This window comes from Minwuia thermotolerans, from assembly GCF_002924445.1.
GTDB classification, from domain to species: domain Bacteria; phylum Pseudomonadota; class Alphaproteobacteria; order Minwuiales; family Minwuiaceae; genus Minwuia; species Minwuia thermotolerans.
Window position 1 is genome coordinate 113,196 of record NZ_PIGG01000040.1, and the last position, 55,132, is coordinate 168,327.

Consider the following 55,132-nt stretch of genomic DNA (forward strand, 5'->3'; position numbering starts at 1 on the left):
GCATGTCGCAGATCACGCCGACCGGCAGGGCGAATGCGAAATCGCCGATCAGGTCCATCTCGCCGCGTTCCTCTGCGCGGTCCAGAAAACCGTCCACCAAGGCGACGATCCCGGGCTCCATCGAACGCATGGCGCGCGGCGTGAAGGCCTGGGCCAGCAGCTTGCGCACGCGGGTGTGCAGGGGCGGGTCGTTGAACACCAGGCTGGTGGTGTGATGGACCAGCAGCGGCCCCTCGCCGAACTTCGGCCCGAACTCGCGGCGCTTGTCCGAGGACATGGTCCGGTCGCGGTAGCAGGCGATGACGTCCGCGTAGCGACTGAGGAAGACGGACCCGTCCGGCAGGCGGTGGACGGGGCTGTGTTCGCGCAGCGCGTGGTAGACCGGAAACGGATCCTCCAGGTACTCGGGCGTCAGCGCGTAGAGATTGAACGCTTCCGCCGTTTCCCTGGAGGCCGTGGTCATTTCGCCAGATATCCGCCGTCTATCGGCAGTTCGATGCCGGTGACGAACTTGCCGGAATCGGCGACCAGATAGAGCACGCCTTCTGCGATGTCGCGGGCCTCGCCGATGCGCTTCATCGGCGTGTCGCCGATCATCCGCTTCTCGATCATGCCGGCGCCGAACTCCGCTTTCACCGAATCCAGCATGCCGGTCTCAATGAAGCCGGGATGGATCGAATTGACGCGGATCGGATAGCCCAGATGCGCGCATTCCATCGCCGCGGCCTTGGTCAGCGTCCGCACCCCGCCCTTCGAGGCCGAATAGGCGCCGATCATCGATGCGCCGACGATGCCGTAGATCGACGAGGTCGAGACGATCGAGCCGCCTTCGGTCTTCATCGCGCGGATGCCGTGCTTGATGCCCAGAAAGACGCCGTCGATGTTGACGGCCATGTGCGCCTTCCACTCGTCCAGCGCGATGTCTTCCAGCGGCGCGGTCTTGGGCCGGACCCCGGCATTGTTGAACAGGATCGAGACCGTCCCGAGATCGGCGGCGGCCTTCCCGAAGGCGGCGATCCACTGATCCTCGTCGGCGGTATCGTGGCGGAGGAAGACGCCGCCGCAGGCTTTCGCAACCTCCCGGCCCTTGTCTTCCTGGATGTCGGTGACCAGCACCTTCGCGCCCTCTTCCGAGAGCAGTTTCGCGGTCGCCGCGCCGAGGCCCGACGCCCCGCCGGTGACGATCGCGACACGTCCTTCAACGCGTCCCATGCATTCCCTCCCCTGAAATGACGGCCGCAGGATAATGCGCCCTTCCCCCGTTGGACAGGGCCTGCCGAGCCCCTATGCTCCAGGCGAGCATCTGCACCGGGGAGGCGCGTGAAATGACCGATTTCATCCTGCACCACTACGACATGTCGCCCTTCGCGGAGAAGGCGCGGCTGATGATGGGGCTGAAAGGCCTGGCCTGGCGCGGCGTGGATATCCCGATGATCATGCCGAAGCCGGATCTGACGCCTCTGACCGGCGGCTACCGCAAGACGCCCGTGCTGCAGATCGGCGCCGATATCTACTGCGATACCGGTCTGATCGCGGACGAACTGGAGCGCCGCCATCCCGAGCCCGGCCTGATGAGCGGCGGCATCGGCCTGGCCCATGCGCTCTCGGCCTTCGCGGAGGGGCAGATGTTCTGGACCGTGGCCGGCTTTGTCATCGGCTCCAACGCCGACCGCATGCCCGCCGAGTTCCACGAGGACCGCGCCCGCATGCGCGGCGCGCCGGGGGCGAACGTCGAGAAGCTGAAGGCGGCGGTCGGGATGCACGAGGAACAGCTCAAGCCGCAGCTCGCCTGGGCGGCGGACCTGTTCGCCGACGGCCGCAAGTTCCTGGCCGGCGACGGCGCGGGACTGGCGGACCTGACCCTCTACCATGTCCTCTGGTTCCTGAAGGGCGGCGGCCGCGTCGGCCGGGCCTTGCTGGAGCCGCATCCGGCGCTCGGCGCGTTCATGGAACGCGTCGCCGCCATCGGTCATGGCGAGAAGACGGAAATGAGCGCCGAAGACGCGCTGGCGGCGGCAATGGCGGCAAGCCCGGAAAGCCCCGCCGGCGTCGACGGCAACGCCGAAGGCTGGAAGGCCGGCGATCGCGTGGCGATCGCGCCGACCGACTATGCCCGCGATCCGGTGCAGGGCGAGCTGGTGACCTACCATGGCGGGGAGATCGCCGTGCGCCGCACCGACGAACGCTGCGGCGAGGTGGTGGTCCACTTCCCCCGGGTCGGTTTCGCGATCAAGCGCGCGGGGTAGATCGACCGTCCCGAGGTCCCGGATCGCGGGGCGTCGCCCCTTGTCCCGGATGGCATCCTGGGCTGCGTTTCCTGGTGTCGTCCCGGCTGAACCGTAGCGGAACGCCGGGACCTACTCCTGAGACGCCTTTGATCCCTGCCCCCCGAACGTCTTCTCGCGCTCCTTCACCAGGGCGGTGATGGATTCGTTGACCGGCGCCGGCACGCCGACCCTTAGGCCGGCGCGCGGAATCGCGCCGTTGATGACGTCGATCTCGGAGCGCCGCCCGGCCTGGTGGTCGAGCAGCAGCGAGGGCTTCGCGTCGGGGATTTTGGCGGCAAAGGCGCGGATATGGCGGGCCGGATCCTTCACTCCGGTGTCGATGGCCAGCGCCGAGGCGACGTTGAACGCCTCCTGCGCGCACCACAGCGAGACCACGCTGGCCTCGGGGCTGGCCATGGCCTCCCCGATCGTGAGGCCGGTCAGCGCGCAGGGACCGGAAAAGGCGACGTTGCAGATCAGCTTTTCCCAGATCATGCCGTCCAGATCGTCGAAGCACTGCGCCTTGAAACCGGCATCGGTCCAGACCGCTTCCAGATTTTTCAGTTCGTCGCTGGCGGGACCGCTGACCTCGCCCAGCCGCACGAGGTCCCAGCCATTGTGGTGGGCATGGCCGGGTTCCGGCACGGAGGCGCCGAAACCGCCGATGACGCCGATCTTCACGCGCTCGCGGCCGAGAATGCGCACGGCCCGCTCGGCGCTGCCCAGGCCGTTCTGGATGGGCATGACGATGGTCTTCGCCCCGATCAGCGGCCGCGCCGCCTCCGCCGCCTCGGCCACATCCATCGCCTTCGTGGCGATGATGACGAGGTCGCATTCCGGCGCCTCGGCCGGATCGGTGGTGGCATTGACCGGCACGGTGCGTTCGCCCGAGGCGCCGGTCAGAGTCAGTCCCTTGCGGCCCATCGCCTCGACATGCTCGGCCCAGCGGTCGATGGCCCAGACCTCGTGGCCGGCGGAAGCGAAAAGTCCGGCATAGACGGAGCCGGTGGCTCCGCAACCCATGATCGCGATCTTCATGAAAACGCTTCCGCTGCTGCTACTTGGAGGTCGCCCGGTAGACGCCGTCCCACTCCTCGGGCGGGGGGTTCTCCTTGTACTCGTCGAGACGCGCCTGGTAGATGTCATCCCAGAGCACGCTCATGTCCGGGCGCATCTCGCGGCACTTGTCGAGATGGCGCTGGCTGTCCTCGAAGCGCCGCTCGCGATAGGCCCGGATCATCTCGTCGGTTTCCTTGTAGAGCGCCTGATAGGCCGGGTCCTGCGCCATCTCCGGGCCGCCCAGCATGGTGAAGATCCGGACCGCCTCGTCCTTGCCCTTCACCGCGATCAGGTCGAGTTCCAGGATGGCGTAGTCCCGCACCTCGTTCGCCGTCAGTTCGCCGATCACGTTCTGGACGCCATAGGACTTGGACTGGCCCTCGATGCGCGCGCCCAGGTTCACGGCATCGCCCAGCACCGAATAGTCGAAACGCTGTTCGGAGCCCATGTTGCCGACCACGCATTCGCCCGTGTTGACGCCGATGCCGATCTTGATGGGAATGAAGGGCCGGCCATCCTCCTTCGCGTCGACTTCGAGCCGCTTGTTCAGCTCGATCAGGTCGGCCTGCATCATCAGGCAGCTTTCGCAGGCGTGGCGGGCGTGATCCGGATCGTCCAGCGGCGCGTTCCAGAACGCCATGATGCAGTCGCCCATGTATTTGTCGATGGTGCCGTGATTGCCCATGATGATGTCGGTCATGGGCGTCAGGAACTTGTTGATCAGCCGGGTCAGGCCCTGCGGATCGCCCTTGAAGCTCTCCGATATCGGCGTGAAGCCGCGGATGTCGCAGAACAGGAAGGACATCGACTTGGTCTCGCCGCCGAGGGTGAGCTTGGTGGGGTCTTCGGCGAGCTGCTCGACCAGGGCCGGCGAGAGATACTGGCTGAAGGCGCCGCGCACCTGCTTCTTCTGCTCCTGCTCGCGGGCGTATTTCTGATAGACCAGCAGCACGAACAGGATGAACAGCGCCGCGACCGGCGTCAGCCCGTCGATCAGGATCGATTCCTCGATGAACAGATAATAGCTGGCGCCCATCAGGATCAGGCAGAAGGGCACGAAGAACAGCGCCGTGGTCATGGCCGAGAGCCGGGGCACGAAGCTGATCAGCACGATGCCGGCGAACAGGATGATCGCCAGCTCGATGGCGTTGGCGATCGACGGCCGGATCAGGAAGGCCTGGTTTTCCACCATGTCCAGCACCTGGGAGTGGACCTCCACCCCGGGCATGGCGCCTTCCAGCGGGGTCGCCCGGATATCCTTCAGGCCCTCGGCCGAGGTGCCGATCATGACATACTTGCCCTGGATCTTGCGGAACAGCTCCTGCTGGCGCTCGGGCGGCAGCTCGCCCGCCTTGATGATGTCCTTGGCGGAGATGAAGATGTCGGGCTCGTGCTCGGAGAAGCGCACCCAAAGGATGCCGTGTTCGTCGGTCGGGATCACCACCTCGCCGGATTCGTTGACCTTGGAGCGCATCTTGATCCGGCTGATGCCGGAGGCCTCGTTTGCCTTCTCGACGATGAAGCCCTTCTCGCCATGACCGAGCCGCAGCATCTCCAGCGTCAGCGCGGGGTAGACGTTCTGCTCCTTGTAGTCGCCGGGCGGGCCGACGCGGATCATGGCGGGCACGCGGCGCACCACGCCGTCGGAACTCGGATCGATGGAGAAGACGCCGAAGCCGGGCGTCGCCTGCTGCAGCACCTCGGTGTTGTAGACGAGGTCGCGGTAGAGCGGCAGCCACGCCTTGCCGTTGCCGTTTCGGTAGCCCAGGCGGGGCTCTGCGGGCAGCGGCTGCTCGCGATTCTCGATCTCCCGGTAGAACGCGGCGCCGCCGAGAACCACCGGGCTCTGGCCGATCACCGAGGCGAAGATCTGGTCGTTGCTCGGCATCCCCTTCAGCTGGGCGACCATTTCCGGCGGCAGGTTCTGGTTGGTGGTCGCCCATTCGGCAGGCGAGAGCTTGTCCTTCTCGGGGAAGGTGATGTCGAATCCGACCACACGCGCGCCGAGCTGACCCAGGACCTGGACCATCACGGCGAGATCATAGCGCGACCAGGGCCACTGGCCGAGCTCCTGCAGGCTTTCCTCGTCGATGTCGACGATGACGGTGTGGCGCTCCGGCGGGACGTAGTTGTCGACCTTCTGGAACTGGTCGAACCAGATGTTCTCGCGCAGGATCTTGGTCGCCGACGGGTCGGCGATGCGGATGGCGACGATGCCGCCCAGCACGACGAACGCCAGCCACCGGACCGAGGCGAACTTCCACAGCCTCCTGACGATCTTGCCCATCTGTCCCCTCCTGCCGTTGCCGGCTGTCCTCAGACCTTCATTCGATGACGATCCGGTGTGCAAAATTGCTGCCATCCGAGACCGTGACCTGGGTAAAGCCCATCATCTTCACTAGATCGAGAAAGGTGAAGATTTCCTCCACCTTGAGATCGCGGAACAGCGGCGTCCCCCGCGAGATCGCCGTCAGCTGCGCCAGCACGGCGCGAGCCTGATGGATCGTGCGGAACCCGCCCGGTCCGGTAGCGACCAGCAGCAGCTTCTCCGAATCGGCGCCTTTCGCGAACAGGGCGTAGGGCGGCGTGTAGGCGCGGCCGAACTGCTCCTGCGTGAACCCGGTGATGAAACTCAGCCGCACGCCGCGGTCGGCGTCGGGCATCATTTCCGCCCGGCTGCCATAGACTTCCTCCGTTACCGGACCGGGATAGTAGTAGCCCTCGTGGCGATCATCCGCCGAGACGGCGGCCGGAACGGCGAGCAGGATGGCGATGGCGAGCAGGCGCTGGATCATGCGCCGGATGATCGCCCCTCTGCGGTGCGGGCGCAAGCGGGGAGCAGCGGCTGGCGCTCGCCGCGCCCCCGGTTATAGTGTCGGCGCGCCGGGCGGGGGACCGGCAGCGGCAGAGGGGAAGTCAGGGAATGGCGTTGGAACGCATCTCGTTCAAATGGGCGCCGACGCCCGCGGCCGAGAACGCCGCCGAGCAGCTCATCGAGCACTACGGCGACTGCCCGGCGAACGAGGCCGACGTCATCGTCGCGCTGGGCGGCGACGGCTTCATGTTGCAGACGCTGCACGACTACATGCATCGCGACATCCCGATCTACGGCATGAACAAGGGCACGATCGGCTTCCTGATGAACGAGTTCCAGGAAGACGGCCTGCTCGAACGGCTCAACGCCGCGACAATGGCGGAGATCCATCCCCTGCGCATGGTCGCCGAACCAGAATCCGGCGGCAGCCAGGAAGCCCTGGCGATCAACGAGGTCTCGCTGCTGCGCCAGACGCGGCAGGCGGCGAAGCTGAGGATCAGCATTGACGGCCGCGTGCGGATGGAGGAGCTGATCTGCGACGGCATCCTGCTGGCCACGCCCGCCGGCAGCACCGCCTATAATCTCTCCGCACACGGGCCCATCCTGCCGCTCACCGCGGGCGTGCTGGCACTGACGCCGATCAGCGCCTTCCGGCCCCGCCGCTGGCGCGGCGCCCTGCTGCCGAAGGACGCCCATGTGGTCTTCGACGTGCGCGAGATCTACAAGCGCCCCGTCAGTGCCGTCGCCGACACCTTCGAGGTGCGCCACGTCAAGCGCGTGACCGTCAGCGAGGCCAAGGACGTGACCATGCGGCTGCTGTTCGACAGCGAGCACAGCCTGGAGGAGCGCATCCTCAACGAGCAGTTCGTGCCATGACCGATCCGGCCCTGAAGGCGCGCATCGACCATGCGCTGAGATACCCCTTCGATCCGCCGGGCCGCAGCTATCTGTTCCGCGACGGACGGATGGAGGAGATCGAACGCTTCGAGGCCGAGGGCCGGGTGCCGGTGGTCGCCTCCGGTTCCAACGGTTCGCCGCTGCGGCTGCGGGAGAAATACGGCGACGCCGGCGAGATTCCGGTCAGCTTCGGCACGATCCGGGACCTGGTGCCGGTTTTCGCCGCCCGGATCACGTCCTACGGCTCGGTGCCGGCGACACTGGCCGTGCTGGAAGGCGAACGCGCCGGCGTCCACGTGACCTGGCTGACCGAGGGCCAGCTCGAGATCATGCACGAAACCGAATCCGTGGGCCGCGGTTACGCCTATTGCCGTCTCGACGGCTTCGAGCTTGATCTCGGGCCCCATGGCCGCCCCGAAAGCGCCTTCGCCTATATTGCGCTGCACGGCGCCTTCGCCCCGGACGGCCGCGCCCTGCCTCTGCACCAGGTCAGCCAGCACGAGGCGCAGGCCCACGCCGCCCGCCTCGCCGCCCATGCGGGCGAACTGCACGAGTTCGTCGGCCGCAACCTCGCCGATCTGGAACACCGGGGCCGGGCCAACGACGCGCTGGGCCGCTTCGGCCTGCCTGTAGCACATCCCCGCATCGTGCGGCTGATCTGAGATGGGCCGGCGGCCCGATTGGACGGAATCATGCTGAGCGTCCGCGAGGTCAGCCACACATACGGCCGCAGGACGGCGCTGGAGGCAGCGACCTTCGACGTGCCGGCCGGCGCCTTCGCGGTGCTGCTGGGCCCCAACGGGGCCGGCAAGTCGACGCTCTACGCACTGCTCACCCGGCTGCTGCCGCTGCAGACCGGCCGCATCGAGGTCGCCGGCCACGGCATCGGGGACGCCCCGCTGGCGGCGCTCGCACGGATGGGCGTGGTGTTCCAGTCACCAACCCTCGATCTCGACCTCGGCGTGCAGCAGAACCTGGCCTATTTCGCCCGGCTGCGCGGTTTGCCGGCGCGGACCGCCCGCGCCCGCATCGATTCGGAGCTGGAGCGTCTGGGCCTGGCCGAACGGCGGACGGAAAAGGTCCGCCAGCTCAACGGCGGCCACCGCCGCCGTCTGGAGATCGCCCGCGCCCTGCTGCACGAACCGGACGTCCTCCTGCTCGACGAGCCGACGGTGGGGCTCGACATCCCGACCCGCCGGCGGATCGTCGACGACGTGCACGCGCTGGCCGCCGACAAGGGGGTCACGGTGCTCTGGGCGACCCATCTGATCGACGAGGTCCGCGCCGGCGACCGCGTGATCGTGCTGCACGAGGGCCGCGTCAGGGCGAGCGGAGAGATCATGGCCCTGCTCGACGAACATGACGCCGACGACATCTCGGCGCTGTTCGACGACCTCACCGGGCGGGAGCGCCAGCCGCCCATGCGCGGCGTCAGCCGCCGCGAGGCCGCGCCGTGACGAGCCGCTGGCTCCTGCCCCTGCAGGGTATCCTGATCCGGGAGGCGCTGCGCTTCCTGCAGCAGCGGGAGCGGTTCTTCGCCGCCCTGGTCCGGCCGGTGATCTGGCTGGTGATCTTCGCCACCGGCCTGCGCGCGGCCATGGGCGGGAACCTCGCCGGCCCGGACGGACAGCCGATCCCCTACGAGCTCTACATCGCGCCGGGGCTGTGCGCGATGGTGCAGCTCTTCAACGGCATGCAGAGCTCGCTGTCGCTGGTCTACGACCGGGAGATGGGTTCCATGCGGATGCTGCTGACCACGCCCCTGCCGCGCTGGTATCTCATCTTCTGCCGACTGCTGGCCGGGACCGTGGTCTCGATCCTGCAGGTCTACGCGTTCCTGATCGTCGCTCTGCTGTTCGGTGTGGCGATCCCCTGGGCGGGGCTGATCGCCGTGCTGCCGGCGCTGGTGCTGACGGGGCTGATGCTGGGCAGCCTCGGTCTGCTGCTGGCCGCGCGCATCCGACAGCTCGAGAACTTCGCCGGCATCATGAATTTCGTCATCTTCCCGATGTTCTTCCTCTCGCCGGCGCTCTATCCGCTGGACGGCATGCGGGCGAGCAGCGAGGTTCTCTACTGGCTGGCCCAGATCAACCCGTTCACCCACGCGGTGGGCCTGTTGCGCGGCGCGCTCCACGCCGGACTGGACGCGGCCGCACTCGGATTCACGCTGATCGCGCTCGCCATCGCCGGCGGCTTCGCCATGTGGGCCTATACGCCGGCGCGGGGGCTGCGCGGCGGCGGCCCGCCGGGCCGGTAGGGGCCCGGCCCTCACAGCACCCGGAAGTCGGTCGCCGCCGAAAGCCGGCGGTGCCCGGGCCGGTGCGCCACGAAGTCCGCAAAGGTCAGCGCCAGCGCATCCGCGGCATCGGGCGAAGCCAGGCCGCGGCGTTTCATGTCCTCCTTGCGCTCCAGCCGGATGCGCCCCCTGGCGTCGAAGCCGTATTCGGGCCCGGCGAGATCGGCGGCCAGCCCCCGGTCGTCGGGCAGCGCCGCGGTCTTCAGCCATTGCCGCATGCGGTCCCACATCTCGGCGCGGCGGTTGAGATAGTCCCGCCCGCGCCGCGCGGCCTCGCCGCCATTGACGTCGTGGACCCGGTGGCCCAACTGGCGCAGGCGGTCGACCACGCCGCCGCCGACGCCCGCGCCGTCGACGAAGACCGCGTCGGGCCGGTCGAGGGCGATACGCTCGGCCACGCGGGCGGCGAACTGCATCAGGTCGAGGCCACGGTGGCGGCGGATCGGGCCGCAGAGCGCCTCGCCCTGACGCAACAGGATCACGGACTGATCGTCGCCGAAGCGCGCCACGTCCACGCCCATGATCCGCGGCGATTCGGGATCGGGCGTCGCTTCGCGCGTCCGGGCGCCGTCCACCAGCCCCTGAGCGATGAACTGCCGCGAGGAGGAGCGCGGAAACTCGCCCTTCACCCGGACCCTGACGAAGTCGCTGTCGGCGCCGTAGTCGGCGATCCAGCGTTCGATCTGGGCCAGGTTGGTCAGCCGGGTTTCCCGCGAATCGACGTGGCGGGTAATCCAGCGGTGACGCCGGCGGCCGAAGCATTCGCGGAACCGGCCCGTCGTCTGGGTCGGATTGCCGAAGACGGCCCAGACGATCTCCGTTTCCCGGTCGGTCAGCGCGCCCTCCGTCACCTCCCAGACCGGATCGGGGATGGCGCTGGCCTCGTCGAAGACGATGACGATGCGCCGGCCATTGTTGTGCAGCCCGGCGAAGCTCTCCGTCTGGTTCAGGGACCAGGGCACCATGTCGACGCGCCAGGTCTTCGCCGCCTCCGCATCCTTTGCCTGGATGGCGGTGGCCGCGAGGCGGAAGAGGTGGCGCGCGCGGGAGAGCCGGAACCACTTGGCGAGCTCCGCCCAGGTCTTGGTCTTGAGCTGGATCTCGGTATTGGCCGTGACCACGCCGCGCGTGTCGCAGCCGGTCGCCATGGCCCAGATCACCAACCAGGCGACCAGCGCCGACTTGCCGACGCCGTGACCGCTGGCGACCGCGACCAGCACGGGCTCGCCTGCCGCCTCGCGCCCCCGGCGGCGCAGCCTCTCGCCGATGGCGTCGAGCACCGCGCTCTGCCAGCGCTCCGGCCCGCGGGCGCGGTGCAGCGGCGTGCCGATGATGCCCCAGGGGAAGGCCCAGCGGACAAAGCCGACCGGGTCGTGGCGGAACTTGGCGAGACGCTGGTCGATGGCGTCGGCGGCGGCGGTACTGGCGGTCAAGGCGGCACCCCTGGCTGGCGGTCGGAACGGACCTTCAGCCTAGGCGGACGGCGCTTAAGCGTGCCGGGTTTCGCTCAATAGACCGCCTTCGCCGCCGATGCCCCGCCCTCGCGGCGGACGGCGTCCACCGCCTCGGCGAGATCGGCGAGATAGGCTTCGCGCGCCCGCGCATGCAGCATCGACAGCATCAGGTGCAGCCCGCGCGGGTCCTGGGTCCGCCCCGGCAGCCAGCCCTTCGCAGCCATGCGGTCGGCGGCGGCGAAGATATCGAACCCGTCCGCGCCGAAGTTCAGGATCGTCAGGTCCGGCTCGGCCAGCATGTGCAGCCCCTCGACCGCCTCGATCCCGGCGCGGTAGGCGCGCGCCATCTTCAGCAGATCGCGGGCGACGGCGCAGTAGCCTTCCCGGCCCAGATGGTTCAGCACCGCCCAGGCCCCGGCGACCGCGCCCGCCGGCCGCGTGCCGGCAATGGTGTGGGTGACGAAGCGGCCATTGGCCCAGACGTCGAAATCGAAGGCACTGCGCGCCATGTCGTCGGCGTCGCGGAAGAAGACGGTGGATGCCGGCTTGGGGCAGAAGCCGTACTTGTGCAGGTCCGCAGAGATCGAGCGCACGCCCTCGACCTGGAAGTCGAAGTCCGGCAGGTCTTCGCCATTGGCCTTCGCGAAGGGGATCAGATAGCCGCCGACACAGGCGTCGACATGCAGCCAGATCCCGCGCTCGCGCGCCACCGCCGCCACCTCCGCGACCGGATCGATGACGCCGAAGGGAAAGCACGGCGCGGAGGCGACCATCATCATGGTGCGCGCGTCGGCGGCATCCGCCATCGCCGCCGGATCGGCGCGGCGGCTCTGCGCCAGACCAACGCGCCGCATCTCGATCTCCATCGCCTGTGCGGCCTTGTCGAAGGCGGGATGGGCGCTTTCCGGCATGACGATGTTGAGCTGCTGGCCGGCCTTCGATCCGGCGGCGCGGTGGGCGTCGCGGGCGGCCTTCACCGCCATGAAGATGCTCTCCGAGCCGCCCGTGGTCATGTGGCCGTCCGCGTCCCCGGGCGCATGGAAGAGATCGAGCGCCATGTCGATCACCTCCCGCTCCATGCGGCCGACGGACAGGAAGGCGCGTTTTCCGCCCAGCGCGTTCTCGGTGAAGAAGCGGTTGAACGCGGCCTGACCGATCTCCGCCGCGCTGTCCGTCGCCCGGAAGACGTAAAGCGGGGTCCGCCCCGCCCGCCAGTCGATGTCGCCGGCCTTCATCGCCTCCATGGCGTCGAGCAGGTCATCGGCATCGGTTCCGTGGTCGGGGAAGGTGGTCCTGGTCATCGGGAGCTTCCCCCTCTGCTCTGCGCTAACTCACCTGCCGGCCGATCTCTTCCCAGTAAGGCTTGCGCAGTTCGCGCTTGAGGATCTTGCCCGTCGGGTTGCGCGGCAGTTCGTCGACGAAGTCCACCGATTTCGGGCACTTGTAGTGCGCGATGCGCTGGCGGGCGTAGTCGATGACCTCCGCTTCGGAGAGCGCCGCATCGGGCTTCTTCACGACGACCGCCTTCACCGCCTCGCCCCAGCGCTCGTCGGGCACGCCGATGATGGCGACGTCGGCGATCGCCGGATGGCCGAACAGGGCGCTCTCGATCTCGGCGGGATAGATGTTCTCGCCGCCGGAGATGATCATGTCCTTCACCCGGTCGTAGATGTAGAGGAAGCCTTCGTCGTCGAAATAGCCGGCGTCGCCCGACCAGAGCCAGCCGTCGCGCAGCGTCTTCGCCGTCGCCTCGGGCAGGTTCCAGTAGCCGGCCATCAGCGTGTTCGACTTCAGGATGATCTCGCCCACCTCGCCTGTCGGCACTTCGTTGCCGTCCTCGTCGACCACCTTCACCTCATAGCCCGGCGCCGGCTTGCCGCAGGACTTCAGCCGTTCCGGCTTCGACAGGTCGTGATCGGCCTTGGGCATGTAGACGCCGCCGCCGTTGGATTCGGTCATGCCGTAGGCCTGCCCGAAGACAGGGCCGAAGACCTCCAGCGCCTGCTTCAGCAACTCGACCGGGATCGGCGCCGCGCCGTACCAGATCTCGTCCAGCGAGGAGAAATCGGTGTCGCGGCAGCCCGGCGTCTGCAACAGGAACAGGATCAGCGCCGGCACCAGGAAGCTTTTGGTGACCCTCTGCTCGGGGATCAGCTTCAGGATCTCGGCCGGCACCGCCTCGGCCATGATCACCGTCCGCGCGCCCACATAGAGGCCGGCCAGCGCGTTGTTCAGCCCGCCCACGTGATAGAGCGGCATGCAGACCAGGTTGACGTCGGCCTCCGACCAGCGGCCATAAGCCGGTTCGTTCGGGTCGGCCAGCAGCGGCCAGAGGTTGAGGCCACTCTGATGGCTGAGTTGCACTCCCTTCGGATGCCCCGTGGTGCCGCTGGAATAGAGCTGGGAGGCGATATCGTCGGGGTCGTTGTCGACCATCGGGTCGGCGCCGGACTGCCGGTCGCGCCAGGCGGCGTAGTCCTCGTAGCCGCCCTCCCCCTCGAGCGAGACCACCTGCCGGACCTTCGGCATGTCGGCCATGTTCTCCGCCGCCAGTTCCGCGAAGCCCTCGCCGACGAAGAACACCTCCGCCCCGGCGTCGTTGACGATGTAGGCGATCTCCGGCCCGGCCAGGCGGAAGTTCACCGGGACGATCACCGCATTGGCCTTGGCGCAGCCGTAGTAGAGCTCCATGAACTGGTCGCAGTTCCGGGTCAGCAGGGCGACGCGCTGCTGCGGCTTCACGCCCGCCGCGATCAGCCCGTTGGCGACCCGGCTGGCGCGCCGGTCCAGGGTCGCGAAATCCGTCTCGCGTCCGCGATAGACCAGCGCGATCTTGTCTCCGCGGGTCTTCGCGTGGCCGCGCAGCACGTCCGCGACGTTCTTCATTCCGGACATTCGTGACGCCTCCCCGTTTCGTCCTTCTCGCTCTGCATCCTATGCCAGAGCCGGGACGCTTGCGCCATATGGGGGATGATGTTACGTAATTACATAACATGTAATGTTGTAACAGGAGGGAAAAGATGGCGCGGGGATTGAAAACGGGACTGCTGGCCGCCGCCGCGGTTGTGATGGGCGCGGCGTCCCAGCTCTCGGCGGCGCCGAAGGTCGTGGCCTCGATCCAGCCGGTCCACTCGCTGGCGGCTTCGGTGATGGAAGGCGTCGGCCAGCCCTATCTGCTGGTCCCGCCGGGCGCCTCGCCGCACAGCCATGCGCTGAAGCCCTCCGACGCCCGGGCCCTGTCCGAAGCGGATGTCGTCTTCTGGATCGGCCCCGCGATCTCGACTTTCCTGCGCAAACCCCTCGAGGAGCTCGCGGGCAATGCCGAAATCGTCACGCTGATGGACGCGCCGGGTCTGCGTCTTCTGCCCGTGCGCGAGGGCGGCGAGTTCGAGGCCCATGGCCATGACCATGGCGAGGGCCACGGGCACGACGACCACGGGCACCAGGACGAGAAGCACGAGGGCCATGCTCACGGCGAGAACGCGCGCCCCGAACACCCGGAAGCGCATGTCTGGCTGGAGACCGGCAACGCCGCCGCCATGGCGCGGGCTATGGCCGAACACCTCGCCCGGGCCGATCCCGGCAACGCGGCGCGATACCGCGCCAACGCCGAGACGCTGAGCGCGCGGCTCGCGGCGCTGGGCGAGGAATTGCACGAGATGCTCGAGCCGGTCGAGGACCGGCCCTTCGTCGTCTTCCACGACGCCTGGGCGCATTTCGAGACGCAGTTCCACCTGCGCGCCGTCGGTTCGATCACCATCAGCTCCGAGGTCCAGCCCGGCGCCAGGCGCATCAGCCGCCTGAAGTCCCGCGTCAGCGACCTGGGCGCGGTCTGCGTCTTCGCCGAACCGCAGTTCGACAGCCGTCTCGTCGCCACCATCGCCGACGGGACGGCGGTGCGCGTCGGCATCGCCGATCCGCTGGGCGCGGACATTCCGCCCGGCCCCGGCCACTACGAGACGCTGATGCGCCGCGCCGCGGCCGCCTTCCGGGACTGCCTGGGCGGGTAGATCCCTCCGCGGAACAAACCAACACCCGAGAAATGCAGGAGCGATCCATGGGAATCAGAACCGTCGCGACGGCGGCCGCTTTCGCGCTGGCTGTCGGCAGCGCCAACGCAAACGTGTTCGAGGTCATCCACGCCGATGTGGAGAAGGACGGCTTCGAGTTCGAATCGATCAACACCCTGACCTTGTCGGATGTCGCCGCGGGCGACGAGAAGTCGGTGCACGAGATCGCGTTTTCCTATGCGCCGACATCATGGTGGAAGCCGATCGCCGCCCTGGAAATTGCGAACCCGCAAGGCGGCAACGCCGAGATCGAGGCGTTCGAATTCGGCAGCGTCTTCCTGCTGCCCCTCGGCGACGGGCACGCACACAGCCACGATCATTCCCATGGCGCGGGCGGCGCGCGGGAGACCCATTTCACCCTGGCCGGTTTCGTCGGTTTCGAGCTACCCAATGAGGCGGGACTCAATGAGGCTGCCCTCAGCTTCGGTCCGATCATCGAGGTCGAGCATGGGCCATGGCTCGTGATCGGCAACCTTTTCGCCGAGGTGCCGTTTGCGGACGGCGTCGACCCCGGTCTGGCCTATGCGGCCTCGGCGGCGCACAGCGTCGGCCCCAACTGGCGTCTGGGGGTCGAGGCCCATGGCGAGGTGCAGGAGGCCTTCGGCAATGCGCCGGCCTTCGATCAGCAGGAGCATTTCATCGGACCGGCGGCGTATTCCGCCTTCGATCTCGGTCACGGGCGCATCCTCGAACCCCGCATCGCCCTGCTGGCAGGCTACACTGACGCGGCCGCCGATGCCGTTCTCTCCTTCAACCTCGAACTGAAGTTCTGAGCACGACCGCGCCCGTGCGGCAGCGGCCATCGGTCACGGCGCGGAACCGGGGCGCGCGGGACAGATTGCGGCGATGTCAGAGACCCGGCCGAAACGACTGTCGACGCTCAGTCACGCCCTGGTTCTCGCCCTTGCGCTGGCCGGCGCCTGGGCCTGGGCCTCGGCCGACTATTGCGGCCCGCCGGCCTACCCGCTCTGGATCCCCGCTCTGGCGGTCTGGCTGGGCGCCAGCGCGTTCTGGCTGGGCTTCGTCAGCGACGACCTGAAGCTGCTGTTCCTGCTCGCCGCCGGCTGGGTGGGGGTGGCCGCCAGCCTCGCCGTATTCGCCATCTTCATCGGCGGCGGCGTCGCGGCCTCGGGCGAGGTCACCGCCATCCGGATCGCCGTGGCCGGCGTACTGCTCCTGCCGGTCGTGCTGCTGCCCCGGCTGAAGCTGCTCTGGCCGGGCATGTCCACGCCGTCGTCGGCGGCCGTTCACGCCGCCCGCTCGCTGTTCGTGCTGCTGCAATATGGCGGTATCGCGCTGCTGGTCGCCTCGCTGATCCGCTTCTGTCCGGAGACGCCCGCGGGCTGAGCCGTCAGCCGACGCGCAGGCGCATGTTCTCCCGCGCCACGGTGTTGCCGATCCACTGGAAACGCGCCTCTTCCTCGAGACGCTCCATGTACATGTCCTCGTGGTCGGGATCGTGGTGGAAGATGATGTGCTGGCGGACGTTCGCGGCCTGGCAGAGGCGCATGCCCTCCTGCCAGGTGGAATGGCCCCAGCCGACCTTGCTCTCGAATTCCTTGTCGGAATAGGTGCAGTCGTAGATCACCACATCCGCGCCCTCGATCAGGGCGAGGATGTTTTCGTCGGGCTTGCCCGGCACGTGCTCGGTGTCGGTGACGTAGCACATGGAGTTGCCCTGATAGTCGACGCGGTAGGCAGTGGCCCCGTCGGGATGGTTGAGCGCCGTGGTGCGGATCGTGATGTCGTTGTCGATGGTGAAGGTGTCGCCGGCGCTGAAATCCTCGAAGTCCATCTTCGCCTGCATGATCTCGATCGGCACGGGAAAGGTCGGCTGGGTCATCTGGCTGGCCAGCACCTCCCGGATACCGGACCCCTGATCGGAAAGGTGGCCGGCCATGATGGTAAAGTGCTGATCCTTCTTGAAGGCGGGCGAGAAGAAGGGAAAGCCGTTGATGTGATCCCAGTGGGTATGGCTGAGCAGCATGTGCGCATGCTTGACGTTCTTTCTGGTCAGCCAGTGGCCCAGGTTCCGGATGCCCGTGCCGGCGTCGAATATGATCCGTCGACCGCCGCAGGCGACCTCGATACAGCTCGTATTGCCGCCGAAGGAGACGTAACGCGGGCCGGGCGTGGCGATCGAGCCGCGGACGCCCCAGAACTTGACCTTGAAACTCAATTCAGCCTTCCTTCACTGTCCGGCCGATCCGGCGCCGGACTTCAACCACGATGTGTCACAATTCGATACCGGCTCAACACCACGAAGCCTCTTATTGTTCGCATTCCCATGACGCCTGTCACATTGACCATGGGTCAAGCAAGTTCGGGGCCACGTTGTGGGCGCCGGATACCCGTCACCCGGCGGCGCGGTCGGCGGGAAGCTGCATCCGGACGAGCTGAGACCAGTAGGCGGCGCCGACGGGCAGGGTATCGTCGTTGAAGTCGTAGTTCGGATTGTGTACCTCGCAGCCGCCCTGCTGACCTTCCCCATTGCCGACGAAGACGTAGCAGCCCGGCCGCTCACGCAGCATCCAGCCGAAGTCCTCCGCGCCCATCACCGGCGTCAGGTGGTCGTTGACGTTGGCCTCACCCACCAGCGCCCGGGCCGCGGCCATGGCGTGACCGAACTCTTCGGGGGAATTCACCGTGGGCGCGTAACGCCGGTCGTAGCGGAAGTCGGCGCGCATTCCGAAACCCTCGGCCAGGCTGCGCGCCAGCGCGCCCATGCGTTCCTCGACCATGTCCTGGACGCCGGCATCGAAGGTCCGCGTGGTGCCGCGGATCACGGCCGTCTCCGGGATGACATTGCCGGTGAAGCCCGATTCGATCTGCGTCGCGCTGATCACGGCGGCCTTCATGGGATCGGTGTTGCGGCTGACGATGCTCTGCCAGGCGGTGATGATGTGGGCCGCGGCCAGCACAGGATCGCGCGACAGATGCGGGAAGGCGCCGTGGCCGCCCCGGCCGGTCAGCTTCAGCTCGAAGAAATCGGCCGACGCCATCATCGGCCCGACGCAGGCGGCGAACTTGCCCACCGGCAGGCCGGGCCAGTTGTGCATGCCATAGACGGCTTCGACGGGGAAACGCTCGAAAAGCCCGTCCTGGACCATGACCCGGCCGCCGGCCAGGTTCTCCTCGGCCGGCTGGAAGATGAAGTGCACCGTGCCGTCGAAATCCGGATTGGCCGACAGGTGCCGCGCCGCGCCCAGCAGCATGGCCGTGTGCCCGTCATGGCCGCAGGCGTGCATCTTGCCGTCATTGACCGAGCGGTGATCGAATTCGTTGAGTTCCTGCAGATCCAGCGCGTCCATGTCGGCGCGCAGCCCGATGGCGCGGTTGCCCGTGCCGGCCTTCAGCGTGCCGACAACGCCGGTCTTCGCCAGGCCCCGATGCACCTGCAGGCCGAATTCCTCCAGCAGGCCGGCCACCTTGTCGGCGGTGCGGTCCTCCTCGAAGGCGGTCTCGGGATGACGGTGGATATCGCGCCGCCATTCGGTCATCTCCGGCTGGATGCGTTTCAGCTCATCGATCAGGCTCATGGCCGCTCCCCATGGTTGTCTCGACATGTTGCGCCAGCGGACGCGCGCCGTTCGGGGCGGACCGCGCCAGCGCAGGCCGCCATGCTGGGACCGGACCCGGCGGGGCGCAACGAAAAACCGGGAAACGCTTAGCGTTCCCGACCCTAGACTTGAGCCGGTCACCCACGTTCTCCCGAGGCGCAAGATGACCGACCGATCCGCCGCCAGCCCCGAATCCCGCACCCTGCAGCGCTTTCACCGCGCCGAGCGCCGCCGCCGCGCCTGGGACGCCCTGCTGGACGACGCCTACGCCTTCGCCCTGCCTCATCACGACGCCGCCGCCAGCGGCCGGGCCGGCGGGCGGCGCGACCGGGAGATCTTCGACAATACCGCGGTACAGGCGGTGCAGTGGCGGCGCTCGCGGCTGCACGGGCAGCTCTTCCCGCCATTCCGCGAATGGATGGACTTCGAGGCGCCGGAGAGTTTCGGCTTCGGGGACGATCTGCGGCGCGGCTACGAGACCTGGCTGGACGATGTGCGCGCCCGCTTCCACGTGGCGATCGAGGCGTCGAACTTTCACATCGAGGTCGACCCGGCCATCGGCGACGCGCTGATCTCGACCGGCGCGCTGATGGTGCACGAAGGCAGCTTCGCGCGCCCGCTGCGCTTCGAGGCCATCCCGGCGCGGGAACTGGTGCCGGAGGAAGGACCCGACGGCATGCTGGCCACGGTCTTCCGCCAGATGCGGCTGACGGCGCGACGTATCGCCGAGAAATGGCCCGACGCCGATCTGCCGCCCGACCTCGCGAAGCTCGCCGCGGAGAAGCCGGATACCGAGATCGAGCTGATCGAGGCGGTGATGGCCGATCACCCCGGCGGCCCGGCGGACTACGAGCTGTGGTGCGTCGATCAGCCGGGCGCCGACGGCGAGAACCTGCTGCTGAAGCGCGCCTACGCCGCCTCTCCGGTGATCGCCTTCCGCATGGACAAGGCGCCGGGCGAATGGATGGGGCGCGGGCCGGTGCTGAGCGTGCTGGCCGATATCAAGACCGCCAACAAGGTGGTCGAACTGATCCTGAAGAACGCCTCCATCGCGGTCACCGGCATCTGGCAGGCCGAGGACGACGGCGTGCTCAACCCCGCCAACATCCGCCTGGTGCCGGGCGCGATCATCCCCAAGGCCGTGGGCTCGGCGGGACTGACGCCGCTCGACGCGCCGGGGCGCTTCGACGTCAGCCAGATCGTGCTGGAGCGCCTGCAGGAGACCATCCGCCGCGGCATCATGGGGCCGACCCTGCCGCCTGCGGAGGCGGGCCAGCGCACGGCCTTCGAGATCGACGTCCGCCAGCAGGAGTTCGCGGCGGTGGAACTTCCCATGTCGCTCAGGCTGCTGACCGAGCTGGACTACCCGCTGGCGCGGCGCGTGTTGGCGATCCTCTCCGGCCCGGCCATGGTCGGCTCCCCCTTCCATGTCGAACCCTTCTCGGCCGGCGGCGAGGCGGTCAGGCCGAAGCCGACCTCGCCGCTGATCCGCCTGCAGGACATCGCCGAGGCGGCCGAGGCGCAGTCGGCCTATCTCCGCGCCGCCCAGGCCTTCCCCGACATGATCGGACAGGTGGTCGACCGCGCCGGCTATCTGCGCCACTACCTGAAGCGCGCCGGCTTTCCTGCGGCGCATCTGCAGGACGCGGCGGCGCCAGCGGCGGCCACGGCTGACATGCTGCCGTCATCGCCCTGAGGCACAGTTCCGGATAGTGAATCCGGGGACGGGAGCGTCGAGAAGGATGAAACAATGGCTGGCCGCCGGCCTGGTCGCCGCATCGGTGGGATTTCCGGCCCACGCGGGCGAGCCCTTCAGCTTCGTGGCGCTGGGCGACATGCCCTACAACCTGCCCGCCGACTACGCGAAGTTCGACCGGCTGGTCGAGCGGATCAACGCGGAAGGGCCGGCCTTCTCGATCCACATCGGCGACATCAAATCCGGCGCCTGGCCCTGCGACGACGCGACATTCCAGGCGATCCGGGACCGCTTCGACGCCTTCGACGCGCCGCTGTTCTACACCCCGGGCGACAACGAATGGACAGACTGCCACCGCGCTGCAGCCGGCGGATTCGATCCGCTGGAACGATTGTCGGCTGTCCGGCGGATGTTCTTCGCCGCGGCCGAGAGCCACGGCCGCGCGTCGAAGTCCTATCGCCGCCAGTCCGACCTGTCGCCCGAGCACGGCGAGATGGTCGAGAACGCGATCTGGCGGCATCAAGACGTACTGTTTGCAACCGTCCACGTCGTGAGCTCCAACAACGGGCTGGAGCGCAGCCCGGCGGCAGTCGCCGAATTTCTGGCGCGCGACGCCGCCAATCTCGACTGGATCGCCCGCGCCTTCCGCGAGGCCGCCGAGACCGATGCCCGCGCCGTTGTCGTCGCCATGCACGCCAACCCGATATTCGAAGCCGAGAAGCCCTGGGACTATGCCAATTCGGGCTTCAAGCGGACGATCACGGCGCTGTCGGCGGGCGCGTCGGCGTTCGGTCGGCCGGTGCTGATCGTCCATGGCGATTTTCACACCTTCCGCCTTGACCAACCGCTGAAGGGACCGGACGGCAAGGTCCTGAAGCAGGTCTGGCGGCTGGAGGTGATGGGCGCGTCCGACGTCCATGCCGTCGAGGTCGAGGTCCGGCCCGAAGATCCCGGCGTCTTCGCCTTCCGTCCGTTGATCGTGGCCGGAAACCTGGACTGACCGGCAGGCCGCCTCACACCCGGCGCATGACGTGCACACGGGCCTCGACGCGCTCGGCCTCGGGCGCGCCGGGCAGACCGACATAATGGTTCGTGCGGTACAGGGGGGTGATCTTGTGGTCGGCGGCGAGGCGCTCGGCGACGTTGCGGAACCCGGACTCCCACGCTTCCCGCACGATCGCGACCACCAGGTGGCCGCCGGGCCTGGTCACCCGCGCCAGTTCCACCAGCGCCTCCGGCGGCGCATGGCCTACGGTCATCACACCGGCGCTGACGACCGCATCGAAGGTGCCGTCCTCGTATTCCAGATCCTCCCCCAGCATCACCTGCTGAAGGTCGGCATAGCAGGTCTTGGCGGCGGCCTGTTCCAGCATCCCCTCCGAGAGGTCGATGCCGACGACCTCGGCGTAGCCGAGCAGGCTCAGCGCTTCCCCCAGCAGGCCGCTGCCGCAGCCGGCGTCGAGCACGGTGATGTCCAGGTTCGGCGCGAAGCGGGCCAGCGTGCCGGCGACGACGACGGGATGGCGGTAGCCCATGGCGAAGAGGTCGCGGTCATAGCTGGAGGCCCAGCGGTCATAGCTTTCGATGAGCTTTTCCGGATCGCCGTCCGCCGCATATACGCGCGCCAGCATGTCGTCCCGGTCCGCCATGTCCCCATACCCCTTGCTCTTGTTTTGAGGCATCCTAGGACGGAATCCGCCAGTTTACCCAGCGATGTTTTCCTTGATGTCGAGCAGGCTGATCAGCATGTCGACATGCCTCCCGCCATCGGAGGAGAGGGGCAGAATCAGCCGCTCCATGTCGAATTTCACGCCATCCTTGTTGATGAACCCCATGCGCCGGTGATGCGGCGACGCATGCGCCAGCGCCAGGCCGTAGGATTCCAGGATCGCGGGCCGCTGTTCGCCGAAATCGACCTCGTCGAGATAGCGCCCGGTATTGTCGGCGCCGAACATCACGACGACCCGCGTGCCCACCAGGCGGAAGCGCATCCGGCCGGTTCCGGGCAGAACGTCCATCAGCATGATGTGCGGCAGAAGTTTCGGGATATCGACGGGATCGAGGTCGGCGCGCGCCGGCATCGGCCGCCCGCCCCGCCGCTCCATCCAGTAGTCGAGCAGCGCCGCGCAGAGCGGCCCGGGTTCGCCCGTCAGACCGATGATTTCGGGTCTCGCCGGCATTGCGCAGGCCTTCCTCCGACGGGATGCAACATTCGCCCCAATTCCTAGCACAGCTTCGGCGCGGCGCGTACAGACGGGGCGGCGGGGCGGCGCGGCGGCTTGCCTGTGTAATGGTATAACGCTACATCTGCCCTCCGGAACGGCGTGGAGGACGAAGTGCCTGCTAGCGGCGACATGCTGGTGAAGGGCGAGGATCTGGGCATCGAGCGGGGCGGCCGCTGGCTGATCCGCCATGTGGACCTGGAGATCCACCGCGGCGAGATCGTCACGCTGATCGGGCCCAACGGCTCGGGCAAGAGCACCACGGCGCGGCTGGCCACCGGGGTCTGGCGTCCCGACGAGGGCCGCGTGCGCCGCGCCGCCGGCCTGACCATCGGCTATGTGCCGCAGAAGCTGAGCATCGACCGCACGCTGCCGCTGACGGTCGAGCGGCTGATGCGTCTCACGTCCCGGCGCGAGGCCGCCGCCGTCGAGCGGGCGCTTGAGCGGACCGGTATCGGCCATCTGCGCCGCGCCGAGGTGCAGAACCTGTCGGGCGGCGAATTCCAGCGCGCGCTGCTCGCCCGGGCCATCGTCGGCGAGCCGGATCTGCTGGTGCTCGACGAGCCGGTGCAGGGCGTCGACTTCTCCGGACAGGTGGCGATCTACGACCTGATCGGCCAGATCCGCGACGAGACCGGCTGCGGCGTGCTGCTGATCTCCCACGACCTGCACATCGTCATGGCCTCCACCGACACGGTGCTCTGTCTCAACGGCCATGTCTGCTGCGCCGGGGCGCCGCGATCCGTGGCGAACGATCCCGAATACCTGAAGCTGTTCGGCGACCGCGCCGCCGGCACCCTGGCGGTCTACCGCCACCAGCATGACCACAGCCACCTGCCGGACGGCCGCATCCAGCACCCCGACGGCACCATCACCGAGGGCCATGACGACGATCACGCCCACCGGCCGGATCCGGGAGGGCATGGCGTTGGTGGATGACTTCCTGCTCAGGGCGCTTGCCGCCGGCGCCGGCGTGGCCCTGATCGCCGGCCCGCTCGGCGCCTTCGTCGTCTGGCGGCGCATGGCCTATTTCGGCGACACCATCGCCCACGCGGCGCTGCTGGGCGTCGCGCTGTCGCTGCTGATAGAGATCGACCTGACGCTGGGCGTGTTCGTCGCCGCGGCGCTTACCTCCGTGCTGCTGCTGGTGCTGGAACGCCGCCGCGCCCTGCCCACCGACGCCCTGCTGGGCATCCTGGCGCATTCGACGCTGGCCATCGGGCTGGTGATCGTGGCGCTGATGGAGGGCGTGCGCGTCGACCTGCTGAGCTATCTGTTCGGCGACATCCTGGCCGTCGGCGCGCGCGATCTCTGGCTGATCTGGATCGGCGGCGCGGTGGTCCTCGCCCTCCTCGCCTGGATCTGGCGGCCACTGCTGGCCGCCACGGTGAGCGAGGAACTGGCCGAGGCGGAAGGCCTGAAGCCCCAGCGCGCGCGTCTGCTGTTCATGCTGGCCATGGCGCTGACCATCGCCATCGCCATGAAGATCGTCGGCATCCTGCTGATCACCTCGCTGCTGATCATTCCCGCGGCGGCGGCCCGGCGCTTCGCCGCCACGCCGGAAGCGATGGCGGCGCTGGCCTCCCTGATCGGCGTCGCCGCCGTGGCCGCCGGCCTCAGTGGCTCCTGGTTCTGGGACACGCCCTCGGGCCCCTCCATCGTGGTCGCGGCGCTGCTCGGCTTTCTGATAAGCTTCGTCGCAGTACGGCGCAGGACGGCATGATGGCGGAACGGACACGCAAGCTCACCCGCAACCAGGGCCTGGTCCACGACGTGCTCGACCGCGCGGGCGGCCCGCTCTCGGCCTACGCCATTCTCGATCAGCTCCGCGGCGAAGGCCTGCGCGCGCCGCTGCAGGTCTACCGCGCGCTGGAGAAGCTGCTCGAGTTCGGGCTGGCCCACCGCCTCGAATCGCTGAACGCCTATGTCGCCTGCAGCCACCGACACCGGCCCGGCGGCATCGCCGTCTTCGCCATCTGCGATGACTGCGGCGAGGTCTCCGAGTTCCAGGACGAACAGGTGCGCGACCGCCTGGCGGAACAGGCCGAAAGCCGGCGCTTCACGCTGGATCACGCCACGGTCGAACTGCACGGGCTCTGCCGCGACTGCGCGGAGGACGCGGCTTGAGCGGCCGCGCCCCCGCCGGACCCGGCGAGGCGGCCTTCCACGACTTCTGGCGCGAGGCGGAATTCGGCCGCCTGGAACCCGTCGACATGGCGGTGGAGGGCGGCCGGGCGGCGCTGTCGCTGCCCCAGGTCTTCATCGCCGGCTACCAGGCGTCACTGCGCAAGGTCTTTCCCGACCTGCCGGCGGCGGGCTGGGCGGCGTTGGCCGCCGCCGAGGACCGCAAGGATCCCGAGCGCTTCCCCGGCACGGTTCTGACGGCGGACGGCGCCGGCTTCCGCCTCGGCGGCTGCAAGTCATGGATCGGGCAGTCGCGCCATGTCCGCCACCTGCTGGTCACCGCGAAGCTGGACGGCGCGGTGCGGATCGCGCGGCTGCCGCGGGACCGGGCCGGGGTCACGATCACGCACAGGGAAAGCCCCGGCTTCCTGCCCGGCCTGAGCCAGGGTTTCGGCCGCTTCGAGCGCGTCGCCGTTGCGCCCGGCGAGCTTCTGCCGGGGGAACGCGGCCGCGATTTCGCCCGCGCCGAGCGGCTCTTTGTCATGCTGGCCTGCGCGGCCTTTCTGGAGGCCCGTTCGGTGGGCGCGGCGCAATCGCCGGTGGACGGTCTGGCCGCCTATTGCGCCGAAGGCCGCCACGACCCGGCCCGCCTTGCGGCGCTGGACCGGGACCTGCAGGCCGCCGGCGAACGTTTCGGGGCCAGCGCGGCCGCCGGTGCCGTGCCCGACTGGAACGGCGACCGCGGGCTGATCGCCATGTACAGCCGGCGCATCCAGGCGCGCGACCCTGCGGCTGCGTGACCGCCGCCGCATTCCAACCCGTGACAGTTGATTTTTCGCTTGCCGGGGCGATAGTGGGCGGCAGAGGGATCCTGATCGCCTGAGGGGGCTAAAATGAGCGACGAACTCGACAAGATGGCGCTGGACTACCACCGGTATCCGACGCCCGGCAAGATTTCCGTCCAGCCCACCACCAAGCTCGCGAACCAGCGCGATCTGTCGCTGGCCTACAGCCCCGGCGTTGCCGCTGCCTGCAACGCGATCGTCGCGGATCCGCTGGAGGCCGCGAACATGACCGCGCGCGGCAACCTGGTCGCCGTGATCTCCAACGGCACCGCGGTGCTGGGCCTCGGCAATATCGGCGCGCTGGCCTCCAAGCCCGTGATGGAGGGCAAGGGCGTCCTGTTCAAGAAGTTCGCCGGCATCGACGTCTTCGACATCGAGATCGACGCCACCGACATCGACAAGGTCGTCGATATCGTCGTCGCGCTGGAGCCCACATTCGGCGGCATCAACCTGGAGGACATCGGCGCGCCGGCCTGCTTCGAGATCGAGCGGAAGTGCCGCGAGCGCATGGGCATTCCGGTCTTCCATGACGACCAGCACGGCACCGCCATCTGCGTCGGCGCGGCGATCTACAACGCGCTCAGGCTGGTCGAGAAGGACATCGACAAGGTCAAGGTGGTCTGCTCCGGCGCCGGCGCCGCGGCCCAGGCCTGCATGGCGCTGATCGTCTCGATGGGCGTGACCAAGGAGAACATCATCGTCTGCGACCGCTCCGGCCCGATCTACAAGGGCCGGACGGAAAAGATGGACAAGTACAAGGAGTACTGGGCCGTCGAGACCGATGCGCGCTCCATCATGGAAGCGGTCAAGGGCGCCGACGTCTTCGTGGGCGTCTCCGGCCCCGGCACGCTGACCGGCGAGATGGTCAGGACCATGGCCGACAACCCGATCATCATGGCGCTCGCCAACCCGACGCCGGAGATCATGCCCGAGGAGGCGAAGGCCGCCCGGCCCGACGCCATCATCGCCACCGGCCGGTCGGACTTTCCCAACCAGGTCAACAACGTGCTCTGCTTCCCCTTCCTGTTCCGCGGCGCGCTGGATTGCGGCGCGACCACGATCAACGAGGAGATGAAGGTCGCGGCCACCAAGGCCATCGCCGACCTGACCATGCAGGAAGTCTCCGAGGTGGTGGCCAAGGCCTATGGCGTCGAGAGCCTGTCCTTCGGCCGCGAGTACATCATTCCGAAGCCCTTCGACCCGCGCCTGATCGTGGAGGTCTCGGCCGCCGTCGCCCAGGCGGCGATGGATTCCGGCGTCGCGCAGCGCCCGATCGAGGACATGGCGGCCTACCGCCAGAAGCTGGCCCAATACATGTACAAGACCGGCTTCGCCATGAAGCCCGTCTTCGACCGGGCCAAGCAGGACCCGAAGAAGATCGCCTATGCCGACGGCGAGCAGGAGCGGATCCTGCGCGCCGCCCAGGTGATCGTCGACGACGGCCTGGCGCGGCCGGTGCTGATCGGCCGGCGCGAGGTGATCGAGCGGCGCATCAACCGCTTCGGCCTGCGCATCAAGGTGGGCCAGGATGTCGACGTCTTCGACGTCACCTCCGCCGATTCCGTCGACTCGCTGGCCGACACGCTGCGCCAGATCATGGGCCGCAGCGGCGTGACCCCGGCGGACGCGCGTTATCAGGTCCGCACCAACCCGACCGTCATCGCCTCGCTGCTGGCCCATCGTGGCGAGGTCGACGGCATGCTTTGCGGCCTGGTCGGGCGTTATGACCGCCACATCGCCTGGGTGCGCGACATCATCGGCCTCCGGCGCGGCGTGCGCGAGCCGTCGGGCCTGGAGCTGATCGTCATGGACCGCGGCACCATCGCCATCTGCGACACCCATGTCACCGACGATCCGGACGCCGAGGAAGTGGCCGAAATGGCGGTGATGGCGGCGGAAGTGGTCAACCGCTTCGGCATCGAGCCGCGCGTCGCCCTGCTGGCGCATTCCAACTATGGCGACAATGACGACCCGTCGTCGCGCAAGATGCGGGAGGCCTACGGCATCATCCGCAAGATCGCGCCGGATCTGGAGATCGACGGCGAGATGAAGGGCGATACGGCGCTGAACAAGTCCGTCCGCGATCGCGTGAACCCGGATTCCACGCTGACCGACAACGCCAACGTTCTGGTCTGCCCGAACATGGACGCCGCCAACATCGCCTACAACCTGGTCAAGGAAACCAATGAAGGCATGTCGGTCGGCCCGATCCTGATCGGCATGGCGAAGTCGGCGCACGTGATCACCCCGGCGATCACCACCCGCGGCATCGTCAACATGACCGCGGTCGCGGTGGTGGCAGCGCAGGATCACGAGTCCGGGGCGATCCCGGCCGGCCCCTTGTCGCAGATGACCTGAGCCCGTCGTCGCCTATATGGGTGATTCATGAATGAGCGGGACAGCGTCGCAGAGGAAGAAGACGAGGAGGAGGGCGCGGAAGGCCGCGGCCTGACTCCGGACATTGTCCGCGAAATCCGCGTCGCGCTCGACGACGAGCGGTTCGGCGAGGTCCGCGAGCAATTCGCCGGGCTGCATGCGGCCGACCAGGCCGACCTGTTCGAACTGTTCGACCGGGACCGGCGGCAGAAGCTGCTGGAAGCGATCGGCGCGCGGCTGGATCCGGAGGCGCTGGCCGAGCTGGAAAGGCCGGTACGCGACGCCCTCGTGGAAATGCTGGGGCCGAAGCGGGTGGCGGAGGCCGTCGCCGAACTGAACGAGGACGACGCGGTCTACGTCCTCGACGCGCTTTCCGAGGAACAGCAGAAGGCCGTGCTGGCGGCGGTCGCCGAGGACATCCGGCGACCCCTCGAGGAAGGGCTGGCCTTCGGCGAGGACACCGCCGGGCGGCTGATGCAGCGCGACTTCGTCGCCGTCCCCGCCTACTGGTCCATGGGCCAGGTGATCGACTACCTGCGCTCCGCCGAGGATCTGCCCGACGAATTCTACTCGATCTACGTCATCGACCCGGCCTTCCGGCCGATCGGCTGGGTGCCGCTGGACCGGGCCATGCGCACCAAGCGGCCCATCCGCATCGGCGACATCATGGAAGCCGATCCGGTGGTCTTCCGGCCGGAGATGGACGTCGAGGACGTGGCCTACGAGGTGCGCCAGTACGACCTGACCTCGGCGCCGGTGGTCGACGAATCCGGGCGCATGATCGGCGTCATCATGGTCGACGACATTCTCGACGTGGTCGAGGAGGAGGCCGAGGAGGACCTGTTCCAGATCTCCGGCGTCAGGGAGGACGACCTCAATCGCTCGGTCTTCCGAACCACGCGCACCCGCTTCTCCTGGCTGGTCATCAATCTGGTGACCGCCATCCTCGCCTCGGTCGTCATCGGGTTCTTCGACGCCACCATCGAACAGGTGGTGGCGCTGGCCGTGCTGATGCCCATTGTCGCCTCCATGGGCGGCAACGCCGGCACCCAGACGCTCGCCATCGCCGTGCGCGCGCTCGGCACCAAGGATCTGACGGCGGCCAACGCCATGCGCCAGGTGAGCAAGGAGCTGCTGGTCGGCGTACTCAACGGCATCGCCTTCGCGATCCTGATCGGTCTGGCGACCTATGTCTGGTTCTCCGACCCCATCCTCGGCGGCGTCATCGCCGCGGCCATGGTTCTCAACATGATCATCGCCGGGCTGGCCGGCATCCTGATCCCGCTGGGCCTGGACAAGGCCGGCGTCGACCCGGCGGTCTCCAGCGCGGTGTTCCTGACCACGGTCACCGACATCGTCGGCTTCTTCGCCTTCCTCGGCCTGGGGGCGCTGTTCCTGTTGTGACGATCCTTCAGCCCCGCGATCCGGACTGGGAAGCCAAGGTGCGCGCGAGCTTCGCGCGGCAGCCCTTCGCGCATCTGGTCGGCTTCCACCTGGAGCGCCTCGAGCCCGGCTTCGCGGCGTTCCGTCTGCCGCTCCGCGACGAGGTCACCCAGCAGCACGGCTTCGCCCATGGCGGGGCCATCGCGACGATCGCCGACAACGCCGCCTCCTATGCCGCGTTCTCGATGATGCCGCCGGGCTCCGCGCCGCTGACGGTGGAGATGAAGCTCAACTGGCTGGCGCCGGGGCGTGGCGAAGCGCTCGTCGCCCGCGGGCAGGTGCTGAAAGCCGGCCGCACGCTGGTCCCCGCCGAGGCCAAGGTCTACGCCCTGGACAATGGTGAGGAGACGCTGGTCGCCCAGGCGCTGGTGACGGTGATGTGCATGGCGGGCCGCGACGACGCGAAGCGGCCCGGCTGACACGGCTGGCGCGCCGCGTGCGGGCGGTCCATGATCCGGCCGGAGAGCAGAGAACGACCGGGAGGGGAGGCCCGTCATGATACCGAACCAGCCCGAGAACCCCTACTACACCGCCGACCACGAGGCCTGGCGCGACACGGTGCGCCGCTTCGTGGAAAAGGAAATCGAACCCTTCGTCGACGAATGGGAAGAGGCCGAAAGGCTGCCGCGCGAGCTGTTCCGCAAGGCCGGCGACATCGGTCTGATCGGCGCCCATCACCGGCCCGACGCGGGCGGCATCATGGAAGACCTGTTCTACATGATCATCGCCGGTCAGGAGGTGGCCCGCGCCGGCGCGGGCGGCGTCTCGGCCAGCCTCAACAGCCACGCCATCGGCCTGCCGCCGATCACGCGCGCCGCCACCGAAGCGGTGAAACGGCGTGTCGTGCCGGCAGTGCTGTCGGGGGACAAGATCGCCGCGCTCGCCATCACGGAGCCCTCGGGCGGCTCCGACGTCGCCAATCTGGAGACCACGGCCCGGCGCGAGGGCGACCACTACATCGTCAACGGCCAGAAGACCTTCATCACCTCGGGCATGCAGGCCGACTACATCTCGACCGCCGTGCGCACCGGCGGCCCCGGCATGGGCGGCGTCTCCATGCTGCTGATCGAGGCGGACATGTCGGGCTTCAACCGCACGCCGCTGAAGAAGATGGGCTGGCACGCCTCCGACACGGCGATGCTCTACTTCGACGACGTCCGCGTGCCGGCGGAGAACCTGATCGGCGAGGAGAATCAGGGCTTCAGGATCGTCATGCAGAACTTCAACTTCGAGCGGCTGATGATGGCCGCCGGCTGCAACGGCTTCTCGCAGACCTGCTTCGACGAGACGGTGGCCCATGCCCGCGAACGGATGACCTTCGGCAAGCGGCTGATCGACCATCAGGCGGTGCGCCACAAGCTGGTCGACATGGCGATGAAGATCAACGCGACCCAGGCCTGGCTGGAGAACCTCGCCTGGCGGATCGACCGGGGCGAAAGCCCGGTGGCCGAGATCTGCATGCTGAAGAACCAGGCGACCCTGACCATGGAGTACTGCGCCCGGGAAGCGGTGCAGACCTTCGGCGGCGCCGGCTATCTCAAAGGCCAGAAGGTGGAACGCATCTACCGTGAGGTCCGGGTCAACGCCATCGGCGGCGGGGCCGAGGAGATCATGCGCGATCTCGCCGCCCGCCAGATGGGGCTCTGAGCCGCCTACCAGCTCTCGCCGTAGGGCCGCAGATCCAGTTCGAAGGTCCAGGCGCTGCGGTGCTGGACGTGCAGCGCCCAATAGGCGTCGGCGATGGCGTCCGGATCCAGCAGCCCGTCCTCGCCGGCGCGCTTCGCCCGGTCGGGGAAGGCCCTGAACAGCTTGTCGCCGGCGATGCCCCCATCCACGACAACGTGGCTGACATGGATGCCGTCGGGCCCCAGTTCCCGCGCCGCCGCCTGGGCGACCGCGCGCAGCGCCGCCTTGGCCGAAGCGAAAGGCAGAAAGGGCGGCCGGGCGCGGAGCGAGGCGGTGGCCCCGGTGAAGATCATCGTCCCCTGCCCGCGTGCGCGCATGTGCCAGGCCGCGGCCTTCGCAAACAGCGCGCCGCCGAAGGCGTTCTCCCGCCAGGCTTTCTCGAAGACCGCCATGTCGAGGTCGTCCAGCGTGCCGCGGCGGTTGTTGCCGACATTGTAGACGGCGACGCGCAGGCCGCCGCCCAGCGAATCGGCGTGGGCCATCAGGCGCTCCACGTCGCCGGCGTTCGTCGCGTCGGTGACGAAGCTCTCGGCGGTCACGCCGGCGTCGCGGATCTCGTCGCGGATCGCGTCCAGCCCGCCTTCGGTCCGGCCGGCCAGCACGACGTGGAAGCCCTCGCCGGCGAAACGGCGCGCAACCGCGGCGCCGACCCCCCGGCTTGCGCCGACACCCAGCACGACAGCGACGGATTTGTCTTCGATGGACATGTCGGCTCCTCCCCGGTAGGTCCTGCCGTCAGATGATGGGACAGGCTGCGCGGGAGGCAAGCGGCAATGGCTGCATGGAAGGTCTACGGGCTGAAGAACTGCGACACCTGCCGCAAGGCGCGGAAATGGCTGGCGGCCGAAGGCGTCGCCCATGACTTCGTCGATGTCCGCGCCGACGGCGTCGAGGCGGCCGACATAGAGCGGTGGGCCGCGGCGGTAGGCTGGGAGAGCCTGATCAACCGCCGCGGCGCCACCTGGCGGGGCCTGTCGGAACAGGATCGCGCGGCGGCCCTGGGCGGGGAGGGCGCGCCGGGGCTTGTCGCCGCGCAACCGGCGCTGGTGAAGCGGCCCGTGTTCGAAAACGGACCCCGCGTCCTGGTCGGCTTCACCGATGCGGTGAAGGCGGAAGTGAAGGGCTAGGCACAGGCGGGCCGGGGATGGCATGGCCGGCCGGCGCGCCGTCTCCAGGATTCAGGCGCGCGAGCCAGCCAGACCACCTATCGCGCGCAGAGCGCCTATCCCACCAGCCTCTGCCAGCCATCGCGGACCTTGCGCACCACCGCGTCATGGTCCGGATGGCGGGCGTTGAGATAGGCGTCGGAGGCCTGCAGCCGCCGGAGCGCGGCCTCGTCCATGCCGGCGGCGGGCTGGTCGCGGTGACCCGGCACGCCGCGCTCGGTCAGGCGGTCGCGCAGCGCCTTCAGCAGCATCACGCCGCGGGCATCGGACGCCAGCTCCTCTGCCGCCTCCAGCAGTTCGGGCCGGTCCGCGAAGTCGCGCTGCAGCAGCGCGCCGAACCAGTGGCCGACCTCCTGGCAGACCTCGTCGCAGCGGTGGCCATAGGCCTCCTTCAACTGCGCCATCTGGGCCGTGTGGAAGGCTTCCGGGTCGCGGGCGTCGGCTTCGGCGCGGGCGAATCCCTCGACCAGTTCGCCGAAGGCTTCCTGGGAGAGACCATGCTTCTTCGCCCAGGCCATGGCCGCGGCCGCCGCCGGGTCGGCCGGATCGATGGCGACGCGGTCGGCGATATCGTCGGGCACCTTCAGCTCGTAGGTTTCGGGCGCCTTCGGCCGGCCCGAAACCTGGCGGCGCAGGTCCGCCTGGCTCTTCAGCAGGGCGGCGAGGTCGATATCGTTCGCCTCCCGGTCCCAGAACTGATCCGGCACTTCGTAGGCCATATCCCGGTACGTGAACCGGTGCATTTTCCGGCCTGAATCGCCGCCACCGGCGTAGTCGATCATGCTGGTGTTCATCTGCGTCCCCTTTCGACCATGTTGATGATTGTCCGAACGATGAAGCGCTGACCTTCCAGGTGACGCAGCCGGCGGTCCTCGATCTCGGGCCCGGCGGCGATCTCGACAGTCAGACCGCGCAGATAGGCCAGCGCCGCCTCGCCGTCCGCGCCGCGAAAACAGCGGGCGAAGATCCTATCCAGCTCAGGACCGGCCATCGTCGCCGCCGAGCGCCTGCGCCACGTGAACGCCGAAGAGGAAACCGGCGACGAAGCCGCAGAGCGGCAGCCAGAGCGGCAGATCGGTCATCGGCGTCAAACGGGCCTCCTCTCGCTTCCCGCCGCCGGCGCAACGCCCGGCGAGCGCGATCCTTATAGCGTCATTTTCGGTATATTTGCAATTATTTTCCCAATTACCCGGTATTTATGCTTGTGCAGAGGGGCGTCGCCGCTATCCTTGGGTCCACAGGTTCAGCCAAGGAGGAGCATCGACATGGCGGGAAAGCGCCGGGGACGTCCCCGCATCATCATCGGACGCACGGAAACGCGCCGCCGGCGCGACTGCCTCTGCTGCGGCGCGGGTTTCACCAGCCACGGACCGCACAACCGGCTGTGTTCGCGCTGCCGCGACGATGAGGGGGACTATTCGTCGCTCGGATTCATCCAGCGGCGGTGAGGGGGCGTGGCCGGACCGGCCGGCTCCGCGCCCGTCCCGCGTTCAGTCGAGCTTGACGTCGACGAGGACCGGATGATCGCCGATAGGCAGCAGGTGGGTCACGAGGCCGCTCGCCGGCCGATATAGGTGCAACAGCGCCTGCGCCGGCTCGTCCATGATCGCCACGCCGTCCTGGCGCTCGATGTCGAAGGCGATCTGGTGCGACGTGCTGGGGCAGGTCATGGCCAGCCGCCCGCCGAACATGGCGGTGAAGGGCCGGTGCACATGGCCGGCCACCACGCGGACCACCTGGCCGGCGCGCGCCAGCAGAGATTCCAGCGCCGGCCCCCCGCGGATCAGACTGTGGGCGTCCATCTTCTCGATGCCCCCCGGGAAGGGCGGGTGGTGCAACGCGACAATGGTCGGCTTCGCCGTTTCCTCGGCCAGGCGCGCCTCCAGCCAGGCCAGCCGCCGGGCGCAGAGTTCGCCGCCGATCTCGCCCGGGATCTGGGAATCGAGGGCGATCACCCGCACGTCCAGATGGTCGACCGTGTAGTGCACGAAAGGACCGTCCGGCAGGTAGTCGTGATCGTCGAAGACCGCACGCAGGTGGTCGCGGTCGTCGTGATTGCCGACCATCAGCCGGATCGGCGCCCTCAGGTCCGCCAGCTCCGCCTTCAGCCGCTCGTACTCGCTCCGCCGGCACTGGTCGACCAGATCGCCGCTCGCCAGCACCAGATCCGGCTGCGGCCGCAGGCGGTTGATCCAGGCCACGGCCCGGGCCAGACGGTCCGCCTGGCGGACGATCCGGTCCGACGGACTGTCCGGATCGGAGACGTGCAGATCGCTGATCTGGACGATCATGGACATGGGTCAGGGATCCCGTTCAGGCCTCGTCGACGATCGCCAGCATGTCGGGAATGGTGACGAACTTCCGCCTGGGCGCCGCCTCCGGCGCATTGGCCTGCTCGGCCTCGTCGATCTTCATCCAGTCCTCGTAGTCGGTATGGCGCAGCCCGCGGTCCTGCAGCAGCGTGTCCAGCGCCGCCCCGCCGGGCTTGCCGGCGCCCTGGCCCAGGTCCTCGATCACCAGCCGGGCGACGTCCTGCGCGTCCGGGCGGTTGGTGCCGATGGTGCCGGTCGGCCCGCGCTTGGCCCAGCCGACGCAGTAGACGCCGGGTCCGACGCGACCATCCTCGTTGACGATCTTGCCCCACTCCATCGGCAGCCCCTCGACCTCCCGGCTGACATAGCCGATGCAGGTGATGACGATGCCGCAGGGGATGTCGAAGATCTCGCCGGTGCCGATGGCGCGGCCGTTCTCCAGGCGCGTGCGCTCGACCCGGATGCCGGTGACCCGGTCGTCGCCCAGCACCTCGACAGGCCGGAGGAAGAACTCGAAATGCACCGTCTTCGGCTTGGTGCCGGAGCGGTTCTGGCGGAAGCTCTTCAGCACCTCCAGCACCGGCTTGCGGCTGCGCGCCTCCCTGGCGTCCATGTCCTCGGGCAGTTCCTCGGGAATCTGGTCGTCGTGCACGACGGAGACGCCCTGCTCAAGTTCGCCCATCTCCCGCATCTCCGCGATCGAGAAGCTGGCCTCGACGGGGCCGCGCCGTCCGAGGATGTAGATGTCGCGGATCGGGCTGTTGTACATCGCCTCCCCGGCGTCCTCGAAGACGTCGGAGGCCTTCATCTCGTTCGCGGTCCGGGCCAGCAGCCGGGCGCAGTCCAGCGCCACGTTGCCATTGCCGACGACGACGGCCGATTCGGTGTTCAGGTCCGGATCGAGGTCGACGAAATCGGGATGGCCGTTGTACCAGCCGACAAAGGCGAAGGAGCCGTAGACGCCCTCCTTGTCCTCTCCGGGCACGCCTAGCGGCCGGTCACCCTCCGCGCCGAAAGCGATGATGACGGCGTCGTAGATCTCCTTCAGCTCGGCGACGCTGACGTCGCGGCCCAGCATGACATTGCCGACATAGCGGACATTGTCGCGGCTGGCGGTCTGGTCGTATTTCCGGGTGACGTTCTTGGTCTTCTGATGATCGGGCGCCACGCCGGAGCGGATCAGCCCGTGCGGCGTCGGCAGCCGGTCGATCAGATCCACATGCACCGTCTCGTCCGCCGAGGCCAGCGCCTCGGCCGCGTAGAACCCCGCCGGCCCCGCGCCGACAATGGCCACCTTCAAACTCATCTATCGGTTCCTCCCCTTGCGGCGGCCTGTTGCCGGTCGCCGTTCTCCCAGTCAATTCCCCCGAAGCGATCGTAGTAGGCCGCGCGCGGCTTGGGTAGACGTCCGGCGCGCGTTTCCAGCACCGCCATGGCATGGCGCGCCGCGCCGGCATGGATGGCGCGGTAGATGGCCGCGCACAGGTCGCGCGCCCGCTGGCCCGGCCAGTCCGCCGGCAGCAGCTCCGCCGGCAGCATCGGGTCGCGCAGGGTGACCCGGCGGAACTCGTGGATCAACAGGGTGCGGACCACGAAACGGGCGCGGTCGTCGAGCCCTGCGGCCTCCGCCAGCACCGGCCGGAAAAGCTGGATGAACTCGCGGTAGCCCTGCTCCAGCGCCGCATGATCCCAGGCGTGCGCCACCATGCGCCGGACGGGGCCCAGCCCGTCGGTCAGGGCGCCGTCGGAATGGAACGCCACAACGTCCTCGGCGACGCCGAACTCCTCCAGCAGGTCGCGGGCCGAGGCGAAATCGCCGTCGGGGCGGACGAAGACGCCGGGCGACGGGCTGCCGAAGCCCTGCAGCAGCAGTTCCCGGCGCAGCTTCTCCCGCACCTCCGCCGTTGACGGTCCCAGGATCAGCACCAGCCATTCGCCGCGCCATTCGGGCGGCGCCGGCCGGTAGATGCGGCTGTCGCCGGCGGCCGATATGCGCCGCGCCGAAGGGGTCAGATCGTAGAGGCTGCGCCGGCCGATCTGCTCCCGGGCCAGCCAGTTGTCCTTCTGCAGGCGGAAGACCGAGGTCCTGACCACCCGCTCGTTGAGGCCGAAATCGCCCATAAGCCGAATCAGGCTGCCCAGCCACACGGCCTCGCCATGGGCGGCGATGGTGTCGCCCCAGACGGTCACGATCAGCGACGGCGCGCGGATGGCGATCCGCTCGATCAGTCGGCCGGCGATGTCGGGCAGGGGTGCAGCGGTCGCTTCGGGCATGGGCGCCGAGATTAACCTGTTCGCGGGGGCTTTCAACGACCGGGCGCTTGAAGGCGGCGCGGCGGCGGTCTTAAGTGATGTTCGAGGAACGAAACGGGGAGAAACATCAATGGCGCGCTCGTTCGCATCGACCGACGTCAACGAGGAGAAGGAGATCTCCTTCGAGCAACTCACCGAGAACGCCTGGGTCTATGTGGAGGAAGGCGACCCCACGTCCGGCGTGGTGATCGGCGACGACGGGGTGATGGTGATCGACACCCGCGCAACGCCCATCGCCGCCCAGGACCTGAAACGCCGCGTCGCCGCGATCACCGACAAGCCGTTCAAGTACGTGGTGCTGACCCACTATCACGCCGTCCGGGTGCTGGGGGCCGCCGCCTACGGGGCGGAGCACGTGATCTGTTCGGAGCCGACGCACGACCTGATCCGGGAGCGCGGCCAGCAGGACTACGATTCGGAAGCCGGACGCTTCCCGCGTCTGTTCCGCGGCATCGAGAGCATTCCGGGCCTGACCTGGCCCACCATCACCTTCAGGGAGCGCATGACGGTGATGATGGGCGGTCTGGAGGTCCAGATCATCCATCCCGGCCGCGGCCACACCAAGGGCGACACGGTGGTCTGGCTGCCGGAACAGCGGGTGCTGTTCTCCGGCGATCTGGTCGAGAACGGGGCCACGCCCTATACCGGCGACGCCTATCTGCGCGACTGGCCGCAGACGCTGGAGAAGCTGCGCCAGCTGCAGCCGCGCTACCTGGTGCCGGGGCGCGGCCCGGCGATGACGACGCCGGAGGACTGCGAGGCGGCGATGGCCGGCACCGAAAGCTTCATCCGCGCGCTCTACGAGGGCGCGAGCCAGGGCGTCGGCCAGGATCAGTCGCTGAAACAGGTCTACGACAGCGTGGTGCCGCGCCTGGAGGAAAAGTACGGCCACTGGTCGATTTTCGACCACTGCATGCCCTTCGACATCTCCCGCGCCTATGACGAGGCCGCGGGCATCGAGCATCCGCGCATCTGGACGGCCGAACGCGACCGGGAAATGTGGAAACAGCTCGAGGACGGCTGAGGCCCTCCGCACCTGCCAGGGCCATCCCTTACCCTGCCCTCCCCCTTTCCCGGCGCCCCTTTTCCTGTCACCCCCGCCCTGTGCGGGGGTCCGGAACGGCTTCGCCGCGAGTCATGCGGGTAACCGGATGCCCGCACAAGGCGGGCATGCCCCCGTTCGGGGGCGGACCTTGATCCGAGGGCGCCTATCCCGGGCAATTCAATCGGAAGCTGTTCCGCTCCCACTCCTCGGCTCCAGCGCCTTCAGGAAGGCGATCAGGTCGTCGCGGTGGGAACCGCGGCGCACACCCTTGAAGACCATGATGGAGCCCGGAATGAAATCGCGCGGATGGCGCAGGAAGGCGTCCAGGTTCTCCTCGGTCCAGATCATCCCCTCCTCGCGGCGGGCCAGGAAGGCGTCGGAATAGCGGTAGCCCTGCTCGGCAGCGACGGGCCGGCCGACCACCCCCGACAGATCCGGCGCGGTCAGCGGATCGCCGGGAATCGGGATGTGGCACTGCTTGCAGAAGCGCATGAAGATCTCTTCGCCGCTGGCGGCGTCGCCCTCGCCGGCGGCGGCGGGCAGGGAAAGGAGCGTGGCCAGGCAGGCGGCCAGGATCAGTCGCATGTCGTCTCACCGTTCCGTTCATCCGTGGTCTCGTGCCCGTCCGGTCTGGCCCAGCGCGCCGACGCGGACAATGCGCGCCGTCACGCCTCAGCCCGCCCCGGCGCCCAGCCCCCAGGGCGCGCCCCAGGCCAGGCTCTCGGACGTCGTCGTGGCGGGACGGTACTCCAGGCTGACCCGGCCGTCATAGCCCAGCGCGTCGACCTGTTCGAAGAAGAAGGCGAAGTCGATCTCGCCGCGGCCCGGTTCGTGGCGGTCCGGCGGGTTGGCGATCTGCACATGGCCGATGCGGTCGAAGGCGGCGCGGAAGCGGTGCACGATGTCGCCGCTCATCACCTGCACATGATAGGCGTCGAACTGCAGGAACACGTTGTCGCGTCCGACCCGGTCGAGGATGCGCAGGGCCTGGTCGACCGTGCGCAGGAAGTAGCCCGGAATGTCGCGCGTGTTGATCGGCTCCAGCATCAGCCGGACTCCCGCGTCCGCCGCCATGGCGGCGGCGCGCTGGACATGCTCGACGAAGGCGGCCTCGGCGGCGGCGTCGCCGGGCTCGGCCCGGCCGGCCAGCACATGGACGCGCGGCGCTTCCAGGAAGCGGGCGAGGTCGAGCGTCCGCTCCGCCTCTTCCAGGAAACGCTCCGTCGCCGCCGGGTCGACCGCCGCGCCCCTGTCGCCGTCAGCCATGCGCGGGATCGGCATGTTGATCAGCGTGATGCCGAGGCCGTGGCGGTCCCGTTCGGCGCGCATCGCCTCGCGGTCGTGGATGTGGGGATTGAGGATCTCGACTTCGGTGAAACCGTGCGCGGCGGCGGCCTCGAACCGCTCCAGGAAGGGCAGTTCGGTAAACAGCATGTCGATGTTGGCGCTGAAGCGGGGCATGATGCAGATTCCCTTCCCTCATAAACGGAACGCGGGCCGCGTCGAGACTTGACTACCATCGCCGACGACAATTCCGAACAGAAAGGCGGCGGGGCGGACCGCGCCGCGGCGCCGGGGCTGGAAGTCACCGAGGGCGCGGCGCGCGCCCATGGCGCCTGGTCGGTCGCGCACGCCCGGTTGCTGGACCGGCAGGCCGCCGCCGCGCCGGCAGACCTGACCGTGATCGACGTCTCCGGCGTCACCTGGCTGGACACCTCCGGCGCCTATCTTCTGGTCCGTCTGGCCGACCGGACGGGCGCCCGGATCGACGGCGCGAGCGAGGTCCAGCGCCAGCTCATCGAACGGGTGGCGGAAGCCCATGCCCGGCCCGTGGTGCTGCCCGACGATGGCAACCCGGTGGTCCGCCTGGTCGCCGCGCTCGGCGAAGGCGTGCTGGCCGCCGGCGCGCGCGCCACCTCCATTGTCGGCTTCCTGGGCGCGACGATAGAGTGCGCGGCGCGAACCGCGCTCCGCCCCGGCCGCCTGCGCCTGACCGCCACCGTCCACCACATGGAGCAGGCCGGCGTGAAGGCGTTCCCAATCGTCGCCCTGATCTCCTTCCTGGTCGGCGTCGTGCTCGCCTTTCAGGGCGCGGCGCAGCTCGAACGGTTCGGGGCGCAGATCTTCACCGTCAACCTGATCGGCATATCCGTGCTGCGCGAAATCGGCATCCTGCTGACGGCGATCGTCGTCGCCGGCCGCTCGGGCAGCGCCTTCGCCGCCCAGATCGGCTCCATGAAGGTCAACGAGGAAGTCGACGCCATGCGGGCCCTCGGCCTCGACCCGATGGAGGTCCTGGTGCTGCCCAGGGTGCTGGCGCTCTGCCTGATGATGGGGCCGCTGGCGCTGCTGGCCGATATCAGCGGCCTGATCGGCGGCGGGCTGATGGCCTGGATCGCGCTCGACATCCCGCCGGCAATGTTCGCCGAGCGACTGGTGGCGGCGGTCAAGCTGTCGACCCTGCTGGTGGGCCTGGTCAAGGCGCCGGTCTTCGGCGCGCTGATCGCGATGGTCGGATGCTACGAGGGGCTGCGCACCGCCGGCAGCGCGGAATCGCTGGGTCAGCAGACCACCCGGGCCGTTGTCGAGGGCATCTTCATCGTCATCGTCGTCGATGCCATGTTCTCGGTCTTCTTCAACCTGATCGGGGTCTGAACCGTGGCTTGCCCGATCATCCGCGTCTCCGGCCTCGTCACCCGCTTCGGGCCCCAGACCGTGCACGACGGCGTAGACCTGGAAGTGCGCCAGGGCGAGGTGCTGGGCGTGGTCGGCGGCTCGGGCACCGGCAAGTCGGTGTTGCTCCGCGCCATCATCGGTCTGCTCCGGCCGAGCGCGGGGCGCATCGAGGTTTTCGGCGAGCACCTCGGCGCGCTCGACCCCGACCGCCGCCGCCTGCTGGAACGGCGCTGGGGCGTGCTGTTCCAGAACGGCGCCCTGTTCAGCTCGCTGTCCGTCGCCGAGAACGTTGAAGCGCCGATGCGCGAGCACACGGACCTGCCGCAGGGGCTGATGAACGAACTCGCAGGGCTGAAGATCGCCATGGTCGGCCTGCCCGCCGACGCCGCGCCGAAATATCCCTCGGAGCTGTCGGGCGGCATGCGCAAGCGCGCAGGCCTGGCGCGGGCGCTGGCCCTGGATCCGGAGATCGTCTTTCTCGACGAACCGACCGCAGGTCTGGATCCCATCGGCGCGGCGCAGTTCGACGAGCTGATCGGTGAGCTGTCCCGCGCGCTGGGGCTGACCGTGGTCATGGTCACCCACGATCTGGACAGCCTCTATGCGATCTGCGACCGTGTCGCGGTTCTCGCGGATCACAAGGTTCTTTCGGTGGCGCCCGTCAGGGAGCTGGAGCGGCACGACCATCCCTGGATCCGCGAATATTTCCACGGACCCCGCGCCCGCGCCGCGCGGGACAGCGAAGCGGAGTAGGCTGTGGAGACCCGGGCCAGCCATCTGCTGATCGGCAGCGTCGTGCTGATCTTCACCCTCGCCTTCTTCGGCTTCGCGATCTGGATCTCCCAGGCCGGGCTGGACGAGGCCAAGCGGATCTACGACATCTATTTCCGCGGTTCGGTGGCCGGCCTCTCGGTCGGCGGCGATGTCCGCTACCGCGGCATCAAGGTCGGTTCCGTCACCGATATCCGCATCGATCCCGACGACCCCACCCAGGTCCGCACGGTGGTCGAGATCGACGAAGACGTGCCGATCCGCGAGGGCGATATCGCCACGCTGAAGCTGCAGGGCATCACCGGCGTCGCCTATGTCAACATCGAGGGCGCGGCCGCCAAGAGCCCGCCCCTGACCACCCCGCCGCTGGCGCCCAGGCCGATCATCCCCTCGGCGCCGTCGGACATCGAGAGGCTGTTCTCCGGCGCGCCGGAACTGCTCAGCCGGGCCATCGTTGTCACCGAACGGCTGGCCGATCTGCTGGGTTCGGAGAATCAGGATTCGATCGCCGGCATCCTGTCGGACCTGAAGACCGTCACCGGCACCCTGGCCGGCCAGGACATGCGCATCGACAGCGTGCTGCGCTCGCTCGACAGCAGCGCCGCGGACATCGCCGCGACGATGAAGAGCGCGCGTCAACTGGTCGACCGTTCGTCGGGCGTGATCGACGACGCGGAGGAAACGCTGGCGGTGGCCCGCGGCGCCATGACCGGCGTCGACCAGGTGGTTACCAAGGACGCCAGGGCGCTGATCGGTGAACTGCGCCAGACCAACCGGGATCTGGGAGAAATGATGTCGACGCTGAACGGATTGCTGCAGAACAACGAGGAGTATCTGAGCAGCTTCGCCAATGACGGGCTGGGCGAATTCCAGCGCTTCATCACCGAGGCGCGGCTGCTGATCGCCTCGCTCTCCCGCCTGACCGAGCGGCTGGAGGCCGGCGGGGCCCAGTCGCTGTTCGGCAGCGGGGGCGCGGTCGTGGAGCGCAATCAGTGAAGCGCCGGTTCCGGGCCGGTCCGGCGCTCGCGCTGGCCGCGGCGATGCTGCTGCTGGCCGCCTGCGGCGGCATCCTGCCGGTGCCGAAGGCGCCCAGCAATCTCTACAACCTGTCGCCCAAGAGCAATTTCGATCCCGGTCTGCCCCGGGTCGAATGGCAACTCGTGATCGAGGAGCCCGTCGCCGCCGGCGGCCTGGACACGGCGCGGATCGCCGTGAGGCCCTCGCATCTGGAACTGGGCTATTTCGGCGATATCCGCTGGACCGAGCGCGCCCCGAAGATGGTCCAGACCCTGCTGGTGGAAAGTTTCGAGAACAGCGGCACCATCGTCGCCGTCGGCCGTCAGGCCATCGGGCTGCGCGCCGACTTCAGCCTGAAGACCGAGATCCGCGAATTCCAGGTGGAGAACTTCGGCGGCGGCAAGATCCGCGTGCGGATCAACGCCAAGCTGATCCGCCAGCCGCGCCAGATCATCGTCCGCTCCGCCAGCTTCGAGGCTGCGGTCGACGATCCGCCGACCGAGAACATGGAAGATTCCATCCGCGCCTGGGACGAGGCCATGGGCACGGTGCTGCGCGACATCGTCGAATGGACGATCGTCGAGGGTCAGCGCGCCTACGGGGGGTAGGCTGTCCGGCCTCCGGTCGAACGCCTTGCCGCCCCTGGCCCCGTTCGGGGCGGCGGGCATGCCCGCGATTGAAATGCCATCGTCCTGAGAGGCCATAGCCTGCGCTTCATGCAAAGGCTCTGGAAACAACCTGTCATCCCCGCACAAGGCGGGGATGACCGGTCGGGGGGAGGCGCGGGCATGACGCCGCCGGGCGACGGCCTTGTTCTCAGCGGAACGGATCCCCGCCCCCGGGGTCAGCCCTGGTAGCGCTTGCGGAGTTCGCCCTTCTGGATCTTGCCGGTCGCGGTCATGGCGAAATCGTCGACGAACTCCACGACACGGGGCACCTTGTAGGCGGCCAGATGTTCCCGGCAGTGCTTCTGCACGTCCTCGGCCGCCAGCGCCCTGCCCTTCCGGGTCTGGATGAAGACGCCGACTTCCTCGCCGAACAGCTTGTCGGGCACCCCGATCACCGCGCAGAGCGAAACCGCGTCCAGCATGTAGACGACATCCTCGACCTCGGTGGAGTAGATGTTCTCGCCGCCGCGGATGATCATGTCCTTGGAGCGGTCGACCAGATAGAGATAGCCGTCCTCGTCCTGATAGCCGAGATCGCCGGTGTGCAGCCAGCCGCCGCGCAGGGTCTCCGCCGTCGCGTCCGGGCGGTTGAGATAGCCGATCATGTTCTGCGGGCCGCGGCTGACCAGTTCGCCGATCTCCCCCCGGGGCACGTCGTTGTCGTCCGCGTCGACCACACGGATGACGTTGCCCGGCACGGGCACGCCGACCGAGCCGATCTTCTCGAAGGCCCGTTTCGAGGACAGGGTGACGATCATGCCGCAGCTTTCGGTCTGCCCCATGGCGTGGACGAGGCCGGCATTGGGGAACATGTCCTGCACGGCCTGCAACCGGTCCATGGCCATCGGCGCGGCGCCGAAACAGACCATCTTGACGTGGGAGAAATCGAGTTCGTCCTTCAGCGGGTGCTGCTCCATCATCAGAAGCTGCGAGGGCACCGCGAAGAACGCGTCGATGCGGTGATCCGCGATCTGGCGCATGGTGCGCTCGGTCTGATAGCTGTCGACCACCAGCGTCGCGCCCAGCGCCAGGATCACCAGGAAGAAGACGTGGCTGGCAATATGGAACATCGGCGTGCAGGCCAGAAAGCGCGTCTCCGGCCCGGTGTGCTCCCAGGCTTCCGGACAGAGGACGGCGCCGGCCATCAGGCTGTAGTGGGTGTGGATCACGCCCTTGGGCGCCCCCGTGGTGCCGGAGGTGTAGTAGATCGCCGCCGGACTGTGGACGTCGATGCCCCGCGTCGGCTGCCACTCGCCGGCATAGGGCGGCGGCGGGTCGCGGTCGACCACGAAGCGCGGCACGTCGCGTCCCGCCATCGCCAGGGCGTCGTCGATCAGCTTCTCGAATCGGGTCTCCTCGACGAACAGCACGGGCTCCGCGTCGCCGACCATGTAGCCCAGTTCCCGGGCCACCAGCTTGGGGTTGATCGGCACCGCGACGGCTCCGGCCGCCAGGATGCCGAAATACCAGATCGGATAGTGGTCGGAGTTGTCGACCAGCAGCGCCACCCGCTGGCCCGGCTTCGCACGGTCCGCCACGAAACGGCGCACGGCCGCCACCTTCCGTATGAGCTGGGCGTAGGTCAGGATGCGGCCATGATGGACGATCGCGACCTTGGCCGGAAACTGTTCGGCGGCCCGGGCGACCAGGTCGGCGAAGGTGGTCTCGCCGGCGATGCCGTAATGGCGCTCCAGCTCCCGCGCCGCCGCTTCCGGACTCAGGTCGTAGCGGCGTTCCCGGTTGTCCCAATCGGTCAGATTCACGTCCCGCGGCCTCCCCTTGGCGTTCGACCGGGGGAGAATAGGGCGTGCGTGCGGCGATGCAACGGCGGCGCCGCGCCTCAGGCGCGCCGCCAGGCCCCGCCGCGCACCGCCATGCCGCCCAGGCAGCGATAGACCGCGTCCACCAGCGCCTGGCCGCGCTCGTTGAGCAGCAGGCCTTCGCCCATCCGGTTCATGGTGTAGCCGAAACTGAGTCCCAGCTCCGGATCGGCGAAACCGATGGAGCCGCCCGCGCCCACATGGCCGAAGGCGCCCGCGCCGATGATCGCACTCTCGAAGCCGAGGCCGCGATTGTCCATCGACTTCATGAAGCCCGGCGCGAAGCGGGTCGGGATCTGCAGGTTGGCATCCAGGTTGGTCGCGGTCGAGACCTCCCCCATGGCGGCGAGGGTGTCCGGCCCCACCATGTCCACGCCGTCCCACGAACCGCCATTGGCGAAGGGGCGGTACATCAGCGCCAGTCCGCGGGCATTGGTGATGCCGCCGGCGCCGCCCAGCTCCGCCGCGTGGCCCTCACGGGTATTGCAGCCGCGCGAGAGAAAGCCGCCGGAGTTGAACAGGAACAGATGCGGGATCGAGCCCGGCTGGTTCAGCCCCACCTCCAGGAAGGGCGGCTGCGCGTCGCCGGGCTGGTGGCGGCGGAAGATCATCGGCGCCACCCGCGGCTCCATTTCTTCCGGCAGGCCGATCCAGAAGTCGATGCCGAGCGGTTCGGCCACATTCTCGCGAAAATAGGTTCCAAGCGATTTTCCCGAGGCCCGGCGCACCAGCTCGCCCACCGTCCAGCCGAAGGTCAGTCCGTGATAGCCGTTGCGCTCGCCCGGCTGCCAGAACGGCTGTTCGGCGGCAAGACGATCGCACATGTAATCCCAGTCATAGATGCCGTCTTCTTTCAGTTTTTCTCGCAGAACGGGGACGCCGGCAGAATGGTCGAGCATCATGCGGACCGTGGCGCCGTCCTTGCCCTGGGCGCCGAATTCCGGCCACAATTCGACGACCGGCGTGTCGAGTGTGAAGGCGTCACGCTCGATCAGGTGATGGGCGCAGATCGCCGTGGCGCCCTTGGTGGCGGAGAAAACCACGGAAATCGTGTCCTCCTCCCAGGGGCGCGAGGTAGCCTGATCCGCAACGCCGCCCCACAGGTCGACGACCGTTTCGCCCCCGAGCGTGACGCAGCAACTCGCCCCAATTTCGCCATAGTCGTGAAAATTTGATGCGAAAGCCTGTCGCACTTCATTGAAGTCGGCTCTAGCATGGCCATTTATGTTGTCGTGAGGCAAAAGAAGTCCTCCGGTTATGCTCGGGTCAGTAAAGGGTTGCGTGCGGTTTCAATGCAATACCGGTCACGAAACAGCCACGCGCCCGTCATGGCACGGACATGTGACAAGGACAAGCTTCCGGCCCAGGCAGATCGGCGCTCGGTAGCGTTTGGTCGTTCTGCGTCATGTGCAACGGTCAAATCAATCCGACCTGAAGATGCGAATAGGAAATAGGGGAATAAGAATGAAAAACCTCGCCAGAATAACTGCGTCGTCGGCTGCTATCGCTGCTGTCGCAATGTTCTTGCTGCCTCAGCAGGCGTTCGCTGCGGCGCACGAGAAAGAGGCGATGATGACGTCGGAGGCCACGGCGCTGAACCAGGCGCTGGCCGGCGAGTACGCCCACCTGGCGTCCGAGGAGGATATCCAGAAGGATATCGACTCCCTGCGCCATTTCCAGGACAAGGCCCAGGCGGCTGCGGACGGCTTCGTGGTGAAGCCGGATCTGCCCAACAGCCGCTCCATTCCGGGCACCGAGACGGCCTATGCCGAGCGCACCTACCAGCGCATTCTGGCCGCCTATGACGGTGGCGCCGCGACGGAAACGCCGCGTCTGCTGGCGCAGGCCCAGTCCGGCTACGACTGCTGGCTGGAGCAGGTCGAGGAAGGCTATCAGCTGCTGCACATCTGGCGCTGCCGCGACAAGGCCAATGCGGCCCTGAACGCGATCGAGAACCCGCCGGTCGCCGTCGCGCCGAAGCCTGAGGCTGCAGTTCCGGCGCGGACCTACACGGTCTACTTCGAGTTCGACGAGTCCGAGATCGAATCCGAGGCGTTCAATGTGATCGATGAGGCGATGGCGGACTTCCGCGCCCGGCCGAATGCCGAGATCGACGTGACCGGCCATGCCGACACTTCGGGCCCGGCGGACTACAACGTGGCTCTGTCGAACCGCCGTGCCGACGCCGTGACCGACGTGCTCGAGCTGCGGGGCGTCGCCGCCGACCGCATCGAGGCTGCGGCCCTGGGCGAGAGCCTGCCGGCCGTGCAGACGGGCGACGGCGTGCGTGAGCCGCTGAACCGCCGCGTGGTCATCATCGTGCAGGATCGCCAGTAAGAGGCGACCCGGCGCCGGGGCTCCGGCCCCGGCCCCGCACGAACCGACAGGAAGAGGCAGTCGTCTTCGGACGGCTGCCTTTTTCGTTGCGCGGACGCTGCCCGCTCTTGGTCCCGGCGGCGGCGGATGCATAATCGGACCCGATACGGGGAGACGATCATGCTGAACGAGTTCCGGGGCCCATGGCCCGACGGCCGGCGCGGCGCCATGGCGCTGACCTTCGACTGCGACGTGACCTACGCCTACGCGCCGGCCCGGCCCGACCCGGCCGGCCCGCGCACGGGCGAGCGGCTGTTCGAGAAGAAGCCGAAGCGGCTGCAGGGCTACAGCCGCGGCATGTACGGCCTGCACACGGCCCTGCCGCGCATTCTCGATTTCCTGAAACGGCGCGGGATCCGTGGCGGCTTCTACGTGCCCGGCGCGAACGTGGAGCGCTGGCCCGAATCCTTCCGCGCGATCGTCGAGCAGGGCCACGAGATCGGCGCCCATGGCCACGAGCACGAGAACGTCTCGCTCTACAAGGACGATCCGGAGGCCGAGGCGGCGGTGCTCGACGCCGCGCTCGCGGCCTTCGAGATGCATCTGGGCGTCAGGCCCGCCGGCTACCGCTCGCCGGCCTGGGACATGAACCTGCACACGGCGCGCCTGCTGGCGGAGCGCGGCTTCACCTATGATTCCAGCCTGTTCGCGGGCGAGGCGCCGCACATGCTCTCCGACATCTACCCGGATCAGCCGGACCTGCTGGAGTTTCCCATCGACTGGTGCCTGGATGACGCGGTCTACTTCATGTGGTTCATGCCGCCGCACCTGATGGCGCAGCTGCACGGACCCGAGGAAGTCTTCCGCATCTGGCGCGACGAACTGGACGGCATCGTCGGCGAGGGCGGCGTCTTCACGCTGACCTGCCACCCCTCGGTCATCGGCCGCCACCACCGCATGAACATCCTGGAGCGGCTGGTCGACCACGCCGAAGCCCGGGGCGACGTCTGGATCGCGCCGCTCGACGAGATCGCCGGCCATGTCATGCGGCGGAAGGCCGCCGCCTGAGCCGGAGACCCGGCGCATCTTGCGGGCGGGCGCGGCCTCGCCTATCTTCTCGCCGGAATTTCAGGTCTGCAAGGCCACAGGGAAAGGGCGGAAATCATGCACGAGCCGGGTTCGATGGATATCTCCCAGCACAGGTCGGTCTATGGCGCGTTCACCGGGCTGGTGAAATGGGGCGTGATCGGCTGCATCGTCCTGCTGGCGCTGATGGCGATCTTCCTGGTCTGACCGCTCGGCCAGCCGGCCGGCGCCACACGGGAAACGACGAAGGGGCGCGCCGCGGTTGCATCACGGCGCGCCCCTTCCGATTCCGGGCCCCCGCCAGTTCGGCGCGGACAAACGCGATCGGCCGGTCGATGGACCGGCCGACATCCTGTTCGGCAATGACGGTGGCTTCGGGGCTCAGAGCCCGTCGCGCTGAGCCCGCTTGCGCGCGAGCTTCCGCGCCCGGCGAACGGCCTCGGCCTTCTCCCTGGCGCGCCGCTGCGACGGCTTCTCGTAGTAGTTGCGAAGCTTCATTTCGCGGAAGATGCCTTCCCGCTGCATCTTCTTCTTCAGGACCTTGAGGGCCTGATCGACATTGTTGTCACGAACGCTGACTTCCAAGACGTTCCTCTTTCGCTGTTCGCCGTTACCTTGACATTCTCACGTCCGTTGCCCGCCATTGCAGGCAACACCGATCCGTTCGGCGAATCGAACTCCGCCGTTGGAGCGCGGTCTATATCACGATCGGATCGTCGCGCCAAGGGCCCGCTGGCGGTTGCCCGGCGTGTCCGAAACGCGGTTAAGTGCCGCTGTCGGAGATATGGGAGGCGGCATGCAGGCGATCAAGGCGCCGTTCGAAGGCTATCGGGACAAGGTGCGGCCGGCGTGGATCGACCACAACGGTCACATGAACATGGGCTACTACCTGGTGGTCTTCGATTTCGCCACGGACGCCTTCCTGGACGATTGCGGGCTCACCGCCGATCACCGCGAGACGCAGCAGATCACGACTTTCTCGCTGGAGGCCCATATCAACTACCTGCAGGAGGTCCGCGAAGGCGATCCGCTGCTGTTCCGGACCTGGCTGCTTGGCTTCGACGAGAAGCGCATCCACTACATTCACGAGATGGTTCACGCCGAGGACGGCTACCGGGCCGCCACCAACGAACTGATGAGCCTGCATGTCAGCCGGGAGACGCGCCGCGCCGCGCCCATGCACCCGGACATCCAGGCCCGACTCGCCGCGATGCAGGCGGCGCACGCCCGCCTCGATCCGCCGCCGGAGGCCGGGCGCTCCATCGGCCTGAAGAACCGCCGGAAATAGAGAAGCAGACCGCCCGGGCCTATCGCGTCTCCGCCTGGGCGGCCTTGAGCGCGCGGTTGTGGGCCTCCAGCACCGTGCGGAAGGCGACGGTGCCGAGCAGCCGGCGGCCAACGGGACTGTCGACCACGGCCAGGAAGCGATGCGCCGTGCCCCGGAAGGCGGTCAGCGCCTCGTCCAGCGGCATGTCGGGGGTCAGCAGCGGCCCGGTCTGGGAAGCGATGTCGACGGCGCGGCCGAGGTTGTCCAGCATCGGATCCAGCAGGGCGTATTTCACGTCGGCCTCGTTCAGCGCGCCCTGGATGCGCCCGTCGGCGTCGACGACGTAATAGGCCTGGGCGCTGCTGTCGCGGTAGACCTCGCGCAGTTCGCCGAAGCTCATCTCCGGGCTGATCGTCTCCACGTCGGTCACCATGACGTCGGCGACGACCTGGGCGTGCAGCAGCACCTCGTCGGTCTCGGCGAGCTTCACCGCGCGGCGGGCGAGCTGCCAGTGGAAGAAGCTGGGATAGCGGAACTGCCGCGCCATGACGGTGGCCAGCACCACGGCCACCATCAACGCAATGGTGACGCGATAGTCGCCGGTGAGCTCGAAGACGATCAGCGTGGTCGAGATCGGCGCGCCCAGCACGGCCGAAGCCACCGCCCCCATGCCGACGATGGCGTAGAGGCCATGCTCGGCGGCCAGTTCGGGGAAGACATTGGCGGCGATCAGGCCGAAGGCGCCGCCGGTCATCGCGCCGATGAACAGCGCCGGCGAGAAGACGCCGCCGCCGAAGCCGCCGGAGACGCAGATCGAGGTCGCGGCCATCTTCGCCGCCACCAGCAGGATCAGCAGGTGCAGGGGGTAGACCTGGTTCAGCGCATTGTCGGTCGCCTCGTAGCCGACGCCCAGCACCTCCGGGAACTGCAACGCAATGACGCCGACGGCGAGGCCGGCGATGGGCGGCCGCCAGAAGTCCGGGATGCGCGTCCGACCGATGACATCCCTGGTGAAGCCCACCGACCAGAAGAAGATCAGCGCCATCAGGCCGGAGACGAGCCCCAGCATCATGAAGGCGGGGAACTGCCAGAAGCTGAGAATGTCGTAGTCGGGGATCAGGAAGGCCGGGAAGTCGCCGATGTGGATGCGGGTGACGATGGTGCCGCAGACCCCCGAGATCACCACCGGCGCCAGCGCGCGCAGCGCGTAATGGCCCAGCACCACCTCGTGGGCGAAGATCACGCCCGCGATGGGCGCGTTGAACGACGCCGCGACGCCCGCGGCCACGCCGCAGGCCAGCATGGTGTGGCCGTCCAGACGGCTCAGGTTGAGGCGCTTGGTCAGGATGCTGGCGATGGAGCCGCCGAGATGGACCAGCGGCCCCTCCCGCCCGACCGAGGCGCCGGCGCCGATCGACAGCGCGCTGGTGAACGCCGCCCCCATGCCTGCGCGGAACGACATCCGCCCGTTGTGGTACATGCCGGCCTCGATCACCTCGGCGACGCCCTGCGGCCGGTGGCCGGGCATCACGAACTTCAGGAACAGCGCCACCGCCAGGCCGCCCAGCGCCGGGGCCAGCACGACGTGCCACCAGGGCAGGACCAGGATCGTCTGCACCAGATACTCGGTGCCGACGCCGTAGAACAGGTACTGGACCGCCGACAGCGACAGGCGGAAGCCGTAGGCCGCGTAGCCGACGGTCAGGCCGGTGAGCACCGCGAACAGCAGCATCGTCATCTGTTCGCGCGCGGCCAGATCGCGGAAGGGCCGGAAGTCGCGCAGGCTTTCGCGGAACAGCTTCGTGATCCATTCGCGGGCGCGCTGGACCACGGGCGGCATGGCGCGTCAGGCCGCCGCGCCGCGGCGGCGGATCTTCATGCCGCGGCCGGCCTGCTCGGGCCAGGGCAGGTCACGGTGCGCCAGGCCGAGCTTCTCCACCCGGGCGTAGAGATCGTCGGGCATCGCCGCGGTGCGGCGGGTGGCCAGGTCGACATGGACGCACATCTGCTCCGACGTCGCGGACAGATAGCCCTCCTCGGCGTGGAACATCTGGAAGAAGGCGTGCACGCGCTTGGCGTCGAAGTCGAGGAGCTGGACCGTGTAGCGCAGCGGCGTGCCTTCCAGGACCTCGCGGACATAGTGGACATGGGTCTCCAGCGTGAAGAACGACTTGTTCTCCCGCTGCACGTAGTCCAGCCCCATGTCGAGATGGTCGAACAGGCCGTCCGTCGCCTTGTCGAAGGCCACATTGTAGTAGCCCACGTTCATGTGGCCGTTGTAGTCGATCCATTCCGGCAGGACGACCGCCTGCAGAATGTCCATCGGAGCGTTGCTCGACATACCCTATCCTCCCCGATTCGAGTCCGCCGGTCAGCCGTTTCGCCACAGCGTCATAGCCTATTGTCCGCGCCAGTCAAACCGCGCTTCCCCGGCGGCGGAGCGGCTGTCTATGCTGGGCGAAAGCAGGCGGAAGGAAACGACCATGATCACGATACACCATCTCGGCGTCTCCCAGTCGGACCGGGTTGTCTGGCTGATGGAGGAACTCGGCCTGCCCTACGAGCTGAAATGGTATCGCCGGAAGGCCAACCGGCTGATGCCGGACGACTATGTGGCGCTGCACCCGGCGGCGACCGCGCCGGTCATCGACGACGACGGCCGGCGGCTGACGGAATCCGCGGTGATCCTGGAACATATCTGCCACCGCCATGCCGGCGGCCGGTTCACGGTCTCGCCCGACCAGGCGAACTATCCCGACTACCTCTACTGGATGCACTTCAACAACAACGCGCTGGGCCTGTACTTCGCTCAGCTGGCGTTGGGCGCCAACCCGGAGGGGGAGACGACGCCGCTGGTCAGGGAACTGCTGCGGCGGCGCTGGGACGGCTACTACGCCATGCTCGAACAGACTCTGGGCCGCACGCCCTACCTGGCCGGCGACGAGATCACCTGCGCCGATTTCATGACCATGTACGACGTCGTCCGCATCATCCCCTCGGGCGGCCGGTCCATCGACGACCTGCCGAACACGAAAGCCTACGCCGCGCGCATCGGCCAGCGCCCCGCCTACCGCAAGGCCATGGAAATCGCCGGGCCGGAGGCGACCCCGCCTGGGTGAAGGCGGGATGGCGAAGCCGCCTAAACAATATGGGTCCTGGGGCTTGACCCCAGGACCCAGTTCAATGGTGCGCTGGGCCCTTGGATCAAGTCCAAGGGCGACAATATCGGGCGAACTACTAGCCCCTGAGGACGCCCCCAGTCGACTTCGTCACATTGGCGACGATCTTGCCGGCGACCTGCTCGATCTCCTCGTCGGTGAGCGTGCGGTCCGTGGGCTGCAGCTTCACCGCCAGCGCAATCGACTTCCTGCCCTCGCCGATACTGGCGCCCTCGTAGACGTCGAAGACCTGGACGTCCTCGATCAGGTTGCGGTCGGCCCCGCGGGCGGCGCGGATCATCTCGGCCACGGCGACTGAGCGGTCGACGATGAAGGCGAAGTCGCGGCTGACCGCCGGATAGTCGGAAATCTTCAGCGGCGGACGGGTGGTCTTGCGCCCGGCCTTGGGCAGCGGCGCGCGCTCCACGAAGACTTCGAAGCCGACCAGCGGCCCCTTCACGTCCAGCGCGTCGAGTACCGCCGGGTGGATCTCACCGAAATGCGCCAGCACCAGCTTCGGTCCCAGCCGGATCACGCCCGAGCGGCCCGGATGGTACCAGCCGGGCGCTTCCGCCGCGATCTGCGCCTTCTCAGCGTCCACGCCCAGCGCCGTGAGCGCGGCCAGCGCGTCGGCCTTGGCGTCGAAGGCGTCTGCGGGGCGCGGGCCGCCGGCCCAGTGGCGGGCGCCGATCTGGCCGCGGCGGACGCCGCCGGCGACGGTGTCCTGCTCGTCGGGGCCGTCGCCGCGGTATTGCGGGCCGACCTCGAACAGCGCCGTGTCGGGGGCGCCCCGGTCGGCATTGCGCCCGGCGGCGGCGATCAGGTTCGCCAGCAGCGAGGGCCGCATGCAGTCGAGATCGGCGGAGATCGGGTTGGAGAGGACCAGCGCATCCTGCCCGCCGCCGAACAGCGCCGCATGAGCGCGCGGCAGGAAGGACCAGGTGACGGCCTCCACCATCCCGCGGCCGGCCAGCACGCGGCGCGCGGTGCGCACGTTGCGCTGGCCCGGCGTCAGCGACGGCCGCGCCACGTCGGAGACAGGCGGCAGCTGCGCCGAGCGGATATGGTCATAGCCGTGGATGCGCACGACCTCCTCGACCAGGTCGGCCTCCCCGTCGATATCGCGCCGCCATGACGGCACCGCCACCCGGATGGCCTCGCCCGAGCCGGAGACGCCGAAACCCAGCGCTTCCAGGATGCGGCGGCATTCGGCCTCGTCGACCTCGACGCCGCCCAGGCTGGCGACGCGGGAGGCGCGGAGCGTGACCGTGCGGCCGGTGTCGGGTATCTCGCCGGCGGTGACGATTTCGCTCGGCTCGCCGCCGCAGAGTTCGGTGACCAGCCGGGCCGCGACCCGGATGCCCCAGGCGACGCTCTCCGGGTCGACGCCGCGCTCGAAGCGGTAGCGGGCATCCGAATCGATGCTGTGGCGGCGGCCGGTGCGCGCGGTCCGCACGGGATCGAACCAGGCGCTTTCGATGAAGACGTTGACGGTCTCCGCGGTGACGCCGTTCGCCTCGCCGCCCATCACGCCGCCGAAGCCGTGCGCGCCGCCATCGTCGGCGATGACGCATTCCTCGCCGGTCATCTCGTAGGTCTCGCCGTCGAGCGCCATGAAGCTCTCGCCCGGCCGGCCGAGGCGGACCTGGATGTCGCCCTTCACCTTGTCGGCGTCGAAGACATGCAGCGGCCGGCCCAGGTCGAAGGTGACGAAATTGGTGATGTCGACCAGCGTGGAGATGGGCCTGAGGCCGATGGCCAGCAGCCGCTCCTGCAGCCATTTGGGGCTCGGCCCGTTCTTCACGCCGCGGACATGGCAGCCGTGATAAACCGGGCAGGCATCGGCCGTTTCCGGGTCCTCGAAGGCCAGGCGCACGCCGACGGGGCTCTGGTACTTGCCTTCCGGGCCGGTGAGGTCCGGCGCCATCAGCCGGCCCAGACCGGCGGCGGCCAGGTCGCGGGCGATGCCGTTCACGCCCAGGCAGTCCTGGCGGTTCGGGGTGATCGCGATCTCGATCATCGGATCGTCCAGACCCATGACCGGCGCGAAAGGCTGGCCCACGACCGCGTCTTCGGGCAGTTCGATGATGCCGGTATGCTCGTCGGAAAGGCCCATTTCCCGCTCCGAGACCAGCATGCCGTTGGAATCGACGCCGCGGATCTTCGTCGGCTTCAGCAGCAGGCCCGTCCCCGGCACGGTGAGGCCCGAGCGCGCGAAGACGCCTTTCATGCCCGTCCGGGCGTTGGGCGCGCCGCAGACCACCTGCACGGTCTCCGCGCCGGTATCGACGGTGCAGACGCGCAGCCGGTCGGCGTCCGGATGCGGCGCGGCCTCGACCACGCGGCAGACGGTGAAATCCTTCAGCTCCGCCGCCCGGTCTTCCACCGCCTCGACCTCCAGGCCGATGGCGGTCAGCTTCGCCGTGATCTCGTCCAGGTTGGCGTCGGTGTCGAGATGCTCCTTCAGCCAGCTCAGCGTGAACTTCATCGGCTGAGCCCTCCGCCCAGCGCCGGCACGTCGAAGGGCATGAAGCCGTAATGCTTCAGCCAGCGCAGATCGGCCTCGAAGAAGGCGCGCAGATCGGGAATGCCGTATTTCAGCATGGCGATCCGGTCGATGCCCATGCCCCAGGCGAAGCCCTGCCACTCGTCCGGGTCCAGGCCGCAGAAGCGCAGCACGTTGGGATGCACCATGCCGCAGCCGAGG

At 68.3% G+C, this 55,132-nt stretch carries 57 protein-coding genes (2 of these 57 only partly in view); 30 read left to right on the plus strand and 27 right to left on the minus strand.

The features are described from left to right. Both CWC60_RS13275 and CWC60_RS13280 read right to left on the minus strand, forming a co-directional pair. Window positions 1-463, minus strand: partial view of a cytochrome P450 gene (locus tag CWC60_RS13275; protein ID WP_109794424.1) — the beginning only. It extends 749 nt beyond the left edge of the window; 463 of the gene's 1,212 nt are visible here — the first part of the coding sequence; its start codon is at window positions 461-463; the stop codon falls past the left edge of the window. Next, window positions 460-1,212 (minus strand): glucose 1-dehydrogenase, encoded by a 753-nt coding sequence (locus tag CWC60_RS13280; protein WP_109794425.1) that lies wholly within the window; start codon window positions 1,210-1,212, stop codon window positions 460-462. Before CWC60_RS13280 ends, CWC60_RS13275 begins: the two co-directional genes overlap by 4 nt. Before the next feature lie 113 nt (window positions 1,213-1,325). Between CWC60_RS13280 and CWC60_RS13285 the strand changes: the two genes are divergently transcribed. Beyond that, complete coding sequence (locus CWC60_RS13285) at window positions 1,326-2,246, plus strand: glutathione S-transferase family protein (protein ID WP_164516532.1); 921 nt, start codon at window positions 1,326-1,328, stop codon at window positions 2,244-2,246. Window positions 2,247-2,357: 111 nt separating this feature from the next. On the opposite strand, the gene CWC60_RS13290 is transcribed toward CWC60_RS13285, so the two are convergent. Genes CWC60_RS13290 through CWC60_RS13300 form a run of 3 tightly spaced genes read right to left on the minus strand, consistent with a single transcriptional unit; the run spans window position 2,358 to window position 6,121 of the window. After that, window positions 2,358-3,305: a ketopantoate reductase family protein gene (locus tag CWC60_RS13290; protein WP_109794427.1), complete on the minus strand. Its 948-nt coding sequence runs from the start codon at window positions 3,303-3,305 to the stop codon at window positions 2,358-2,360. Between the two features lie 19 nt (window positions 3,306-3,324). Continuing rightward, window positions 3,325-5,613 carry a CHASE2 domain-containing protein gene (locus CWC60_RS13295; RefSeq protein ID WP_164516533.1) on the minus strand — a complete coding sequence of 763 codons (2,289 nt, stop codon included), beginning with the start codon at window positions 5,611-5,613 and terminating at the stop codon, window positions 3,325-3,327. Between the two features lie 37 nt (window positions 5,614-5,650). After that, a complete protein-coding gene (locus CWC60_RS13300; RefSeq protein ID WP_109794429.1) occupies window positions 5,651-6,121 on the minus strand; it encodes a molybdopterin-guanine dinucleotide biosynthesis protein A in 471 nt (156 codons plus the stop codon). 128 nt (window positions 6,122-6,249) lie between these two features. On the opposite strand from CWC60_RS13300, the gene CWC60_RS13305 reads away from it, so the two are divergent. The 4 genes from CWC60_RS13305 to CWC60_RS13320 are packed head-to-tail and all read left to right on the plus strand — an operon-like array spanning window position 6,250 to window position 9,295. After that, window positions 6,250-7,017: an NAD kinase gene (locus CWC60_RS13305; protein ID WP_109794430.1), complete on the plus strand. Its 768-nt coding sequence runs from the start codon at window positions 6,250-6,252 to the stop codon at window positions 7,015-7,017. Next, window positions 7,014-7,700, plus strand: a complete 687-nt coding sequence (locus CWC60_RS13310; RefSeq protein WP_109794431.1) for a hypothetical protein — start codon at window positions 7,014-7,016, stop codon at window positions 7,698-7,700. The genes CWC60_RS13305 and CWC60_RS13310 overlap by 4 nt, the downstream gene beginning before the upstream one ends. 30 nt (window positions 7,701-7,730) lie before the next feature. Further along, window positions 7,731-8,495, plus strand: coding sequence for an ABC transporter ATP-binding protein (locus CWC60_RS13315; RefSeq protein WP_109794531.1), 765 nt, complete (start codon window positions 7,731-7,733; stop codon window positions 8,493-8,495). Then, window positions 8,492-9,295, plus strand: a complete 804-nt coding sequence (locus CWC60_RS13320) for an ABC transporter permease (RefSeq protein ID WP_109794432.1) — start codon at window positions 8,492-8,494, stop codon at window positions 9,293-9,295. Before CWC60_RS13315 ends, CWC60_RS13320 begins: the two co-directional genes overlap by 4 nt. 11 nt (window positions 9,296-9,306) lie before the next feature. Here CWC60_RS13320 and CWC60_RS13325 read toward each other — a convergent pair whose 3' ends face one another. The 3 genes from CWC60_RS13325 to CWC60_RS13335 all read right to left on the minus strand — a co-directional run bounded on the left by CWC60_RS13325 (window position 9,307) and on the right by CWC60_RS13335 (window position 13,683). After that, window positions 9,307-10,767, minus strand: coding sequence for a terminase (locus CWC60_RS13325; protein ID WP_109794433.1), 1,461 nt, complete (start codon window positions 10,765-10,767; stop codon window positions 9,307-9,309). Window positions 10,768-10,841: 74 nt separating this feature from the next. Further along, window positions 10,842-12,089: a pyridoxal phosphate-dependent decarboxylase family protein gene (locus CWC60_RS13330; RefSeq protein ID WP_206419921.1), complete on the minus strand. Its 1,248-nt coding sequence runs from the start codon at window positions 12,087-12,089 to the stop codon at window positions 10,842-10,844. 25 nt (window positions 12,090-12,114) lie between these two features. Continuing rightward, window positions 12,115-13,683 (minus strand): fatty acid--CoA ligase, encoded by a 1,569-nt coding sequence (locus CWC60_RS13335; RefSeq protein WP_109794434.1) that lies wholly within the window; start codon window positions 13,681-13,683, stop codon window positions 12,115-12,117. Between the two features lie 125 nt (window positions 13,684-13,808). Here CWC60_RS13335 and CWC60_RS13340 point away from each other — a divergent pair, with 125 nt between their 5' ends. The 3 genes from CWC60_RS13340 (at window position 13,809) to CWC60_RS13350 (ending at window position 16,205) form a co-directional block, all read left to right on the plus strand. Beyond that, a complete protein-coding gene (locus tag CWC60_RS13340; RefSeq protein WP_109794435.1) occupies window positions 13,809-14,798 on the plus strand; it encodes a zinc ABC transporter substrate-binding protein in 990 nt (329 codons plus the stop codon). Window positions 14,799-14,845: 47 nt separating this feature from the next. Next, on the plus strand, window positions 14,846-15,631 hold the full coding sequence (locus tag CWC60_RS13345) for a hypothetical protein (protein ID WP_109796299.1): 786 nt from the start codon (window positions 14,846-14,848) through the stop codon (window positions 15,629-15,631). A gap of 73 nt (window positions 15,632-15,704) precedes the next feature. Further along, the gene (locus CWC60_RS13350) at window positions 15,705-16,205 is read left to right on the plus strand and encodes a hypothetical protein (protein ID WP_109794437.1); all 501 of its coding nucleotides are present in this window, start codon (window positions 15,705-15,707) and stop codon (window positions 16,203-16,205) included. A gap of 4 nt (window positions 16,206-16,209) precedes the next feature. On the opposite strand, the gene CWC60_RS13355 is transcribed toward CWC60_RS13350, so the two are convergent. Together CWC60_RS13355 and CWC60_RS13360 are read right to left on the minus strand one after the other, a co-directional pair. Next, the gene (locus tag CWC60_RS13355) at window positions 16,210-17,037 is read right to left on the minus strand and encodes an MBL fold metallo-hydrolase (RefSeq protein WP_109794438.1); all 828 of its coding nucleotides are present in this window, start codon (window positions 17,035-17,037) and stop codon (window positions 16,210-16,212) included. A 175-nt stretch (window positions 17,038-17,212) separates the two neighbouring features. Next, window positions 17,213-18,397 (minus strand): M20 aminoacylase family protein, encoded by a 1,185-nt coding sequence (locus tag CWC60_RS13360; protein WP_109794439.1) that lies wholly within the window; start codon window positions 18,395-18,397, stop codon window positions 17,213-17,215. A 184-nt stretch (window positions 18,398-18,581) separates the two neighbouring features. Between CWC60_RS13360 and CWC60_RS13365 the strand changes: the two genes are divergently transcribed. Both CWC60_RS13365 and CWC60_RS13370 read left to right on the plus strand, forming a co-directional pair. After that, complete coding sequence (locus CWC60_RS13365) at window positions 18,582-20,114, plus strand: portal protein (RefSeq protein ID WP_164516534.1); 1,533 nt, start codon at window positions 18,582-18,584, stop codon at window positions 20,112-20,114. A 46-nt stretch (window positions 20,115-20,160) separates the two neighbouring features. After that, on the plus strand, window positions 20,161-21,114 hold the full coding sequence (locus CWC60_RS13370; protein ID WP_206419922.1) for a hypothetical protein: 954 nt from the start codon (window positions 20,161-20,163) through the stop codon (window positions 21,112-21,114). Between the two features lie 13 nt (window positions 21,115-21,127). On the opposite strand, the gene CWC60_RS13375 is transcribed toward CWC60_RS13370, so the two are convergent. Together CWC60_RS13375 and CWC60_RS13380 are read right to left on the minus strand one after the other, a co-directional pair. After that, entirely contained in the window at window positions 21,128-21,763 is a 636-nt protein-coding gene (locus CWC60_RS13375) for a class I SAM-dependent DNA methyltransferase (RefSeq protein WP_164516535.1), read from the minus strand. 54 nt (window positions 21,764-21,817) lie between these two features. Continuing rightward, the gene (locus CWC60_RS13380) at window positions 21,818-22,294 is read right to left on the minus strand and encodes a PAS domain-containing protein (RefSeq protein ID WP_164516536.1); all 477 of its coding nucleotides are present in this window, start codon (window positions 22,292-22,294) and stop codon (window positions 21,818-21,820) included. A gap of 174 nt (window positions 22,295-22,468) precedes the next feature. Here CWC60_RS13380 and CWC60_RS13385 point away from each other — a divergent pair, with 174 nt between their 5' ends. The 8 genes from CWC60_RS13385 to CWC60_RS13420 all read left to right on the plus strand — a co-directional run bounded on the left by CWC60_RS13385 (window position 22,469) and on the right by CWC60_RS13420 (window position 30,771). Continuing rightward, a complete protein-coding gene (locus tag CWC60_RS13385) occupies window positions 22,469-23,275 on the plus strand; it encodes an ATP-binding cassette domain-containing protein (protein WP_109794536.1) in 807 nt (268 codons plus the stop codon). Then, complete coding sequence (gene znuB / locus CWC60_RS13390; RefSeq protein ID WP_109794535.1) at window positions 23,265-24,059, plus strand: zinc ABC transporter permease subunit ZnuB; 795 nt, start codon at window positions 23,265-23,267, stop codon at window positions 24,057-24,059. The genes CWC60_RS13385 and znuB overlap by 11 nt, the downstream gene beginning before the upstream one ends. Then, a complete protein-coding gene (locus tag CWC60_RS13395) occupies window positions 24,059-24,463 on the plus strand; it encodes a Fur family transcriptional regulator (protein WP_206419924.1) in 405 nt (134 codons plus the stop codon). The genes znuB and CWC60_RS13395 overlap by 1 nt, the downstream gene beginning before the upstream one ends. Further along, window positions 24,460-25,260 (plus strand): acyl-CoA dehydrogenase family protein, encoded by an 801-nt coding sequence (locus CWC60_RS13400; protein WP_109794443.1) that lies wholly within the window; start codon window positions 24,460-24,462, stop codon window positions 25,258-25,260. Before CWC60_RS13395 ends, CWC60_RS13400 begins: the two co-directional genes overlap by 4 nt. A 93-nt stretch (window positions 25,261-25,353) precedes the next feature. Then, complete coding sequence (locus CWC60_RS13405; protein WP_109794444.1) at window positions 25,354-27,663, plus strand: NADP-dependent malic enzyme; 2,310 nt, start codon at window positions 25,354-25,356, stop codon at window positions 27,661-27,663. A gap of 27 nt (window positions 27,664-27,690) precedes the next feature. Continuing rightward, the gene (mgtE, locus tag CWC60_RS13410; protein ID WP_109794445.1) at window positions 27,691-29,085 is read left to right on the plus strand and encodes a magnesium transporter; all 1,395 of its coding nucleotides are present in this window, start codon (window positions 27,691-27,693) and stop codon (window positions 29,083-29,085) included. After that, the gene (locus tag CWC60_RS13415; protein ID WP_109794446.1) at window positions 29,082-29,543 is read left to right on the plus strand and encodes a PaaI family thioesterase; all 462 of its coding nucleotides are present in this window, start codon (window positions 29,082-29,084) and stop codon (window positions 29,541-29,543) included. Before mgtE ends, CWC60_RS13415 begins: the two co-directional genes overlap by 4 nt. 76 nt (window positions 29,544-29,619) lie before the next feature. Continuing rightward, the gene (locus CWC60_RS13420) at window positions 29,620-30,771 is read left to right on the plus strand and encodes an acyl-CoA dehydrogenase family protein (RefSeq protein ID WP_109794447.1); all 1,152 of its coding nucleotides are present in this window, start codon (window positions 29,620-29,622) and stop codon (window positions 30,769-30,771) included. A 5-nt stretch (window positions 30,772-30,776) separates the two neighbouring features. Here CWC60_RS13420 and CWC60_RS13425 read toward each other — a convergent pair whose 3' ends face one another. Next, the gene (locus tag CWC60_RS13425; RefSeq protein ID WP_109794448.1) at window positions 30,777-31,517 is read right to left on the minus strand and encodes an SDR family NAD(P)-dependent oxidoreductase; all 741 of its coding nucleotides are present in this window, start codon (window positions 31,515-31,517) and stop codon (window positions 30,777-30,779) included. A 66-nt stretch (window positions 31,518-31,583) separates the two neighbouring features. On the opposite strand from CWC60_RS13425, the gene CWC60_RS13430 reads away from it, so the two are divergent. Beyond that, window positions 31,584-31,937: an arsenate reductase gene (locus CWC60_RS13430; protein WP_109794449.1), complete on the plus strand. Its 354-nt coding sequence runs from the start codon at window positions 31,584-31,586 to the stop codon at window positions 31,935-31,937. A gap of 95 nt (window positions 31,938-32,032) precedes the next feature. Here CWC60_RS13430 and CWC60_RS13435 read toward each other — a convergent pair whose 3' ends face one another. Together CWC60_RS13435 and CWC60_RS13440 are read right to left on the minus strand one after the other, a co-directional pair. Further along, window positions 32,033-32,770, minus strand: a complete 738-nt coding sequence (locus CWC60_RS13435; protein ID WP_109794450.1) for a capsid assembly protein — start codon at window positions 32,768-32,770, stop codon at window positions 32,033-32,035. Further along, window positions 32,767-32,967, minus strand: coding sequence for a Bbp19 family protein (locus tag CWC60_RS13440; RefSeq protein WP_109794451.1), 201 nt, complete (start codon window positions 32,965-32,967; stop codon window positions 32,767-32,769). Before CWC60_RS13440 ends, CWC60_RS13435 begins: the two co-directional genes overlap by 4 nt. Window positions 32,968-33,241: 274 nt before the next feature. On the opposite strand from CWC60_RS13440, the gene CWC60_RS13445 reads away from it, so the two are divergent. After that, window positions 33,242-33,424 (plus strand): hypothetical protein, encoded by a 183-nt coding sequence (locus tag CWC60_RS13445; protein WP_109794452.1) that lies wholly within the window; start codon window positions 33,242-33,244, stop codon window positions 33,422-33,424. Window positions 33,425-33,466: 42 nt separating this feature from the next. Here the strand turns inward: CWC60_RS13445 and CWC60_RS13450 are convergent, their stop codons facing one another. From CWC60_RS13450 to paaX, 3 genes are read right to left on the minus strand one after another with little or no spacing between them, the layout of a single operon-like run. Beyond that, complete coding sequence (locus tag CWC60_RS13450; protein ID WP_109794453.1) at window positions 33,467-34,273, minus strand: phosphodiesterase; 807 nt, start codon at window positions 34,271-34,273, stop codon at window positions 33,467-33,469. Between the two features lie 16 nt (window positions 34,274-34,289). Continuing rightward, on the minus strand, window positions 34,290-35,594 hold the full coding sequence (locus CWC60_RS13455) for an FAD-dependent oxidoreductase (RefSeq protein ID WP_109794454.1): 1,305 nt from the start codon (window positions 35,592-35,594) through the stop codon (window positions 34,290-34,292). Next, a complete protein-coding gene (gene paaX / locus CWC60_RS13460) occupies window positions 35,591-36,562 on the minus strand; it encodes a phenylacetic acid degradation operon negative regulatory protein PaaX (RefSeq protein WP_109794455.1) in 972 nt (323 codons plus the stop codon). The genes CWC60_RS13455 and paaX overlap by 4 nt, the downstream gene beginning before the upstream one ends. A gap of 109 nt (window positions 36,563-36,671) precedes the next feature. On the opposite strand from paaX, the gene CWC60_RS13465 reads away from it, so the two are divergent. Next, complete coding sequence (locus CWC60_RS13465) at window positions 36,672-37,625, plus strand: MBL fold metallo-hydrolase (protein ID WP_109794456.1); 954 nt, start codon at window positions 36,672-36,674, stop codon at window positions 37,623-37,625. Window positions 37,626-37,823: 198 nt separating this feature from the next. Here CWC60_RS13465 and CWC60_RS13470 read toward each other — a convergent pair whose 3' ends face one another. Both CWC60_RS13470 and CWC60_RS13475 read right to left on the minus strand, forming a co-directional pair. Next, window positions 37,824-38,231, minus strand: a complete 408-nt coding sequence (locus CWC60_RS13470; protein WP_109794457.1) for a cytochrome c family protein — start codon at window positions 38,229-38,231, stop codon at window positions 37,824-37,826. 87 nt (window positions 38,232-38,318) lie between these two features. Then, entirely contained in the window at window positions 38,319-39,107 is a 789-nt protein-coding gene (locus tag CWC60_RS13475) for a hydroxypyruvate isomerase family protein (RefSeq protein WP_109794458.1), read from the minus strand. A gap of 48 nt (window positions 39,108-39,155) precedes the next feature. Here CWC60_RS13475 and CWC60_RS13480 point away from each other — a divergent pair, with 48 nt between their 5' ends. From CWC60_RS13480 to CWC60_RS13495, 4 genes are read left to right on the plus strand one after another with little or no spacing between them, the layout of a single operon-like run. Continuing rightward, complete coding sequence (locus tag CWC60_RS13480) at window positions 39,156-40,301, plus strand: MlaE family ABC transporter permease (protein ID WP_109794459.1); 1,146 nt, start codon at window positions 39,156-39,158, stop codon at window positions 40,299-40,301. 3 nt (window positions 40,302-40,304) lie between these two features. Beyond that, window positions 40,305-41,075 (plus strand): ABC transporter ATP-binding protein, encoded by a 771-nt coding sequence (locus CWC60_RS13485; protein WP_109794460.1) that lies wholly within the window; start codon window positions 40,305-40,307, stop codon window positions 41,073-41,075. Window positions 41,076-41,078: 3 nt separating this feature from the next. Then, window positions 41,079-42,089 (plus strand): MlaD family protein, encoded by a 1,011-nt coding sequence (locus CWC60_RS13490; protein WP_109794461.1) that lies wholly within the window; start codon window positions 41,079-41,081, stop codon window positions 42,087-42,089. Further along, window positions 42,086-42,718, plus strand: coding sequence for an ABC-type transport auxiliary lipoprotein family protein (locus CWC60_RS13495; RefSeq protein WP_206419925.1), 633 nt, complete (start codon window positions 42,086-42,088; stop codon window positions 42,716-42,718). The genes CWC60_RS13490 and CWC60_RS13495 overlap by 4 nt, the downstream gene beginning before the upstream one ends. A 236-nt stretch (window positions 42,719-42,954) precedes the next feature. Here the strand turns inward: CWC60_RS13495 and CWC60_RS13500 are convergent, their stop codons facing one another. Further along, on the minus strand, window positions 42,955-44,541 hold the full coding sequence (locus tag CWC60_RS13500) for a class I adenylate-forming enzyme family protein (RefSeq protein WP_164516537.1): 1,587 nt from the start codon (window positions 44,539-44,541) through the stop codon (window positions 42,955-42,957). A gap of 77 nt (window positions 44,542-44,618) precedes the next feature. Then, the gene (locus tag CWC60_RS13505; RefSeq protein WP_206419926.1) at window positions 44,619-45,791 is read right to left on the minus strand and encodes a serine hydrolase domain-containing protein; all 1,173 of its coding nucleotides are present in this window, start codon (window positions 45,789-45,791) and stop codon (window positions 44,619-44,621) included. A gap of 376 nt (window positions 45,792-46,167) precedes the next feature. On the opposite strand from CWC60_RS13505, the gene CWC60_RS13510 reads away from it, so the two are divergent. The 3 genes from CWC60_RS13510 to CWC60_RS13520 all read left to right on the plus strand — a co-directional run bounded on the left by CWC60_RS13510 (window position 46,168) and on the right by CWC60_RS13520 (window position 48,207). After that, window positions 46,168-46,935: an OmpA family protein gene (locus CWC60_RS13510; RefSeq protein WP_164516538.1), complete on the plus strand. Its 768-nt coding sequence runs from the start codon at window positions 46,168-46,170 to the stop codon at window positions 46,933-46,935. 159 nt (window positions 46,936-47,094) lie between these two features. Further along, window positions 47,095-47,982, plus strand: a complete 888-nt coding sequence (locus tag CWC60_RS13515) for a polysaccharide deacetylase family protein (RefSeq protein ID WP_164516539.1) — start codon at window positions 47,095-47,097, stop codon at window positions 47,980-47,982. Window positions 47,983-48,078: 96 nt separating this feature from the next. Next, window positions 48,079-48,207: an aa3-type cytochrome c oxidase subunit IV gene (locus tag CWC60_RS13520; protein WP_125182785.1), complete on the plus strand. Its 129-nt coding sequence runs from the start codon at window positions 48,079-48,081 to the stop codon at window positions 48,205-48,207. 174 nt (window positions 48,208-48,381) lie between these two features. On the opposite strand, the gene rpsU is transcribed toward CWC60_RS13520, so the two are convergent. Further along, window positions 48,382-48,585, minus strand: a complete 204-nt coding sequence (gene rpsU, locus CWC60_RS13525) for a 30S ribosomal protein S21 (RefSeq protein WP_109794465.1) — start codon at window positions 48,583-48,585, stop codon at window positions 48,382-48,384. A 211-nt stretch (window positions 48,586-48,796) separates the two neighbouring features. Here rpsU and CWC60_RS13530 point away from each other — a divergent pair, with 211 nt between their 5' ends. Further along, window positions 48,797-49,288 (plus strand): thioesterase family protein, encoded by a 492-nt coding sequence (locus CWC60_RS13530; RefSeq protein WP_109794466.1) that lies wholly within the window; start codon window positions 48,797-48,799, stop codon window positions 49,286-49,288. A gap of 19 nt (window positions 49,289-49,307) precedes the next feature. Here the strand turns inward: CWC60_RS13530 and CWC60_RS13535 are convergent, their stop codons facing one another. Together CWC60_RS13535 and CWC60_RS13540 are read right to left on the minus strand one after the other, a co-directional pair. After that, window positions 49,308-51,107, minus strand: a complete 1,800-nt coding sequence (locus CWC60_RS13535; protein WP_109794467.1) for a chloride channel protein — start codon at window positions 51,105-51,107, stop codon at window positions 49,308-49,310. Between the two features lie 6 nt (window positions 51,108-51,113). After that, entirely contained in the window at window positions 51,114-51,608 is a 495-nt protein-coding gene (locus tag CWC60_RS13540) for a thioesterase family protein (RefSeq protein ID WP_109794468.1), read from the minus strand. Between the two features lie 142 nt (window positions 51,609-51,750). Between CWC60_RS13540 and CWC60_RS13545 the strand changes: the two genes are divergently transcribed. Beyond that, on the plus strand, window positions 51,751-52,386 hold the full coding sequence (locus CWC60_RS13545) for a glutathione S-transferase family protein (RefSeq protein WP_109794540.1): 636 nt from the start codon (window positions 51,751-51,753) through the stop codon (window positions 52,384-52,386). A gap of 118 nt (window positions 52,387-52,504) precedes the next feature. Here the strand turns inward: CWC60_RS13545 and pheT are convergent, their stop codons facing one another. Both pheT and pheS read right to left on the minus strand, forming a co-directional pair. Continuing rightward, a complete protein-coding gene (gene pheT, locus CWC60_RS13550) occupies window positions 52,505-54,913 on the minus strand; it encodes a phenylalanine--tRNA ligase subunit beta (RefSeq protein ID WP_109794469.1) in 2,409 nt (802 codons plus the stop codon). Next, a protein-coding gene (pheS, locus tag CWC60_RS13555) for a phenylalanine--tRNA ligase subunit alpha (protein WP_109794470.1) crosses the window boundary here: on the minus strand, window positions 54,910-55,132 show its 3' end. Its footprint extends 851 nt past the window's final position; 223 of the gene's 1,074 nt are visible here — the last part of the coding sequence; its start codon lies beyond the right edge, outside the window — the gene reads right to left on this strand; it ends in the stop codon at window positions 54,910-54,912. Before pheS ends, pheT begins: the two co-directional genes overlap by 4 nt.

Coding starts and splice junctions, on each gene's coding strand:
- CWC60_RS13515 (WP_164516539.1), top strand. CDS start 47,095: ATGCTGAACGAGTTCCGGGGCCCATGGCCCGACGGCCGGCGCGGCGCC.
- CWC60_RS13450 (WP_109794453.1), bottom strand. CDS start 34,273: ATGTCCATGATCGTCCAGATCAGCGATCTGCACGTCTCCGATCCGGAC.
- CWC60_RS13465 (WP_109794456.1), top strand. CDS start 36,672: ATGGCGCGCTCGTTCGCATCGACCGACGTCAACGAGGAGAAGGAGATC.
- CWC60_RS13360 (WP_109794439.1), bottom strand. CDS start 18,397: ATGAGCCTGATCGATGAGCTGAAACGCATCCAGCCGGAGATGACCGAA.
- CWC60_RS13420 (WP_109794447.1), top strand. CDS start 29,620: ATGATACCGAACCAGCCCGAGAACCCCTACTACACCGCCGACCACGAG.
- CWC60_RS13295 (WP_164516533.1), bottom strand. CDS start 5,613: ATGGGCAAGATCGTCAGGAGGCTGTGGAAGTTCGCCTCGGTCCGGTGG.
- CWC60_RS13540 (WP_109794468.1), bottom strand. CDS start 51,608: ATGTCGAGCAACGCTCCGATGGACATTCTGCAGGCGGTCGTCCTGCCG.
- CWC60_RS13335 (WP_109794434.1), bottom strand. CDS start 13,683: ATGTCCGGAATGAAGAACGTCGCGGACGTGCTGCGCGGCCACGCGAAG.
- CWC60_RS13470 (WP_109794457.1), bottom strand. CDS start 38,231: ATGCGACTGATCCTGGCCGCCTGCCTGGCCACGCTCCTTTCCCTGCCC.
- CWC60_RS13315 (WP_109794531.1), top strand. CDS start 7,731: ATGCTGAGCGTCCGCGAGGTCAGCCACACATACGGCCGCAGGACGGCG.
- CWC60_RS13395 (WP_206419924.1), top strand. CDS start 24,059: ATGGCGGAACGGACACGCAAGCTCACCCGCAACCAGGGCCTGGTCCAC.
- CWC60_RS13435 (WP_109794450.1), bottom strand. CDS start 32,770: ATGAACACCAGCATGATCGACTACGCCGGTGGCGGCGATTCAGGCCGG.
- CWC60_RS13385 (WP_109794536.1), top strand. CDS start 22,469: ATGCTGGTGAAGGGCGAGGATCTGGGCATCGAGCGGGGCGGCCGCTGG.
- CWC60_RS13345 (WP_109796299.1), top strand. CDS start 14,846: ATGGGAATCAGAACCGTCGCGACGGCGGCCGCTTTCGCGCTGGCTGTC.
- CWC60_RS13455 (WP_109794454.1), bottom strand. CDS start 35,594: ATGAGTTTGAAGGTGGCCATTGTCGGCGCGGGGCCGGCGGGGTTCTAC.
- CWC60_RS13310 (WP_109794431.1), top strand. CDS start 7,014: ATGACCGATCCGGCCCTGAAGGCGCGCATCGACCATGCGCTGAGATAC.
- CWC60_RS13425 (WP_109794448.1), bottom strand. CDS start 31,517: ATGTCCATCGAAGACAAATCCGTCGCTGTCGTGCTGGGTGTCGGCGCA.
- CWC60_RS13330 (WP_206419921.1), bottom strand. CDS start 12,089: ATGACCAGGACCACCTTCCCCGACCACGGAACCGATGCCGATGACCTG.
- CWC60_RS13305 (WP_109794430.1), top strand. CDS start 6,250: ATGGCGTTGGAACGCATCTCGTTCAAATGGGCGCCGACGCCCGCGGCC.
- CWC60_RS13340 (WP_109794435.1), top strand. CDS start 13,809: ATGGCGCGGGGATTGAAAACGGGACTGCTGGCCGCCGCCGCGGTTGTG.
- CWC60_RS13520 (WP_125182785.1), top strand. CDS start 48,079: ATGCACGAGCCGGGTTCGATGGATATCTCCCAGCACAGGTCGGTCTAT.
- CWC60_RS13350 (WP_109794437.1), top strand. CDS start 15,705: ATGTCAGAGACCCGGCCGAAACGACTGTCGACGCTCAGTCACGCCCTG.
- CWC60_RS13290 (WP_109794427.1), bottom strand. CDS start 3,305: ATGAAGATCGCGATCATGGGTTGCGGAGCCACCGGCTCCGTCTATGCC.
- CWC60_RS13430 (WP_109794449.1), top strand. CDS start 31,584: ATGGCTGCATGGAAGGTCTACGGGCTGAAGAACTGCGACACCTGCCGC.
- CWC60_RS13405 (WP_109794444.1), top strand. CDS start 25,354: ATGAGCGACGAACTCGACAAGATGGCGCTGGACTACCACCGGTATCCG.
- CWC60_RS13365 (WP_164516534.1), top strand. CDS start 18,582: ATGACCGACCGATCCGCCGCCAGCCCCGAATCCCGCACCCTGCAGCGC.
- CWC60_RS13475 (WP_109794458.1), bottom strand. CDS start 39,107: ATGCCCCGCTTCAGCGCCAACATCGACATGCTGTTTACCGAACTGCCC.
- CWC60_RS13280 (WP_109794425.1), bottom strand. CDS start 1,212: ATGGGACGCGTTGAAGGACGTGTCGCGATCGTCACCGGCGGGGCGTCG.
- CWC60_RS13535 (WP_109794467.1), bottom strand. CDS start 51,107: ATGCCGCCCGTGGTCCAGCGCGCCCGCGAATGGATCACGAAGCTGTTC.
- CWC60_RS13545 (WP_109794540.1), top strand. CDS start 51,751: ATGATCACGATACACCATCTCGGCGTCTCCCAGTCGGACCGGGTTGTC.
- CWC60_RS13510 (WP_164516538.1), top strand. CDS start 46,168: ATGATGACGTCGGAGGCCACGGCGCTGAACCAGGCGCTGGCCGGCGAG.
- CWC60_RS13440 (WP_109794451.1), bottom strand. CDS start 32,967: ATGGCCGGTCCTGAGCTGGATAGGATCTTCGCCCGCTGTTTTCGCGGC.
- CWC60_RS13370 (WP_206419922.1), top strand. CDS start 20,161: ATGAAACAATGGCTGGCCGCCGGCCTGGTCGCCGCATCGGTGGGATTT.
- CWC60_RS13445 (WP_109794452.1), top strand. CDS start 33,242: ATGGCGGGAAAGCGCCGGGGACGTCCCCGCATCATCATCGGACGCACG.
- CWC60_RS13375 (WP_164516535.1), bottom strand. CDS start 21,763: ATGGCGGACCGGGACGACATGCTGGCGCGCGTATATGCGGCGGACGGC.
- CWC60_RS13300 (WP_109794429.1), bottom strand. CDS start 6,121: ATGATCCAGCGCCTGCTCGCCATCGCCATCCTGCTCGCCGTTCCGGCC.
- CWC60_RS13285 (WP_164516532.1), top strand. CDS start 1,326: ATGACCGATTTCATCCTGCACCACTACGACATGTCGCCCTTCGCGGAG.
- CWC60_RS13380 (WP_164516536.1), bottom strand. CDS start 22,294: ATGCCGGCGAGACCCGAAATCATCGGTCTGACGGGCGAACCCGGGCCG.
- mgtE (WP_109794445.1), top strand. CDS start 27,691: ATGAATGAGCGGGACAGCGTCGCAGAGGAAGAAGACGAGGAGGAGGGC.
- CWC60_RS13530 (WP_109794466.1), top strand. CDS start 48,797: ATGCAGGCGATCAAGGCGCCGTTCGAAGGCTATCGGGACAAGGTGCGG.
- pheT (WP_109794469.1), bottom strand. CDS start 54,913: ATGAAGTTCACGCTGAGCTGGCTGAAGGAGCATCTCGACACCGACGCC.
- paaX (WP_109794455.1), bottom strand. CDS start 36,562: ATGCCCGAAGCGACCGCTGCACCCCTGCCCGACATCGCCGGCCGACTG.